At 67.4% G+C, this 54,084-nt stretch carries 60 protein-coding genes, 1 other RNA gene and 1 pseudogene (2 of these 62 running past the window's edge); 34 read left to right on the top strand and 28 right to left on the bottom strand.

What is annotated here, in order from left to right; translation table 11 throughout:
- The 3 genes in view from PKA16_RS00265 to PKA16_RS00275 are tightly spaced (at most 23 nt apart) and all read left to right on the top strand, a layout consistent with a single transcriptional unit that may run on beyond the window.
- A protein-coding gene (locus PKA16_RS00265; protein WP_324399213.1) for a bifunctional hydroxymethylpyrimidine kinase/phosphomethylpyrimidine kinase crosses the window boundary here: on the top strand, positions 1-442 show its final stretch. Its footprint begins 500 nt before the window's first position; only the last 442 of its 942 coding nucleotides appear in the window; the start codon falls outside the window, past its left edge; it ends in the stop codon at positions 440-442.
- Complete coding sequence (gene hemL, locus PKA16_RS00270; RefSeq protein WP_324399215.1) at positions 426-1,739, top strand: glutamate-1-semialdehyde 2,1-aminomutase; 1,314 nt, start codon at positions 426-428, stop codon at positions 1,737-1,739. Before PKA16_RS00265 ends, hemL begins: the two co-directional genes overlap by 17 nt.
- Positions 1,740-1,762: 23 nt before the next feature.
- Positions 1,763-2,623 carry an acetyltransferase gene (locus tag PKA16_RS00275; RefSeq protein WP_324399217.1) on the top strand — a complete coding sequence of 287 codons (861 nt, stop codon included), beginning with the start codon at positions 1,763-1,765 and terminating at the stop codon, positions 2,621-2,623.
- A gap of 321 nt (positions 2,624-2,944) precedes the next feature.
- Here PKA16_RS00275 and purH read toward each other — a convergent pair whose 3' ends face one another.
- The 3 genes from purH to dusB all read right to left on the bottom strand — a co-directional run bounded on the left by purH (position 2,945) and on the right by dusB (position 6,030).
- The gene (purH, locus tag PKA16_RS00280; RefSeq protein ID WP_324399219.1) at positions 2,945-4,546 is read right to left on the bottom strand and encodes a bifunctional phosphoribosylaminoimidazolecarboxamide formyltransferase/IMP cyclohydrolase; all 1,602 of its coding nucleotides are present in this window, start codon (positions 4,544-4,546) and stop codon (positions 2,945-2,947) included.
- 189 nt (positions 4,547-4,735) lie between these two features.
- Positions 4,736-4,981, bottom strand: a complete 246-nt coding sequence (locus tag PKA16_RS00285) for a helix-turn-helix domain-containing protein (RefSeq protein ID WP_324399221.1) — start codon at positions 4,979-4,981, stop codon at positions 4,736-4,738.
- Positions 4,978-6,030 (bottom strand): tRNA dihydrouridine synthase DusB, encoded by a 1,053-nt coding sequence (gene dusB / locus PKA16_RS00290; protein WP_324399223.1) that lies wholly within the window; start codon positions 6,028-6,030, stop codon positions 4,978-4,980. Before dusB ends, PKA16_RS00285 begins: the two co-directional genes overlap by 4 nt.
- 178 nt (positions 6,031-6,208) lie before the next feature.
- Between dusB and PKA16_RS00295 the strand changes: the two genes are divergently transcribed.
- Positions 6,209-6,697: a YqaA family protein gene (locus PKA16_RS00295; protein ID WP_324399225.1), complete on the top strand. Its 489-nt coding sequence runs from the start codon at positions 6,209-6,211 to the stop codon at positions 6,695-6,697.
- Between the two features lie 31 nt (positions 6,698-6,728).
- Here the strand turns inward: PKA16_RS00295 and PKA16_RS00300 are convergent, their stop codons facing one another.
- Entirely contained in the window at positions 6,729-8,033 is a 1,305-nt protein-coding gene (locus PKA16_RS00300; RefSeq protein WP_324399227.1) for an ABC transporter substrate-binding protein, read from the bottom strand.
- An 18-nt stretch (positions 8,034-8,051) separates the two neighbouring features.
- On the bottom strand, positions 8,052-9,104 hold the full coding sequence (locus PKA16_RS00305) for an ABC transporter ATP-binding protein (protein WP_324399229.1): 1,053 nt from the start codon (positions 9,102-9,104) through the stop codon (positions 8,052-8,054).
- A gap of 125 nt (positions 9,105-9,229) precedes the next feature.
- On the opposite strand from PKA16_RS00305, the gene pyrC reads away from it, so the two are divergent.
- Positions 9,230-10,282 (top strand): dihydroorotase, encoded by a 1,053-nt coding sequence (pyrC, locus tag PKA16_RS00310; protein WP_324399231.1) that lies wholly within the window; start codon positions 9,230-9,232, stop codon positions 10,280-10,282.
- Between the two features lie 19 nt (positions 10,283-10,301).
- Positions 10,302-11,144 carry an NYN domain-containing protein gene (locus PKA16_RS00315; RefSeq protein ID WP_324399232.1) on the top strand — a complete coding sequence of 281 codons (843 nt, stop codon included), beginning with the start codon at positions 10,302-10,304 and terminating at the stop codon, positions 11,142-11,144.
- Positions 11,145-11,180: 36 nt separating this feature from the next.
- Here PKA16_RS00315 and PKA16_RS00320 read toward each other — a convergent pair whose 3' ends face one another.
- Complete coding sequence (locus tag PKA16_RS00320) at positions 11,181-12,350, bottom strand: FAD-dependent oxidoreductase (protein WP_324399234.1); 1,170 nt, start codon at positions 12,348-12,350, stop codon at positions 11,181-11,183.
- 119 nt (positions 12,351-12,469) lie between these two features.
- On the opposite strand from PKA16_RS00320, the gene PKA16_RS00325 reads away from it, so the two are divergent.
- On the top strand, positions 12,470-13,252 hold the full coding sequence (locus PKA16_RS00325; RefSeq protein WP_324399236.1) for a DUF3025 domain-containing protein: 783 nt from the start codon (positions 12,470-12,472) through the stop codon (positions 13,250-13,252).
- A 328-nt stretch (positions 13,253-13,580) separates the two neighbouring features.
- Here the strand turns inward: PKA16_RS00325 and PKA16_RS00330 are convergent, their stop codons facing one another.
- From PKA16_RS00330 to argE, 3 genes are all read right to left on the bottom strand, one after another.
- Complete coding sequence (locus PKA16_RS00330) at positions 13,581-13,787, bottom strand: hypothetical protein (RefSeq protein WP_324399238.1); 207 nt, start codon at positions 13,785-13,787, stop codon at positions 13,581-13,583.
- A 240-nt stretch (positions 13,788-14,027) separates the two neighbouring features.
- Positions 14,028-14,261: a hypothetical protein gene (locus tag PKA16_RS00335; protein ID WP_324399240.1), complete on the bottom strand. Its 234-nt coding sequence runs from the start codon at positions 14,259-14,261 to the stop codon at positions 14,028-14,030.
- A gap of 309 nt (positions 14,262-14,570) precedes the next feature.
- Complete coding sequence (argE, locus tag PKA16_RS00340) at positions 14,571-15,728, bottom strand: acetylornithine deacetylase (protein WP_324399242.1); 1,158 nt, start codon at positions 15,726-15,728, stop codon at positions 14,571-14,573.
- A gap of 118 nt (positions 15,729-15,846) precedes the next feature.
- Here argE and htpX point away from each other — a divergent pair, with 118 nt between their 5' ends.
- On the top strand, positions 15,847-16,716 hold the full coding sequence (gene htpX, locus PKA16_RS00345; protein WP_324399243.1) for a protease HtpX: 870 nt from the start codon (positions 15,847-15,849) through the stop codon (positions 16,714-16,716).
- A 491-nt stretch (positions 16,717-17,207) separates the two neighbouring features.
- Here htpX and cysK read toward each other — a convergent pair whose 3' ends face one another.
- The 3 genes from cysK to PKA16_RS00360 all read right to left on the bottom strand — a co-directional run bounded on the left by cysK (position 17,208) and on the right by PKA16_RS00360 (position 19,268).
- A complete protein-coding gene (gene cysK, locus PKA16_RS00350) occupies positions 17,208-18,125 on the bottom strand; it encodes a cysteine synthase A (protein WP_324399245.1) in 918 nt (305 codons plus the stop codon).
- 466 nt (positions 18,126-18,591) lie between these two features.
- Positions 18,592-19,017 (bottom strand): type II toxin-antitoxin system VapC family toxin, encoded by a 426-nt coding sequence (locus PKA16_RS00355; protein ID WP_324399247.1) that lies wholly within the window; start codon positions 19,015-19,017, stop codon positions 18,592-18,594.
- A complete protein-coding gene (locus PKA16_RS00360; protein WP_324399249.1) occupies positions 19,014-19,268 on the bottom strand; it encodes a type II toxin-antitoxin system Phd/YefM family antitoxin in 255 nt (84 codons plus the stop codon). Before PKA16_RS00360 ends, PKA16_RS00355 begins: the two co-directional genes overlap by 4 nt.
- Before the next feature lie 116 nt (positions 19,269-19,384).
- Between PKA16_RS00360 and rnpB the strand changes: the two genes are divergently transcribed.
- An RNA gene (gene rnpB / locus PKA16_RS00365) (RNase P RNA component class A) lies at positions 19,385-19,711 on the top strand.
- Between the two features lie 45 nt (positions 19,712-19,756).
- Here the strand turns inward: rnpB and PKA16_RS00370 are convergent.
- Together PKA16_RS00370 and PKA16_RS00375 are read right to left on the bottom strand one after the other, a co-directional pair.
- Positions 19,757-20,077 (bottom strand): type II toxin-antitoxin system PemK/MazF family toxin, encoded by a 321-nt coding sequence (locus PKA16_RS00370; RefSeq protein ID WP_324399445.1) that lies wholly within the window; start codon positions 20,075-20,077, stop codon positions 19,757-19,759.
- Positions 20,071-20,325, bottom strand: a complete 255-nt coding sequence (locus PKA16_RS00375; protein WP_324399251.1) for an AbrB/MazE/SpoVT family DNA-binding domain-containing protein — start codon at positions 20,323-20,325, stop codon at positions 20,071-20,073. Before PKA16_RS00375 ends, PKA16_RS00370 begins: the two co-directional genes overlap by 7 nt.
- Positions 20,326-20,480: 155 nt before the next feature.
- Between PKA16_RS00375 and PKA16_RS00380 the strand changes: the two genes are divergently transcribed.
- The 6 genes from PKA16_RS00380 (at position 20,481) to PKA16_RS00405 (ending at position 23,036) form a co-directional block, all read left to right on the top strand.
- Positions 20,481-20,717 carry a CopG family transcriptional regulator gene (locus PKA16_RS00380; protein WP_324399253.1) on the top strand — a complete coding sequence of 79 codons (237 nt, stop codon included), beginning with the start codon at positions 20,481-20,483 and terminating at the stop codon, positions 20,715-20,717.
- A complete protein-coding gene (locus PKA16_RS00385; RefSeq protein ID WP_324399255.1) occupies positions 20,714-21,133 on the top strand; it encodes a PIN domain-containing protein in 420 nt (139 codons plus the stop codon). The genes PKA16_RS00380 and PKA16_RS00385 overlap by 4 nt, the downstream gene beginning before the upstream one ends.
- A 268-nt stretch (positions 21,134-21,401) precedes the next feature.
- Positions 21,402-21,656, top strand: coding sequence for a type II toxin-antitoxin system RelE/ParE family toxin (locus PKA16_RS00390; RefSeq protein WP_324399257.1), 255 nt, complete (start codon positions 21,402-21,404; stop codon positions 21,654-21,656).
- A complete protein-coding gene (locus tag PKA16_RS00395; RefSeq protein WP_324399258.1) occupies positions 21,653-22,021 on the top strand; it encodes a helix-turn-helix transcriptional regulator in 369 nt (122 codons plus the stop codon). The genes PKA16_RS00390 and PKA16_RS00395 overlap by 4 nt, the downstream gene beginning before the upstream one ends.
- Before the next feature lie 5 nt (positions 22,022-22,026).
- Complete coding sequence (locus tag PKA16_RS00400) at positions 22,027-22,350, top strand: type II toxin-antitoxin system HicB family antitoxin (protein WP_324399260.1); 324 nt, start codon at positions 22,027-22,029, stop codon at positions 22,348-22,350.
- 113 nt (positions 22,351-22,463) lie between these two features.
- On the top strand, positions 22,464-23,036 hold the full coding sequence (locus PKA16_RS00405; RefSeq protein WP_324399262.1) for a Uma2 family endonuclease: 573 nt from the start codon (positions 22,464-22,466) through the stop codon (positions 23,034-23,036).
- Positions 23,037-23,601: 565 nt separating this feature from the next.
- On the opposite strand, the gene PKA16_RS00410 is transcribed toward PKA16_RS00405, so the two are convergent.
- Positions 23,602-23,916: an addiction module antidote protein gene (locus PKA16_RS00410; protein WP_324399447.1), complete on the bottom strand. Its 315-nt coding sequence runs from the start codon at positions 23,914-23,916 to the stop codon at positions 23,602-23,604.
- Positions 23,916-24,206: a type II toxin-antitoxin system RelE/ParE family toxin gene (locus PKA16_RS00415; protein ID WP_324399264.1), complete on the bottom strand. Its 291-nt coding sequence runs from the start codon at positions 24,204-24,206 to the stop codon at positions 23,916-23,918. Before PKA16_RS00415 ends, PKA16_RS00410 begins: the two co-directional genes overlap by 1 nt.
- A 332-nt stretch (positions 24,207-24,538) precedes the next feature.
- Here PKA16_RS00415 and PKA16_RS00420 point away from each other — a divergent pair, with 332 nt between their 5' ends.
- The 7 genes from PKA16_RS00420 (at position 24,539) to PKA16_RS00450 (ending at position 32,146) form a co-directional block, all read left to right on the top strand.
- Positions 24,539-25,111, top strand: coding sequence for a Uma2 family endonuclease (locus PKA16_RS00420; RefSeq protein WP_324399265.1), 573 nt, complete (start codon positions 24,539-24,541; stop codon positions 25,109-25,111).
- Between the two features lie 438 nt (positions 25,112-25,549).
- Positions 25,550-25,966: a pilin gene (locus tag PKA16_RS00425; protein WP_324399267.1), complete on the top strand. Its 417-nt coding sequence runs from the start codon at positions 25,550-25,552 to the stop codon at positions 25,964-25,966.
- A 13-nt stretch (positions 25,967-25,979) separates the two neighbouring features.
- A complete protein-coding gene (locus tag PKA16_RS00430; RefSeq protein ID WP_324399269.1) occupies positions 25,980-27,893 on the top strand; it encodes a hypothetical protein in 1,914 nt (637 codons plus the stop codon).
- 27 nt (positions 27,894-27,920) lie between these two features.
- On the top strand, positions 27,921-28,784 hold the full coding sequence (locus PKA16_RS00435; RefSeq protein ID WP_324399271.1) for a glycosyltransferase family 2 protein: 864 nt from the start codon (positions 27,921-27,923) through the stop codon (positions 28,782-28,784).
- A 36-nt stretch (positions 28,785-28,820) separates the two neighbouring features.
- Positions 28,821-29,975 (top strand): ABC transporter transmembrane domain-containing protein, encoded by a 1,155-nt coding sequence (locus PKA16_RS00440; protein ID WP_324399273.1) that lies wholly within the window; start codon positions 28,821-28,823, stop codon positions 29,973-29,975.
- A 34-nt stretch (positions 29,976-30,009) separates the two neighbouring features.
- The gene (locus PKA16_RS00445) at positions 30,010-31,296 is read left to right on the top strand and encodes an oligosaccharide flippase family protein (RefSeq protein WP_324399275.1); all 1,287 of its coding nucleotides are present in this window, start codon (positions 30,010-30,012) and stop codon (positions 31,294-31,296) included.
- Complete coding sequence (locus PKA16_RS00450) at positions 31,286-32,146, top strand: class I SAM-dependent methyltransferase (RefSeq protein WP_324399277.1); 861 nt, start codon at positions 31,286-31,288, stop codon at positions 32,144-32,146. Before PKA16_RS00445 ends, PKA16_RS00450 begins: the two co-directional genes overlap by 11 nt.
- 11 nt (positions 32,147-32,157) lie before the next feature.
- On the opposite strand, the gene PKA16_RS00455 is transcribed toward PKA16_RS00450, so the two are convergent.
- The 5 genes from PKA16_RS00455 to PKA16_RS00475 all read right to left on the bottom strand — a co-directional run bounded on the left by PKA16_RS00455 (position 32,158) and on the right by PKA16_RS00475 (position 37,215).
- Positions 32,158-33,033, bottom strand: a complete 876-nt coding sequence (locus tag PKA16_RS00455) for a class I SAM-dependent methyltransferase (protein ID WP_324399279.1) — start codon at positions 33,031-33,033, stop codon at positions 32,158-32,160.
- A gap of 205 nt (positions 33,034-33,238) precedes the next feature.
- On the bottom strand, positions 33,239-34,339 hold the full coding sequence (locus PKA16_RS00460; RefSeq protein WP_324399281.1) for a glycosyltransferase: 1,101 nt from the start codon (positions 34,337-34,339) through the stop codon (positions 33,239-33,241).
- Positions 34,340-34,358: 19 nt separating this feature from the next.
- Complete coding sequence (locus PKA16_RS00465) at positions 34,359-35,342, bottom strand: glycosyltransferase family 4 protein (protein WP_324399283.1); 984 nt, start codon at positions 35,340-35,342, stop codon at positions 34,359-34,361.
- Positions 35,339-36,076: a class I SAM-dependent methyltransferase gene (locus PKA16_RS00470; protein WP_324399285.1), complete on the bottom strand. Its 738-nt coding sequence runs from the start codon at positions 36,074-36,076 to the stop codon at positions 35,339-35,341. Before PKA16_RS00470 ends, PKA16_RS00465 begins: the two co-directional genes overlap by 4 nt.
- An 8-nt stretch (positions 36,077-36,084) precedes the next feature.
- Positions 36,085-37,215 (bottom strand): glycosyltransferase family 4 protein, encoded by a 1,131-nt coding sequence (locus tag PKA16_RS00475; RefSeq protein ID WP_324399287.1) that lies wholly within the window; start codon positions 37,213-37,215, stop codon positions 36,085-36,087.
- Between the two features lie 936 nt (positions 37,216-38,151).
- Here PKA16_RS00475 and PKA16_RS00480 point away from each other — a divergent pair.
- From PKA16_RS00480 to PKA16_RS00505, 6 genes and pseudogenes are all read left to right on the top strand, one after another.
- Positions 38,152-38,373 (top strand): AbrB/MazE/SpoVT family DNA-binding domain-containing protein, encoded by a 222-nt coding sequence (locus tag PKA16_RS00480; protein WP_324399289.1) that lies wholly within the window; start codon positions 38,152-38,154, stop codon positions 38,371-38,373.
- A 10-nt stretch (positions 38,374-38,383) separates the two neighbouring features.
- Positions 38,384-38,818 (top strand): type II toxin-antitoxin system death-on-curing family toxin, encoded by a 435-nt coding sequence (locus PKA16_RS00485; protein ID WP_324399292.1) that lies wholly within the window; start codon positions 38,384-38,386, stop codon positions 38,816-38,818.
- A 381-nt stretch (positions 38,819-39,199) separates the two neighbouring features.
- Positions 39,200-39,700: a DUF4124 domain-containing protein gene (locus PKA16_RS00490; RefSeq protein WP_324399294.1), complete on the top strand. Its 501-nt coding sequence runs from the start codon at positions 39,200-39,202 to the stop codon at positions 39,698-39,700.
- A gap of 14 nt (positions 39,701-39,714) precedes the next feature.
- Positions 39,715-40,317 (top strand): annotated as a pseudogene (locus tag PKA16_RS00495) (IS3 family transposase); the annotation flags it as partial.
- A gap of 92 nt (positions 40,318-40,409) precedes the next feature.
- Complete coding sequence (locus PKA16_RS00500; RefSeq protein WP_324399295.1) at positions 40,410-40,916, top strand: hypothetical protein; 507 nt, start codon at positions 40,410-40,412, stop codon at positions 40,914-40,916.
- A gap of 136 nt (positions 40,917-41,052) precedes the next feature.
- Positions 41,053-41,193, top strand: coding sequence for a hypothetical protein (locus PKA16_RS00505; RefSeq protein ID WP_324399297.1), 141 nt, complete (start codon positions 41,053-41,055; stop codon positions 41,191-41,193).
- Positions 41,194-41,306: 113 nt separating this feature from the next.
- Here PKA16_RS00505 and PKA16_RS00510 read toward each other — a convergent pair whose 3' ends face one another.
- Positions 41,307-42,524 (bottom strand): DUF445 domain-containing protein, encoded by a 1,218-nt coding sequence (locus PKA16_RS00510; protein ID WP_324399299.1) that lies wholly within the window; start codon positions 42,522-42,524, stop codon positions 41,307-41,309.
- A 70-nt stretch (positions 42,525-42,594) separates the two neighbouring features.
- Positions 42,595-43,434: a symmetrical bis(5'-nucleosyl)-tetraphosphatase gene (locus PKA16_RS00515; RefSeq protein WP_324399301.1), complete on the bottom strand. Its 840-nt coding sequence runs from the start codon at positions 43,432-43,434 to the stop codon at positions 42,595-42,597.
- A 37-nt stretch (positions 43,435-43,471) separates the two neighbouring features.
- On the opposite strand from PKA16_RS00515, the gene PKA16_RS00520 reads away from it, so the two are divergent.
- The 3 genes from PKA16_RS00520 to grxD all read left to right on the top strand — a co-directional run bounded on the left by PKA16_RS00520 (position 43,472) and on the right by grxD (position 45,910).
- Entirely contained in the window at positions 43,472-44,779 is a 1,308-nt protein-coding gene (locus PKA16_RS00520; RefSeq protein WP_324399449.1) for a hemolysin family protein, read from the top strand.
- 377 nt (positions 44,780-45,156) lie between these two features.
- Positions 45,157-45,447 (top strand): H-NS histone family protein, encoded by a 291-nt coding sequence (locus PKA16_RS00525; protein WP_324399451.1) that lies wholly within the window; start codon positions 45,157-45,159, stop codon positions 45,445-45,447.
- A 133-nt stretch (positions 45,448-45,580) separates the two neighbouring features.
- The gene (grxD, locus tag PKA16_RS00530; protein WP_324399303.1) at positions 45,581-45,910 is read left to right on the top strand and encodes a Grx4 family monothiol glutaredoxin; all 330 of its coding nucleotides are present in this window, start codon (positions 45,581-45,583) and stop codon (positions 45,908-45,910) included.
- An 83-nt stretch (positions 45,911-45,993) separates the two neighbouring features.
- Here grxD and PKA16_RS00535 read toward each other — a convergent pair whose 3' ends face one another.
- Entirely contained in the window at positions 45,994-47,058 is a 1,065-nt protein-coding gene (locus PKA16_RS00535; protein ID WP_324399304.1) for a YidB family protein, read from the bottom strand.
- Positions 47,059-47,241: 183 nt separating this feature from the next.
- Between PKA16_RS00535 and PKA16_RS00540 the strand changes: the two genes are divergently transcribed.
- A complete protein-coding gene (locus PKA16_RS00540) occupies positions 47,242-48,549 on the top strand; it encodes a hemolysin family protein (protein ID WP_324399306.1) in 1,308 nt (435 codons plus the stop codon).
- Positions 48,550-48,674: 125 nt separating this feature from the next.
- Here PKA16_RS00540 and PKA16_RS00545 read toward each other — a convergent pair whose 3' ends face one another.
- Together PKA16_RS00545 and PKA16_RS00550 are read right to left on the bottom strand one after the other, a co-directional pair.
- On the bottom strand, positions 48,675-49,271 hold the full coding sequence (locus PKA16_RS00545) for a lytic transglycosylase domain-containing protein (protein WP_324399308.1): 597 nt from the start codon (positions 49,269-49,271) through the stop codon (positions 48,675-48,677).
- Positions 49,272-49,335: 64 nt separating this feature from the next.
- Positions 49,336-51,078, bottom strand: coding sequence for a proline--tRNA ligase (locus PKA16_RS00550; protein WP_324399310.1), 1,743 nt, complete (start codon positions 51,076-51,078; stop codon positions 49,336-49,338).
- A gap of 113 nt (positions 51,079-51,191) precedes the next feature.
- Between PKA16_RS00550 and PKA16_RS00555 the strand changes: the two genes are divergently transcribed.
- Positions 51,192-51,788 (top strand): RNA pyrophosphohydrolase, encoded by a 597-nt coding sequence (locus PKA16_RS00555; RefSeq protein WP_324399312.1) that lies wholly within the window; start codon positions 51,192-51,194, stop codon positions 51,786-51,788.
- Positions 51,785-52,333: a CNP1-like family protein gene (locus PKA16_RS00560; protein WP_324399313.1), complete on the top strand. Its 549-nt coding sequence runs from the start codon at positions 51,785-51,787 to the stop codon at positions 52,331-52,333. Before PKA16_RS00555 ends, PKA16_RS00560 begins: the two co-directional genes overlap by 4 nt.
- Before the next feature lie 10 nt (positions 52,334-52,343).
- Here PKA16_RS00560 and proB read toward each other — a convergent pair whose 3' ends face one another.
- Together proB and obgE are read right to left on the bottom strand one after the other, a co-directional pair.
- On the bottom strand, positions 52,344-53,510 hold the full coding sequence (gene proB, locus PKA16_RS00565) for a glutamate 5-kinase (protein ID WP_324399315.1): 1,167 nt from the start codon (positions 53,508-53,510) through the stop codon (positions 52,344-52,346).
- Positions 53,507-54,084, bottom strand: partial view of a GTPase ObgE gene (gene obgE, locus PKA16_RS00570; protein ID WP_324399317.1) — the 3' portion only. 517 nt of this gene lie beyond the right edge of the window; the window shows 578 of its 1,095 coding nt (coding positions 518-1,095); the start codon falls outside the window, past its right edge; its stop codon occupies positions 53,507-53,509. Before obgE ends, proB begins: the two co-directional genes overlap by 4 nt.

Raw genomic sequence — 54,084 nt, forward strand, 5'->3', positions numbered from 1 at the left:
GCTGCCCGAATCGGCGTCGCGCCGCAGCGCCGGCAGCGGCGACCTGGCGCGCGCCGCGGCCGCCCTCGGCGTCCCCTACGTGCTGGTGACCGGCCTGCCCGAGGCGGGCGACCGCATCGCCAGCGTGCTGGCGTCGCCGCAGGGCGAGCTGTGCCGCCAGAGTTTCGAGCGCATCGACGCCGGCTTCCTCGGCGCCGGCGACCTGCTGTCGGCGGCGCTGGCCGGGCTGCTGGCGATGGGCTCCGAGCTGGTCGAGGCCAGCGTCGAGGCCCTGCAATACCTGGACCAGGCGCTCGACCACGGCTTTCGCCCCGGCATGGGCCGCGCCATCGCCGACCGCCTGTTCTGGGCCGAGGCCGAGGAGCCCGAGGCCGCCGGCGCGGACGACGACGCCGCGTCGTCCCCCACCTTCCCCTACCCGACCCATGAAACCAGACACTGATTCCAACGACGCGCTGATGGAACGCGCCCGCCGCGTGATCCCCGGTGGCGTCAACTCTCCCGTGCGCGCCTTTCGCGCCGTCGGCGGCACGCCGCGCTTCGTGCAGCGCGCCCAGGGCGCGTATTTCTGGGATGCCAACGAGCAGCGCTACATCGACTACATCGGCTCCTGGGGCCCGATGATCCTCGGCCACGGCCATCCGGCCGTGCTGGAAGCGGTGCAGCGCGCCGCCGCCGAGGGCTTCTCCTTCGGCGCCCCGACCGAGCGCGAGATCGAGCTGGCCGAGGAAATCCTCGCCCTGCGCCCGGGCATGGAGATGCTGCGCCTGGTCAACTCCGGCACCGAGGCCGGCATGACCGCGATCCGGCTGGCGCGCGGCGCCACCGGGCGCAACCGCATCATCAAGTTCGAGGGCTGCTACCACGGCCACGCCGACGCCCTGCTGGTCAAGGCCGGCTCGGGCCTCGCCACCTTCGGCAACCCGACCAGCGCCGGCGTGCCGCCCGAGGTGGTACACGACACCATCGTGCTCGAATACAACAATCTGGAGCAGCTCGAACAGGCCTTTGCCGAGCACGGACCGAAGCTCGCCGGCCTGATCATGGAGCCGATCGCCGGCAACATGAACTTCGTGCGCGCCAGCGTCGACTTCACGCGGCGCTGCCGCGAGCTGTGCAGCCAGCACGGCGCGCTGCTGATCTACGACGAGGTCATGACCGGGTTTCGCGTCGCCCTGGGCGGCGCGCAAAGCGTCTATGCCCGTTCCATCCCCGGCTTCGAGCCCGACATCACCGTCATGGGCAAGGTGATCGGCGGCGGCATGCCGCTGGCCGCGTTTGGCGGCAAGCGCACGGTGATGGAGCAGCTCGCGCCGCTGGGCCCGGTCTACCAGGCCGGCACCCTGAGCGGCAACCCGGTGGCCACGGCCTGCGGCCTGGCCACGCTGCGCGAGATCCGCAAGCCCGGCTTCTTCGAGGCGCTGACGGCCAGGACGCACCGCCTGGTCGATGGCCTGGTGGCGGCCGCGCGCGATGCCGGCGTTCCGTTTGCCGCCGACAGCGAGGGCGGCATGTTCGGCTTCTTCCTGCTGCCCGAACTGCCACGCAACTACGGCGAGGTGATGCGCAGCGACGGCGCGCGCTTCAACCGGCTGTTCCACGGCCTGCTGGAGCGCGGCGTCTACATCGCGCCGGCCCTGTACGAAGCCGGCTTCGTCAGCGCCGCGCACAGCGACGCCGACATCGACGCCACCATCGAGGCCGCGCGCGCGGTGTTTGCCGAGCTCGGCGGCGGCTGAGCCGCGCGCCGAGCCGTTCCCCCGTGCCTGCGCTGCTCACCGGCACCGCGGCCGCGCTCGCGCTGGTCGTCTACACCCTGCTGCTGTTCGCGCTGCTGGCGCCGCTGGTGCTGCTCAAGCTGCTGGCGCGCCCGCTGCCGCCGATCGCGCCGCTGGATCGCGCCGTGATGGCGATCTCCGACACCTGGAATCGCCTCAACCTGGCCGGGCTGCAGCGCATCAACCGCACGCGCTGGCAGGTCCGCCTGCCGGACGGGCTGCAGCGGCAGGCCTGGTACCTGGTCATCGCCAACCACCAGAGCTGGGTCGACATCCTGGTGCTGCAGCGCTGCCTGCAGGGCCGTGCGCCCTTCCTCAAGTTCTTCATCAAGCGCGAGCTGATCTGGGTGCCGCTGGTCGGCCTGGCCTGGTGGGCGCTGGACTTTCCCTTTCTGCGCCGCGGCGGGGCCAGTGGCCGCCAGGACCTGGCGGCGACGCGCGCCGCCTGCGCGCGCTTTCGCGCCCTGCCGACCTCGGTCATGAGCTTCATCGAAGGCACGCGCCTCACGCCCGCCAAGCACGCGGCCCAGGACTCGCCCTACCGCCACCTGCTGCGCCCCAAGGCCGGCGGCGTCATGATGGCGCTCGACGTCCTGGGCGACCGGCTCGACGCCGTGCTCGACGTCACCATCGTCTACCCGGGCCGCGTCCCGAGCTTCATCGACGCGCTGTGCGGGCGCCTGCACGAAGTGCGCGTGCACATCGAGCGCCGGCCGGTGCCCACGGCCGATGGCGACGCACCCCTGAACGCCACGACCGTGCAGGCCTGGCTGGCCGAGCTGTGGCAGCTCAAGGACGAGCGCTTCGAGCGGCTGGCGTCCGGTGAAGACAGCAGCCCCACATGACGCGCTGAATCACCCGCAGGGCATCAAACGGCACAAATCCGATGGCCGCGGAGCAGGCCATGCCAGCGGCAGCCGTGGCCGGGGTCTCCCTGGCCACAGGCTGCGCCTCACTTGCAGGGGGATGGAGCGCAGCGACATAGGGGGGTGTCTTATTTCAGTTGCTCCACCGCGCTTCGCGCGACCCGCGACGCATGAAACGCCACCGTTCCAAAGGTCGCGGAGCAGGCCAGGCGGGAGAACCCGTGGCCGGGGTCCCCCTGGACACAGGATGCGTCCCCCTTGCAGGGGGATGGAGCGCAGCGACATAGGGGGTGTTTCATTTCAGTGCCGGAAGTGCCGCACCCCGGTGAACACCATGGCCACGCCGCGCTCGTCGGCGGCGTCGATCACCTCCTGGTCGCGCATCGAGCCGCCCGGCTGGATCACGCAGCTCGCGCCGTGGTCGATCACCACGTCGAGCCCGTCGCGAAACGGGAAGAAGGCGTCGCTGGCCACCGCCGAACCCGCTAGGGACAGGCCCGCCGCCTCGGCCTTGATGCTGGCGATGCGCGCCGAGTCGAGCCGGCTCATCTGCCCCGCGCCCACGCCCAGCGTCATGCCGCCGCCGCAGAACACGATGGCGTTGCTCTTGACGTACTGCGCCACCTTCCAGGCAAACAGCAGGTCCTCGATCTGCCCGGCGGTCGGCTGCTTCTTCGTCACCACCTTCAGGTCGCCGGCCTTGAGGTCATGGAAGTCCCCCGTCTGCACCAGCAGGCCGGAGCCGACGCGCTTGAACTCGAGCGCGTTCTGCCCGCGCGCCCATGGCGTGGCGCCGTCGCGCCGCACGCCATCGAGCGCAATCCGCAGCACGCGCACATTGGGCTTGGCGGCCAGCAGCGCCAGCGCTTCCGGCGTGTAGGCGGGCGCCATCAGGACCTCGACGAACTGCTGGCTGATGGCCTCGACCGTGGCCGCGTCGACCGGCAAGTTGAAGGCGATGATGCCGCCGAAGGCGCTGGTGGGGTCGGTCTTGAAGGCCTTGCGATACGCCTCCAGCGCGCTGGCGCCCAGCGCCACGCCGCAGGGGTTGGCGTGCTTGACGATGACGCACGCGGGCACGTCCCATTGCTTGACGCACTCCCAGGCCGCGTCGCCGTCGGCGATGTTGTTGTAGGAGAGCTCCTTGCCCTGCAACTGCTCGGCCGTGACGATGGCACCCGGCGCCGGCTGCAGGTCGCGATACAGCGCGGCCTGCTGGTGCGCGTTCTCGCCGTAGCGCAGGTCCTGCAGCTTGACGAAGCGGCCGTTGTGCTGCGCCGGGAAGGGGCTGCGCCGGGGCTCGCCCTCGGCCATCGCCTCGTCGAACTCGATCGACGACAGGTAGTCGCTGATGGCCGCGCCGTAGTTGGCGATGCGGTTGAACGCCGCCACCGCCAGCTCGAACTTCGTCTTCAGGCGGATGCCGCCGGCCTGCAACTCGGCCAGCACGCCGGGATATTGCGCGGCGTCGGTCAGCACCGCCACGTCGCGCCAGTTCTTGGCCGCGCTGCGCACCATGGCCGGGCCGCCGATGTCGATGTTCTCGATCGCATCGGGCAGGGTGCAACCGGGCCTGGCCACCGTGGCCTCGAACGGATACAGGTTGACCACCAGCAGGTCGATGGTCGGGATCTCGTGCTCGCGCAGCGCGGCCATGTGCCCGGGCACGTCGCGCCGCGCCAGCAGGCCGCCGTGGATGCGCGGGTGCAGGGTCTTGACGCGCCCGTCCAGCATTTCCGGAAAGCCGGTGTGCTCGGCTACCTCGGTCACCGGCAGGCCCGCCTGCAGCAGCAGCTTCGCGGTGCCGCCGGTGGACAGCAGCTTCACGCCCAGCGCATGCAGGGCCTGGGCAAACTCAAGGATGCCGGTCTTGTCGGAAACGGAAATCAGGGCCGTGGTCATTGGAGGTCGGACGTTGAGCGTTGGACGTTGACCGCCCTGCATCGGGCGGGGCCGGAAGTGATGGGTATCTGTGGGGTCACGCGGAATGCCGAACGCGCAACGCTGAAGCCCGTGCAGGACGCTTCTGCTGCCGCAGTGCCTCCCTCATCGCACGCCAGCGCGGCCGTCGGAGCGCCGCGTGGTCATTCGTCATTCGATCAGCCGGTGCTCCACCAGCTTCTTGCGCAGGGTGTTGCGGTTCATGCCCAGCCACTCGGCGGCCCGGCTCTGGTTGTGGCCGGCATGGTGCATCACCACGTCGAGCAGCGGTTTCTCGACCGCGCGGATCAGCATCTCGTACAGGCCGCCCGGCTCGGTGCCGTCCAAGTCGCGGAAGTACGCCTCCAGGCTGGTGCGCACGCTGTGCTCGATCGGGCTCGCGCCAGTATTGCTCATGATCGATCCGGCGCCTCCACCGCCACGTGGCCCAGCTGCCGCGCCACCCCGATCCGGGGCAGGCGCTCGTGCGCGTCGGCCAGTTCCTCGAAGTAATCCGCCACCACCTGCCACTGCACGGCCGCGCTCTCGACCGCGTTCATGCGGCGGCGAAACGCTTCACCGCCCGGCAGCCCGTGCACGGTCCAGCCGATGTGCTTGCGCGCCGAGCGCACGCCGCTCTCCTCGCCATACAGCGCGTAATGGTCCTGCAGGTGCGCCAGCAGCGCGCGCCGCACCTCGAGCACCAGCGGCGGTGCGAGCTCGCGCCCGGTGGCCAGCAAGTGCGCGATCTCGCGGAAGATCCAGGGCCGGCCCTGCGCCGCGCGCCCGATCATCAGGGCGTCGGCGCCGGTGGCCTGCAGCACGGCGCGCGCCTTGGCCGGGGAATCGATGTCGCCGTTGGCGACCACCGGAATGGCAAGCGCCGCCTTGACCGCGGCAATGGTTTCGTATTCGGCCGCGCCGCGGTAGCCCTGCTCGCGCGTGCGTCCGTGGATGGTGACCATCTGCACGCCGGCGCCCTCGGCGGCGCGCGCGATCGTCAGCGCATTCCTGGCCTGGGCGCTCCAGCCGGTGCGCATCTTCAGCGTCACCGGCACGCCGAGCGGCGCGCAGGCCGCGACCACCGCCTCGATGATGGCCAGGGCCAGCGCCTCGTCCTGCATCAGCGCGCTGCCGGCCCACTTGCTGCACACCTTCTTGGCCGGGCAGCCCATGTTGATGTCGATGATCTGCGCGCCGCGGTCGATGTTGTAGCGCGCCGCCTCGGCCATCATGGCCGCGTCGGTGCCGGCGATCTGCACTGCCACCGGCCCGGGCTCGCCCGCGTGGTCCGCGCGTCGCGAGGTCTTCAGCGAATCCCACAGCTCGCGCCGCGAGGTGACCATCTCGCTCACCGCATGGCCGGCGCCGAAGGCGCGGCAGAGCTGGCGAAACGGCCGATCCGTCACCCCGGCCATGGGAGCGACGAACAGCGAATTCGGAAGGGTGTGGGAGCCGATCTGCATGGTGGGGAGCGCAGCGGCGGCAGGACGAAACCGGGGACGCGCGGCAGGGAAACCGAATTCTAGCTGCTCAATATTTCAACAATCAAAATTGCGCGCCACGGGCCGCAAGCGCCGCAGACCTGTCCCCCACCGAACGCCGCGCGCCTTGCTGGGTGACGCGCCCTACACTCGCGCCGTCATGGAAGCCTGGATGCAATCGTTGCTGGCCGCGCTGGCGCTGCCCGAATACGGCCTCTCGACCGTGTTCACGGTCGCCTTCGTCTCGGCCACCCTGCTGCCCCTGGGCTCCGAGCCCGCCGTGTTCGGCCTGGTCAAGCTCAGCCCGCACCTGCTGTGGCCGGCGATCGGCGTGGCGACGGTCGGCAACACCCTGGGCGGCGTGGTGACCTGGTGGATGGGCCTGGGCGCGCATCGCGTGGTGGACCGCTGGCGCGATTCGCCCACGCACCTGCGCGCACTCGACTGGCTGCGGCGCATCGGCCCGCGCGCCTGCCTGCTGTCCTTCCTGCCGGTCATCGGCGACCCGCTGTGCGCGGTGGCCGGCTGGCTGCGCCTGCCGCTCCTGCCCTGCACGGCCTGGATGGCCGCCGGCAAGTTCGGCCGCTACGTGGTGATGACGCTGGGCCTGCTCTACCTGTGGCCCGAGCAGCTGCACGTCGGCGCCTGACGCCGCGGTCGCGGCGTCGGCGCTTACTCTCTTATTTGTAGCGTCGCAGGATCCGATCCGCCTCGCCCTGCGCGTCCTTCAGCGCCTTGGCCGGCTCCTTGCTGCCGGTGAGCGCGGCCTGCAGGGCATCGTTCAGGGTCTTGGTGACGCGCTGGTTTTCGTGCGTGGAGAACTCGGCCACCGAGAACGGCAGCTGGTCGCGCGCCACCAGCGCCGGCGGGAAGTCGGCCGCGTAGTCCTTCAGCACCTGGGTCTCATACGCTGCCGGCGAGATCGCCACGTAGCCGGTGTCGATGCTCCACTGCGCCGCGCGCTCGGGCTGGGTGATCCACTGGATGAACTTGAACGCCGCCTCCTGCTGCTCGGTCGACGCCTTCTTGAAGACGTAGAAGTTGCCGCCGCCGGTGGGCGAGCCCTTGCGCTTGTTGGCCGGGATCATCGCCACGCCAAACGGGAACCCGGCGTTCTTGCGGATGTTGGTCAGGTTGCCGGTGGTGGTGTAGATGATGGCGGCCTTCTTCTCGAAGAAGTCCTTGGGCGTCGTGCCCCACTCGACCACGCCGGTCGGGTGCACGCCGGCCTTGCCCAGGTCCACCCAGTACTGCAGCGCCTCGGCCACGCGCGGATCGTCGAAGGTCACCTGGTTGCCCGCCTCGTTGGCCAGGATCACGTCGTTGGTGGTGGTGAGCGTCTGGAACAGCCAGTACGGAAATCCGCTGGACGGGATCTGCACGCCGTACTGCGTGGTCTTGCCGCTGGCATCCTTCTTCGTCAGCTTGCCCGCCATCTCGCGCAGCTCGCCCCAGGTCGTGGGCGGCTGCTCGGGGTCCAGCCCGGCCTCCTTGAAGGCCTCCTTGTTCCAGTACATCACGACGGTCGAGCGCTGGAACGGAATGCCCCAGGTCTTGCCGCCGGTGCGGCTGTTCAGCATGAAGGCGGGATAGAAACCGTCCATCCAGGCCTTGTCCGCATCCGTCCTGGCGAAACCGTCCATCGGCACGATGGCGTCCTCGTCGATCAGCGTGAACATGTCGGTCGACAGCAGCACCGAAGTCACCGGCGGCGTGCCCGACTTGTGCGCGGTGAGCGCCTTGACGATGGTCTCCTGGTACGTGCCGGCGTAGATCGGGGTCACCTTGACGCCGGGGTTTTCCTGCATGAAACCGGCGGCGAAGTCGTCCATCACCTTGGCGATCGGCCCGCCCACCGCGACCGGGTAGTAGAACGACACCTCCACCGGGGCCTGGGCCCGGGCCGGGCCCAGCGCCAGCCCCGCGCCCGCGGCCGTCGCCAGCAGCGCGCCAGCCGCGCGCCGCAGAAAGGTCTTTCTCAGCATCTTCCTGTCCTCCGGGGTTCAGGGTTGGGGATTCAGCGCCAGGCGTCGCTCGGCGGCGTCGAAGGCGTGGGTGTCGCCGACGTCCCAGTACAGGCCGACCGCCTGACCGGGCTCCACCGCCAGCCGGCCCTCGGCGCGCACCAGCAGCTGCTGCCGGCTGCCGACGGCACAGCGCACGACGCGGTCGGCGCCCAGGTATTCGGTGCCCGCCACCGTCGCCGGCAGGGTGTTGGTCTGGCCGGCACGCGCCAGCCGCACCGCCTCGGGGCGCACGCCCAGCCAGGCCGCCTCGGGCGGCAGCGGCAGCGCGACGTCGCTGCCGGCGATGCAACCCTGCTCCAGCGCCAGCAGGTTCATCGGCGGCGTGCCGATGAAGCGCGCGGCAAAGGTGGTGGCCGGCTCGGCGTAGAGCGCCGGCGCGCTGGCCGCCTGCTCGACGCGGCCGCGGCTCAGCAGCACCACCTGGTCGGCCATGCTCATGGCCTCGGCCTGGTCGTGCGTGACGTAGATCACCGTCAGCCCGAGCTGGCGCTGCAGCTCGCGCAGTTCGCGCCGCATGTCCTGGCGCAGCTGGGCGTCGAGGTTGGACAGCGGCTCGTCCATCAGGCACACGCTGGCCTGCGACACCAGCGCGCGACCCAATGCCACGCGCTGCTGCTGGCCGCCCGAGAGCTGGCTCGGCTTGCGCTCCAGCAGCGCCGACAGGCCCAGCAGCTCGGCGGTCTCGGCCAGGCGCTGCGCGCGTTCGGCCGCCGGCAGGCGCCGCACCTGCAGGCCGAAGCAGATGTTGTCGGCCACCGTGAGGTGCGGGAACAGCGCGTAGTTCTGGAACACCATCGAGATGCCGCGCTGCGATGGCGGCAGCGCCGTAACGTCGCGCTCGCCGATGCGCACCGTGCCGCTGCTGGGCACCTCCAGGCCGGCAATGATGCGCAGCGTGGTCGACTTGCCGCAGCCCGACGGCCCCAGCAGCACGCAGAAGCTGCCCGACGGGATGTGCAGGTTGACGTCCTCCAGGGCAACGGCGTCGCCCCAACGCTTGCCGACGTGCTCGAGGATGACGGATGCCACGAAGTGAAGGGGGAAGAGGCGGTGGCCTGAATATAGGGCATTGCCCTCGACAACGCCTCCGGGCTTGCCCTGCCCGCCCGATGCTCCTGGCCGGACGGCAGCACCCGAATGCGAGAATCGCGCCCATGGCCCACCCCGCCCCCAGCTCCGACACCCTGGTCATCACCCGCCCCGACGACTGGCACCTGCACGTGCGCGACGGCGCCGCGCTGGCCGCCGTGGTGCCGCACACCGCGGCCCAGTTCGGGCGCGCCATCATCATGCCCAACCTGGTGCCACCCGTGACCACCACGGCGCAGGCGCTGGACTACAAGGCGCGCATCCTGCAGGCGCTGCCGGCGGGCTCGGCCTTCGAGCCGCTGATGACGCTCTACCTGACCGACAACACGCCGCCCGACGAGATCGCGCGCGCGCGCGACGCCGGCATCCCCGCGCTCAAGCTCTATCCGGCCGGCGCCACCACCAACAGCGACGCCGGCGTCACCGACGTGCGCAGGACCTACCGCACGCTGGAAGCCATGCAGCGCGCCGGCCTCAAGCTGCTGGTGCACGGCGAGGTCACCGACCCCGAGGTCGACCTGTTCGACCGCGAGGCGGTGTTCATCGAGCGCGTGCTGGCACCGCTGCGGCGCGACCTGCCCGAGCTGAAGATCGTGTTCGAGCACATCACGACAGCCGACGCCGCGCAATACGTGGCCGAAGCCGGCCCGCACCTGGGCGCCACCATCACCGCCCACCACCTGCTCTACAACCGCAACGCCATCTTCAAGGGCGGCATCCGCCCGCACTACTACTGCCTGCCCGTCCTCAAGCGCGAGCAGCACCGCCAGGCGCTGGTGCAGGCCGCCACCAGCGGCAACCCGCGCTTCTTCCTCGGCACCGACAGCGCACCCCACGCCGCGCACCTGAAGGAGCACGCCAGCGGCTGCGCCGGCTGCTACACCGCGCACGCCGCCGTCGAGCTCTACGCCAGCGCCTTCGACGCCGCCGGCGCGCTGGACCGGCTGGAAGGCTTCGCCAGCTTCCACGGCCCCGACTTCTACGGCCTGCCGCGCAACAGCGACCGCGTGACGCTGCAGCGCGAGACCTGGACCCCGCCCGAGCACTACCCCTTCGGCGAGGCGGTAGTCAAGCCGCTGGCCGGCGGCGAGCCGCTGGCCTGGAAGCTGCAGGCCTGAACTCCGGACCGATCCAACGATGGAACCCCAACCCAAGCCCTGGCGCATCGCCCTGCTGATCGATGCCGACAACGCCCCCGCCGCCCTGATCGACGAGATCCTGACCGAGCTCTCAACCCTGGGCGTCATCAACATCCGACGCGCCTACGGCAACTGGACCAAGCCCGCGCTCAAGGGCTGGCAGGAGCGCCTGCTGGACTTCGCCATCCAGCCGATCCAACAGTTCGACTACTCCAGGCGCAAGAACGCCAGCGACATGGCGATGACCGTCGACGCGCTCGAGTTGCTCTACACCGAGCGCCCCGACGCCTTCGGCATCGTGTCATCGGACGCCGACTTCACGCCGCTGGTGATGCACCTGCGCGCCAAGGGCGCGGCGGTGTTCGGCTTCGGCGCCGAGAAGACGCCCAAGCCCTTCGTCAACGCCTGCTCGCGCTTCCTCTACCTGGAAGCCCTGGCCGAGGCCCACGCCGAGGGCGAGTCCGACAGCAGCGGCGTGCCCGTCGTCGCCGCCAGCGAAGAAGCCGACGCGGCGCCCGCCAGCAGCCGTGCCGCCCGGCCCGCCGCCGAACCCGCGCGCCCGGGCCAGCGCGTGCGCGTGCCCACCCCGCAGCTGCGCCAGGACTCGGCCCTCATGAACCTGCTGCGCGACGCCGTCAACGCCATGCAGGACGAATCGGGCTGGGCCCGCGTCGGCGCCGTCGGCACCCAGATCAGCAACAAGGCGAGCTTCGACCCGCGCAACTACGGCTACGCCACGCTGACCAAGCTGCTGGTGGCCACGGAGGACTTCGACCTGCGCGACGAGGGCACGTCGCGCGTCAGCGTACGCGCGCGGCCGCGCAAGAGCGGGCGCCAGTAGGCCCGGCGTCTTGTCCGGGGCCGCGACCGGCTTCGCTTACTTCGGCAGCCGCCCCTTCAAGCTGGCAGCGTCGAACGGCCCCTTCTCGGCGATCAGCGCGCGCGCATGGTCCACCTGGTCCCAGGTGTTCCACAGCAGCACGCCGTGCACCCGGCCCTGGTCCAGGTAATAGACCACGCCTTCCTCGTAGGGCTTGACCCACTGCTCCACGGTCTCCAGCCGTGCATCCAGCGTGCCCACCGCCTCGTAGCCCAGGTCGAACAGGTCCGAATAGAAATACGGCAGCTCGTCATACGGCGCGTCCTCGCCCGCCATGCAGCGGCCGGCGCGCTCGCCCATGGTGAGCGCGGCGTTCTCGTGCTCGACGCGGATGTGGCGCCCGAACGCCACCGCCGGGAACGAGGCCACGTCGCCGGCGGCATAGATGTCGGGGTCCGAGGTGCGCAGGTGCTGGTCCACGCCGATGCCGTTGTTCACCGCCAGTCCGGCCGCCTGCGCCAGCTCGACGTTGGGCGTGATGCCCAGGCCGGCCACCACCGCGTCGGCCTTCAGCGTGCTGCCGTCGGAGCACTGCAGCGCGCCGTCGATCGTCTTGCCCGTCACCGTCACGCCCGCGCGCACGTCCACACCCTTGTCGCGGTAGTAGCGGGTCACGTACTCGGCCAGATCCTTGGGGAAGGGGCGCGCGGCAATCGTCGCTTCCGGGAACAGCATCGTCACCTTGCAGCCGTTCAAGTTCAGACCGGCGGCAATTTCGCTGCCGATGAAGCCGCCGCCGATCACCACCATGTGCGCCCCCGGCTTCACCTGCGCGCGCAGCTTCTGGTAGTCGTCGAAGGTGCGCAGGTAGATGAAGTCGGACCCGAAGGCCAGGCGCCGCGGCGTGCCGCCGGTGGCGATCAGCAGCTTGCCGTAGCGCCAGACGTCGCCGGTGCTGTCGCGCACCGCGTGGGCCGCGCGGTCCAGCGCCACCGCGCGCCGGCCGAGCTGCAGCGTGACCCGTGCCTGGTCGATCGGGCGCCAGATGTCGGCTTCCTGGCCATCCTTCCACAGCGCCTTGGACAGCGGCGGGCGGTCGTACGGCGGGTGCGACTCGTCGCCCAGGAGGGCGATGCTGGCATTCGGCGCCGCCGCGCGCAGCGCCACGGCGGCGGCCGATCCGGCCATGCCGGCGCCCAGGATCAGGTGGTCGAATTGATGTTCCATGTACGGGTCTCCCGAGCCATTGTGGTTGGGGACCATGATAGGAGCGCAGGCTTTCCCCTGCACGCCGGCCCGCCGCCGACAGCGCGCCCAGTGGGGTCGCCGTGGCACGATGTCGGGCCATGGAACGCGACGTCGTCGATCCGCTGGCGCAACCGCAGTGGGCGGCGCCGTGGTTCGCGCCCTGGCGCTGCGTGGGCGAGCCGCTGTGGCGGCAGCGGGCACCCACTCCGGGCGCGGTGGCACGCGCACTCGAGGCACAGGCGCCCGCCGGCCTGCCGGTGCGTTTCGCCCCGCAGTCGGTGCTGCCGCCCGGCACGGCCTACGAGACCCATATCTTCCAGCAGCGCAGCGTGCCGACGCGCGACAACCTGCACGACGCCTTCAACGGCCTGGTCTGGCTGCGCCTGCCACGCGCCAAGGCGCGGCTGAACGCCCTGCAGGCGGCCGAGCTCGCACGCGCCGGCATCGGCGCCACGCGCGGCCCGGTGCGCGACGCCGCCACCGTCTTCGACGAGAACGCCCTGCTGCTGCACGCCCCCGACGCGCTCTGGCAGGCGCTGCGCCAGCGCCGCTGGCAAACCCTGTTCGGCCCGCTGCGGCCGCTGTGGCGCGAGGCCCGCCTGCTGGTGTTCGGCCACGCCGCGCTGGAGAAGCTGGTGGCCCCCTACAAGTCCATCACCGTCCACGCCTGGCGCGTCGCCCCCGCCTTCGAACCGGCCGGCGACCTGCGCGCGCTCGACGACTGGCTGGCGCGCGACCTCACGCCCGAGCGCCTCGCCGCCAAGCCCTTCGCCCCGCTGCCCCTGCTCGGCGTGCCCGGCTGGTGGCCGGCCAACGAAGCGCCCGGGTTTTACGAGGACGCACAGGTGTTTCGTCCGGCGCGCGGCCAAGTCAGGCCTTGAGCCGGGATCGCGCGCCGACTGGATTGCCGCGCCGCCTGTGGCTCCTCAATGGGATGGACGCTCCCACCCCGCCAACGGCCTTGGTGTGCCAAAGTGGAAGTGTCACGAACCACTTGAAGCGAGAAGGAGCGTCCACCATGAATGCTACAGCCATCGCCATCCCCGTGGGCAATGACGGCCAGGGCGTCGCGTGGGCAGTCCGCACCTGCGCCACACCTCTCACCGCGTCATCGCGTGCGGCGCCAGCCGCATGGCGATCCAGTCCGGCGTTCGACTTTCCCGCCGCCACATCCTCCCGGCACAGCGTGTGCACCTGACCATCCCCAGGTCACGCCGACCCACCGCCCTCCTGCCGCAAGGGATCGACCACCATCAGATCCCCGAACTGCTGTCCGGCTGACAAATCCTCCGACCACAGCTTGCGCGCACCGCAGCGCATGGCGGCTGCGACGATCAGGCTGTCCCAGAAACTCAGGCCCCAGCGCTGCTGCACGTCAAAGGCCGTCCCCAGCAACAGCCGGTCGTTGTCCACCACCGACCAGGCCAGGTATGGCTCACGCGCGCCGCCGACTGCGCCGGCGCCAACCCTGCCTTGCGCACCAGGTTGACGTGCAGTTCCTGCAGCACCTGGACGCTGACCGCGGCACGGCCAGGCCCGGCCCACAGCCCGCGCACGCACTCGCGCGCCCGCACGTGACGCGGATCTTCCGATACCGTGTTGGCGTAGTAGAGGATATTGGTGTCGACGAAGACTTCAACGCTCACATGAAGCCCCTCAACGCTCGTGGGCCTGCCGCCGGTCGAGCATGCTGGCGTCGGGCACGCGAACCGGGTCGTCCATGGCCCGCAGCGCGCGCCGGCGCGCCGGCTCGAAGCCGTCCAGTTCCTCCACTGCGCGCGCCACCAGTTCCCCGACCCAGGCCGACACCGAGGTGTTGCGCTCCACCGCCAGATGCCGGACCCGGCGCAGGGTCTGCTCGCTCAGGCGCAAGGTGATGTTGGCACTCATGACATGACACTCCATCCAGGTATGCGCACATTTTAAGTGCTGCACATCATGAGTGCAATCGGACTGCAGCCCTCCCGGAGCCCTTCATGGCAAGGAAACCGGGTAGCTATCCAGATGGCGCCGCCGCGTCATCGCGAGCGGCGCAGCCGCGTGGCGATCCAGGAGAGAGGTGGCCCAGTGCGGCGGCGTCCTTGCACATTGCTGGCGTTGGCGACGCGGCAATCGTCGGGACTGGATTGCCGCGTCGGCTGCGCCTCCTCGCAATGACGACCAGGGCGCGGTGTCCACGGCCCGCCCACAGCCCTCACGTCACCCCAGCGACTCCGCCACCCGCCGCAGGAAGCGATCGCACTGCGCCAGCTGCTCCACCTCCACGTATTCATCCACCTTGTGCGCCTGCTCGATCGAGCCCGGCCCGCACAGCACGGCGGGGATGCCGGCGTTCTGGAACAGCCCGGCCTCGGTGCCGTAGGCCACCTTGCGCACCGTGCGGTCCGCCGTCAGCGCGCGCACCAGTTCGGTGATCGCCGCCTGCTCCTCGGCGTCCAGCCCGGGCGCCGAGGCGGCGCGCTCGATCTCCACGCGCGCGCCGTCGAACTCGCGCCGCATGCGCGGCAGCAGCTCCTCGTCCACGTAGCGCTGCACCTCGGCCTGGATCGCGTCGCGCGACTGCGCCGGCAGGTTGCGGAACTCGTAGCTCAACCGGCACGACTCCGGGATGGTGTTGACCGCGATGCCGCCCGAGATCAGATTCGTGGTGATGGTGCTGTGCGGCACGTCGTAGGCGGCGTCGAACGGGCCCTGGCCGCGCCAGCGATCCGCGAGATCGCGAATGTGGCAGATCAGCCGCGCCGCGTGCTCGATCGCATTGCAGCCCTGCGGCGTCAGCGACGAATGCGCCGCCTTGCCGTGCAGGCGGCAGTGGTAGAGGTGGATGCCCTTGTGCGCCACCACCGGCCGCATCGAGGTCGGCTCGCCCACGATGCAGCCGTCGGCGCGGATGCCGCGCGCCTTCAGCTCGGCCAGCAGCACCGGCGCGCCGATGCAGCCGACCTCCTCGTCGTACGACAGCGCCAGATGCAACGGCCGCGCGCGCGGCAGCGCCAGCGCCTCGGGCAGCAGCGCCAGGCTGCTCGCGATGAAGCCCTTCATGTCGCAGGCGCCGCGCCCATAGAGCCGGCCGTCGCCCTTGTCGGTGAGCACGAACGGGTCGCTCGCCCAGTCCTGGCCATCGACCGGCACCACGTCGGTGTGGCCCGACAGCACGATGCCGCCCTGTGTCTGGCCGTCCTGCGCCGGCACGGTGCAGAACAGGTTCGCCTTGCTGCCGTCGGCATTCGTCGCCAGCCAGGGCGCCAGGCCCAGGCCGCGCAGCGCGTCGCGCACCAGCTCGATCAGGCCGAGGTTGCTGTTGCGGCTGGTGGTGTCGATGGCGACCAGGCGCTCCAGCCAGGCAAGGGTGTTCATGCTGTGCTCCATCCGGCTTGGCCGCGGGAACCCCGGGCCTTGAACCCGCTCCAATGGCCCTCATCTGGGTCGCGGTTTCCGGGAGAATACCCGGCCGCGCTTCTTTTCAAGGGACTTCATGCAACGCATCCTGCTTTTCGTGCTCACCAACATCGCCGTCATGGTGGTGGTGGGCATCGTCACCAGCCTGCTGGGGGTCGGCCGCTACACCGGCACCAACACGCTGGACCTGATGATCTTCGCCCTGGTGATCGGTTTTTCGGGCTCCATCATCTCGCTGCTGATGAGCAAGCCGATGGCCAAGATGAGCATGCGCGTGCAGGTCATCGACCAGCCGCGCAGCGCCGACGAGGCCTGGATCGTCGACACCGTGCGCCGCTTCGCCGAGCAGGCCGGCATCGGCATGCCCGAGGTCGGCATCTACGAGGGCGAGCCCAACGCCTTCGCCACCGGCGCCTTCAGGAACTCGGCCCTGGTCGCCGTCTCCACGGGCCTCTTGCGCGGCATGACGCGCGAAGAGGTCGAGGCCGTGATCGGCCACGAGGTCAGCCACGTCGCCAACGGCGACATGGTCACCATGGCGCTGATCCAGGGCGTGATGAACACCTTCGTCGTCTTCGCCAGCCGCGTCATCGGCTCGCTGGTCGACGGCTTCCTGCGCCGCGACAGCGAGAGCAGCGGACCCGGCATCGGCTACTTCGTCACGACCATCGTGCTCGACCTGCTGTTCGGCTTCCTCGCCGGGATCATCGTCGCCTGGTTCTCGCGCCAGCGCGAGTTCCGCGCCGACGCCGGTGCCGCGCGCCTGATGGGCCAGCCCAACTCCATGATCAAGGCCCTGGCGCGCCTGGGCGGCATGCACGCCGAGGGCGCCGACATGCCCAGGAACCTGGCCGCCATGGGCATTGCCGGCGGCATCGGCAAGCTGTTCTCCACGCATCCGCCGATGGCGGAGCGCATCGCCGCGCTGCGCGCGCTGCAGGGCTGACCCGGGTTCTCTTGCTCACACCAATGGAAAGGGCGCCATCGGCGCCCTTTTCGTCCCCCTGTGCGGTTTTCCTTTTGGTTTCTCAGACGCTACGCGCGACCTGCAGCGCATCAGACGACACCACTCCAACGGCCGCGGAGCAGACCATCCCAGCGGCAGCCGTGGCCGGGGTCCCGCTGGCCACAGGCTGCGCCCCGACCCAATGCCCCCACCCTGCGCTGCCCCCCGCAGGGGGCCTTCGCACCTTCGGACGGCCGGACGGCGCTCAGGGGGAGGCACAACATCGCGCAGCGAGTGGAGCCACGGCGGGCATTTCAGTTGTTCATAGGGCTGCGCGCCACCCGCAGCCGATGAGACAGCACAGCTCCGATGGCCGCGGAGCAGGCCATGCGGGGCAGCCGTGGCCGGGGTCCCCCTGGCCACAGGCTGCGCCCCCTTGAGGGGGGAGGCGCAACATCGCGCAGCGAGTGGAGCCACGGGGGTGTTCCATTTCAAGCCGGCAGATAGCCCTCCACCGACAGGTAGCGCTCGCCCGTGTCGTAGTTGAAGCCCAGCACGCGGGCGCCCTTGGGCAGATCCGGCAGCTTGCCGGCGATCGCCGCCAGCGTGGCGCCGCTGCTGATGCCCACCAGCAGGCCCTCCTCGCGCGCGCTGCGCGCGCCCCAGGTGCGGGCATCCTCGTCCTCGATGGTGATCACACCGTCCAGCGCCTGCGTGTCCAGAATCTTCGGGATGAAGCCCGTGCCCAGGCCCTGGATGCCGTGCGGCCCCGGCTTGCCGCCGCTGATCACCGGTGACTTGGCCGGCTCCACCGCATAGACCTTCAGCTGCGGCCACCTGGGCTTGAGCACCTGGGCACAGGCCGTGATGTGGCCGCCCGTGCCGACGCCGGTAATGATCGCGTCCAGCCCTTCGGGGAAGTCGGCCAGGATCTCCTGCGCCGTGGTGCGCGCGTGCGCGTCGACGTTGGCCGGGTTGTCGAACTGGTTCAGCAGCACCGCGCCCGGCGTCTGCGCCGCCAGCTCCTTGGCGCGCTCGACGGCGCCGCCCGTGCCCTTCTCCTTCGGCGTCAGCTCGAACTTCGCGCCGTAGGCCAGCATCAGGCGGCGGCGTTCGACGCTCATGCTCTCGGGCATCACCAGGATGATCTGGTAGCCCTTGACGGCCGCCACCAGCGCCAGGCCGATGCCGGTGTTGCCGCTGGTCGGCTCGACGATGATGCCGCCGGGCTTCAGGCGTCCAGCGCGCTCGGCATCCTCCACCATCCCCAGCGCGATGCGGTCCTTCAGCGAGCCACCCGGGTTGGCACGCTCGCATTTGACCCACACCTGCGCGTCCGGCCCGAACAGACGGTTGATGCGCACCGCGGGCGTGCGGCCGATGGTCTGGAGGATGTTGTCGAATCTCATGACTGGCTTTCGAATTGAACTGAAACCAGCATTCTTCTCCGGCGCCGCGCGCGTGTCACCCATATGGATATGCCTGGCGGCGATAACGGAGGGGCGAGCTTCGACCAGCCAGTCTCGAATCAGGTCAACCAGGGCGACGCTGAACAAGTTCCCGTGATGCGGCGCGCCCTGCCTGGGGATGGGATGCAAGGCTGAGTGCCGCGGCTCCAGCGCTGCCTGCGCAGCGCTGGACGGGACGAAGAGGGCCCGACTCAGGCGGGCCCGCGCCCTGCAAGGGCGAAGCGCAGCAATAGCCGTAGCTCGCGAGCATTTGCAACGTCGCAGACCGCCGCAGGCAGGGATGCGCAGCGCGCGAAGAACTTGTTCAGCGTTGCCCTATGATCCGCGCCGCCGGCAAGGGAGCGCTGCCGCTCCAACCCGTGTCTTTCGGCTCGTGCCGGCACCAAGCCCGCCCCGAGCCCGAACCTCATTCACCCGCCCACGGGTTGCAGACGGGCACTCCCATCGGCTCGAAGTCGGTCACGTTGCGCGTGGCCACCGTCATGCCGTGCACCAGGGCGGTCGCGGCAATCAGCGCATCGCGCTCGCTGCGCGGATCGGGCACGTGCAGGCGTGCACAACACCGCGCAACGGCCGTATCCACCGGCAGGCTGCGCTCGGCAAACTCCGGTAGCACCGCTTGCTCCAGCCACTGCCGCAGCACCGCACCCTGGGCCGCATCGCGGCGCTCGATCTGCAAGACACCCAGTTCGAGCTCCAGCAAGGTGATCACGGACACGAAAAGATCGTCTGCGTCCAGGCTGGCCGCCCACCTCAGCACCCGCGGGTCGGCCCGGCCCAGCCGCGCCTTGCGCAACTCCGACACCACATTGGTGTCGAGCACGATCCTCACGACAAATCCGCCGGCTGCAAGCCGATGACCGCGCGCGGCGGCTCGAACTCAACCGCCACCGAGCCCGGCATGGCCAGTGCGTCAACGATGTTGCGCCGTCCGCCCGCCAAGCGCCGGTAGGCCTCGATGCTCAGCAGCACGTGGGCCGGCCGGCCTCGGTCAGTAATGATCACGGGGCCGTCCCGGGCCGCCCGCTTGGCGCGGCTCAGATCCTGGTTCAGCTCCCGACTGGAAAGAGTGGTGGTGCGCATCGCGATGCCTCTGGCAGAATCATGATGTAGTTATGTTACTACATTGCGCGCCGGATTCCCATCGGCTGTCTCGAGCCGGTGCAACGTTCCGGCCCCTCTGCGATAATTGACAGCGTGAAGCTCACCAGACCGCCGCTGGCGCAAGTCCCGAAAGGGCGCGCTGGAGGAACGTCCGGACTGCACAGGGCAGCGCAGCAGGCAACACCTGTCCACCGTGAGGTGAGGATCAGAGCAACAGAGACGAGTCGTGCGGGCCCGCCCGCGCGGGTGAAACGGGCAATCTCTGCGCGCAGCAACACCAAGTAGGCCAGCGTCGATGCGGCCCGCGGAGCTGGCGGGTAGGTGGCACCGAGCCGGGCGGGCGACCCCCGGCCCAGATGAATGGCGGTCACGCCCCGGTTCGCCGGGGTGCACAGAATCCGGCGTATCGGTGGGCTTCACACTTCTTTGGCGCGATAGCGGCCGGCCAGTGGCAGCGCCTGCATCTATCAGTCGGCAAACATCTGCTGCAGCGTCTGCGGCACAGCGGCCAGGGTCCGGTGCGGCACAGTGCCGGCCCGCTTGACGAGCCGCGTCTTGTCCACCGTGCGCAGCTGATCCAGCACGATCAGGCCCTTCTTGCCGGCGTGCGACACCGGCACCCGAAACGGGGCCGCAAAGCCGCGCGACGTCATCGGCGCGACGATGACCGTGCGCAGGTGATCATTCAGTTCCGGTGGCGACACCAGTACGCAGAGCGTCGCCCTGCGGATCTCGCTGCCAACCGTCGGATCCAGGTTGACGAGCCAGATATCGCCGCGCTTCACCAGTCCAGCTCCGCGTCGTCCGCGTTGCCGAACTCGCCCATCAGCAACGCGTCGCCGCCATGGGCCGCCACGGCAGCAGCCGCCTCGGACCACCCGTGCCGCGGTTCCCGCACCGGTTTGCTCAGGATGATCGAATCGCCCTGCACGCGCACGTTGGCCGTCGCTTCGCCGTCGAGCCCCGCCTGAACCAGCAACGCCTTGGGCAGCAGCACCCCTTTGCTGTTGCCGATGTTTCTGATGATGATTCGCATGACGGACTCCATGATGTTGCAACATAGTTACAACTTTCAGACTGCAGCAAACCAAGCGAGCGGGCGCCGTGTACACCAACACGCGCCGGCGCACCTCTCGCTCATAAGCATGGTTGGTGTTAGCATGTTGATGTGATTGCGCATCAAACCACCCCATGAACCGTCTCACCATCACCCTCAGTGCGGAGCGCTACCGCGCACTCAAGCAGGCGGCGGCGCAGCGCGGCACGACCATGGGCCAGTTGATCGACGACAGCCTGGAGTTCTACGGCATCAAGTCGCACGACGCTGCCCTGGAGCTGGTGCGGCGCGCACGCGCACACAGCAACCTGACCGAACCCGAGGCCATCGAGCTGGCCGTGCAGGAAACCCGCGCCGCCCGCCGTTCATGAGCCGGGTCGCGGTCGTCGACACCAACGTGGTTGCCGCGGGCCTGATGACGGCGCGGTCCGACGCGCCGACGGCCCGAATACTGGACGGCATGCTGAAAGCCCGGTTTCCGTTCGCCCTGTCCACCGCCCTGCTGGCCGAGTACCGGGGCGTACTGAACCGCCCCGCCCTGCGCCGCCGACATGGCCTCGACACGGACGAGCTCGATTCGCTGCTGCTGGCCCTGGCTCGACACGCCATCGTGCTGACGCCCACGACAGGGCCCCGGGCCCCCGACTCCGGGGACCAGCATCTGTGGGATTTGCTGGCCAGCCATCCCGGCCTGGTCCTGGTGACCGGCGACCACCTGCTGTTGGCCGCCAAGACGGCGCCGGCGCCCGTGGTCGGCGTGGCGGCGTTCGCGGGCCGCCTCGCCTGAGCGCGAAGTAGGCAGCAGGCCGGGCGGGCGCCCCCCGGCCCGGATGAATGGCGGTCACGCCCCGGTCCGCCGGGGCGCACAGAATCCGGCGTATCGGTGGGCTTCACACTTCTTCGATGAGTGGTCTCGAAAGCCGTCGGCACGGCTCAGCTTCCGAACTGCAACGCTTGGGCGGTAACGCCGCGTGTCGGCGCACACGATAGCCCACGCCCCTCACACACAATCCGGATTGTTTGCTTTTTTGGTTGCGTTTAGCTAACATGACGCAATGCACTCGGTCGAGTACACGAAGCATGCGCTGCGTGCCCTGATTGCCATGCCGGCCAACACGAGGGCGCTGATCAAGTCGAAGATCGAAGCCCTGGCTGCAGATCCAGTCAACGCTCGCAACGTGAAAAAGCTGGTGGGTCGCCCAGGCTATCGGCTTCGGGTGGGTGACTGGCGAGTCATTTATGCGGTCGATACTGGACAACTTGTGGTGCTCGCCCTGGACATCGGCGCACGTGGAGGTATCTATAAATGAACAAGGTACAGGTCATTCACAAGAACGGCAAACCCGCGTTCTACGTCGTTCCCGTCGAGCTCTGGAGCAAGGTGCGCGGCGTCATCGAAGACGCGGCCGATGCGGCAGCGTTCGATCGCGCGATCGCCGCCGATGAGGGCACGCGCTACCCGGCCGCCGTGGCCCATGCCATTGCAGACGGCACGCAGCCGCTCAAGGCCTGGCGTACCCATCGCGGCCTCACCCTGCAGGCGCTGGCGGACGCGGCCGGGCTGAGCAAGCCTTACGTCAGCCAACTCGAAAGCGGCAAGCGCAGTGGGCCCGCAGCCACGTTGAAAAGACTGGCGCGGGCACTCGACGTGCCCGTGGATGCGCTCACGCCATGAGCAAGATGCACTACAAGGGCTACACCGCCCATATCCAGTACGACGACCGGGACGGCATTCTTGTCGGCCGCATCCTCGGCATCGCGGACATCGTGGGCTTTCACGCCGACTCCGTGGCTGCGCTGCACCAGGCTTTTCATGCGGCCGTGGACGACTACCTGGAAAGCTGCCGCAAGCTCGGCAAGACGCCGCAAAGCAGCGCCAGCGGCCGGCTCATGCTGCGCGTGGCACCCGAAGTCCACCGCGCCGCGCTGATCGCGGCGCAGGCCGAAGGCACGAGCCTCAACCAGTGGGCGGAACGCGTGCTGGGCGAAGCCGCGCACGTGTGATCCGCCAGCCAGCAGGCGTAGCGCCACGGCCATTCCGGGGCGCCGCCCACCGGCGTGTTTCAGGCACAATGGCCTGTAGCCATCCCGCCGCGCGCATGCCCCCGGAGGCCGACATGTCCCTCGCTGCCGAGCAAGCCACTTTCGACGCCCCCGCCTACCTGACCTGGGAGGCCGAGCAGCCCGCCAAGCACGAATACCTGGATGGCGAAGTCTTCGCCATGGCTGGTGCCAGCGCCGCGCACGTGACGATCACCGGCAACATGTTCGTGGCCCTGCGCAACCACCTGCGCGGCAGCCCCTGCAGCGTCTTCATCTCCGACATGAAGCTGCAAGTGGCGGCCGACAACGCCTTCTTCTACCCCGACGTCTTCGTCACCTGCGCGCCGTCCGACAAGGCCCAGGATCAGTACAAGAGCAGCGCCACCCTGGTGGTCGAAGTGCTCTCGCCCACCACCAGCGCCTACGACCGCGGCGCCAAGTTCGCCGCCTACCGCAAACTGGCTGACCTGCGTGAATACCTGCTGATCGACCCCGAACGCTTCAGCGTCGACCTGTTCCGCCGCGACGACCAGGGGCGCTGGGTGCTCTACCCTTATGAAGCGCAGCAGACCGTGGAGTTGGCCAGCGTCGGCCTGTCGCTGCCCATGACGGCACTTTACGAGGACGCCGAACCCGGCGGCACCTGATGCCGAGGCTCCAACGCGGCGCAGCCGACGGCCGCGTGGCGTTCAGGAAGCCGGCATCACCCGCACCGCCGCCTCCAGGCCCCGCGCCGTCATCGCGAGCGGCGCAGCCGCGTGGCGATCCAGTCCGACGCCTGACCCGCAGCCGCCGCATCCTCCCGGCACAGCCCGTCCACTCGTTCGACCCAGGTGACGCATCGAGCCGCAGCACTGGATTGCCGCGTCGCCTGCGACGCAATGACGGGTCGAGACGCCGTGCCGGCCCCCCTCCGCGGCAGCAAGGCCAACCGATGCGCCGTTGACTGCACCCCACTACTACAACACCACCAGGCGCCGCGGCATGGCCCCGGGCACCACGCTCAAGGGGATGCGCTGGTCGAAGCTGACCAGCTGTTCGCCACGGTGCATGGCCAGGAGATGAATGGCGGTCACGGTCGGCGCCCATCGTCGATTGGCCTCCGGCAAACGCACGCCTGAGTGCGGCCTTGGCCGCGTCGGAGCATCCGCTGCCGGGGGCTGGTCTGCGCGGCCTCGCGCGGCCCTCGGGCGTGACCCCAGCTCTGGCTGCCTATGCCTGTGAGGCCTCCGACCCTCCATGCGCCGGCCTGAACGTCAACTCCAGGCCGAGCGCGCGCGCCACCTTCACCATCGTCGATAGACTGGGATTGCCCTTGCCGGACAGCGCCTTGTCCAGACCCTGTCGACTCATGCCGACATCGCGCGCCAACTGGCTCAGATTGCGAGCCCGTGCCACATCGCCAAGGGCCGCGGCGATCAGAGCCGGGTCACCGTCCTCCATTACGGCATCAAGGTAGGCCGCGATGTCGGCCTCGGTCTTGAGGTAGTCGACCGTGTCGTAGCGACTGAACTTCACTTTCGTCATCATGGCCCTTCCCATTGCGCCGCGATCGCCTTGGCCAAGGCGATATCCCCGCCCTGGCTGCTCTTGTCGCCGCCACACAGCAGCACGACCACAACCGACCCACGCCGCATGAAATACACGCGATAGCCCGGTCCATGGTCAATTCGCATCTCGGAGACGCCCTCGCCCACTGGCTTGACGTCGCCAAAATGGCCCAGGCTCAAACGCCGAAGACGGACTTCGATGCGAGCCCGCGCCTGCCGATCGCGCAGCTTGTCCAGCCAAAAGATCGAAACGATCGCTCCTGACAAGCTCGAATATGTGTCAATTATAGTTGACATCGTTTGAAGTTGGGAAGGATGGACGGCGCAGCGCAAGAGATTGGACAAGGTGGGCACCGAGCCGGGTGGGCGCCCCCCGGCCCAGATGAATGGCGGTCACGCCCCGGTCCGCCGGGGTGCACAGAATCCGGCGTATCGGTGGGCTTCACACTCTTTTTCAGCCTGCGTTTGAACACCGTTCGACGCTGGCTCCGCTCATGTGCCGCGCGCACGGTCGGCGCCGCCACTCCATGCCGTCCGCACCCGTTTCGGGCAAAATGCCTTGCAGCCATCCCGCCGCGCGCACGCCCCCGGAGGCCGACATGTCCTTTGCTGCCGAACAAGCCCCTTTCGACGCCGCCGCCTACCTGGCCTGGGAGGCCGGGCAGCCGGACAAGCACGAATACCTGGATGGCGAGGTCTTCGCCATGGCCGGCGCCAGCGACGCACACGTGACGATCGCCGGCAACGTGTTCATCGCCCTGCGCAACCACCTGCGCGGCGGTCCCTGCAGCGTCTTCATCTCCGATATGAAACTGCAGGTCGCCGCCGACAACGCCTTCTTCTACCCCGACGTCTTCGTCACCTGCGCGTCGGCCGACAAGGCCCAGGCCGAATACAAGAGCCGCGCCAGCCTGGTGATCGAGGTGCTGTCGCCCAGCACCAGCGCCTATGACCGCGGCGCCAAGTTCGCCAGCTATCGCAAGCTGCCCGAGCTGCGCGAATACGTGCTGATCGACCCCGAGCGCGTCAGCGTCGACCTGTTCCGGCGCGACGAGCAGGGGCACTGGGTGCTCTACCCGTATGAGGCGGGGCAGACCGTGGAGCTGGCCAGCGTGGGCCTCGCGCTGCCCGTTGCTGCCATTTACGAGGACGCGGAGCCGGCGCGCGCCTGACGGCGCCAGGGTTCGGGCGCGGCCGGGTGACGGACCGTGAAGCGGGCTGGGGGCAGGTGTCGAGAGCGTGCCCAGGGAATCGGGACCGCCGGACCGAGTTTTCATGCCTCGGGCGGCGCCTGCGGCATCGGGCGCGTCGGTGGGCGTCACACTCTTCCCGCCCCAGGAACGCCGCGAACGACCAGAACCTGTCGAAAATTGACCGACAGGGTCGGTCGCCTGACACATTTGGTCACTGCGGGTGACGCTGCGCGTCGACAGGAATTGTCACTTTCGGGGGTCGGCACGGGCCAAAACGTGATCCAGTGCACGAATTTGGGCCTCCGGCGGCCTGGAGCGGGTTGGCACGGTGTCTGCATCCCTACAGGGCGTGCGGCGACGCACTTCAGCAAGTGTCTCCAAAGGTTCAATCCCCCTCTTTTCTTGAAGGAAATGGAAATGAAAAAGATTCAGCAGGGCTTCACCCTGATCGAGTTGATGATCGTGGTGGCCATCATCGGTATCCTGGCCGCCATCGCGCTGCCGGCATATCAGGATTACATGATTCGCGCACGCGTATCTGAAGTGATGCTGGCCGCCTCGGCTGCACGCACAGCCGTCGCGGAAGTTGCGGCAGATCGGAACGAGCTGCCTACTTCCTATACAGTCCAGACGCAAAAGTCTGATTTTGTGGCGAGCGTCGGGTACGCAAGTGGCGTGATCACTGCAACTGCCGCTTCGAATTCCAAGCTGGGTGAGGCGGCGAATAAGACCATTACATTGTCAGGCACCTACAGCACGACCACCGGTCAAGTGACGTGGGTGTGTGGCGGGGACATTCCAGTCAAGTACCGCCCGGCTTCGTGCCGAAGCTAAGCCCGTCGGATCCGTGAATTACACGGTTAATCAGCCCGCCCGCAAGGGCGGGCTTTTTCTATTGGATCTGGCTGCGGTCTCGCTGCTGGTCGCCTGCGTGTGGCTGCTATTTCGGCCCGCACTACCCGGTATCGTGCAGTTTGATGATCGCTCCAACCTATCTGGGCTGGCGACGATCGGTGACATGGATTCGGCCCGACGCTGGATCGGCGAGGGGATTGCCGGGCCCCTCGGACGTCCCCTGGCATTGGCGAGCTTCGCGCTGCAGTTCTACCAATGGCCAGATCCAGCACCCTTTCTCAGGTGGAATATCGCGCTGCACCAGATCAACGCACTACTCGTCCTGTGGCTCGCAGTGCTAGCGTCGGGGCGATTGGGATACGTCCGCACGCGACAGGTGTCGGTGGGCTTTCTTGGTGCCCTCACATGGGCAGCACTCCCGCTGCTCAACACCTCGGTGCTGTTCATCGTGCAGCGCATGACGCTGTTGTCGACCACGTTCATGCTGGCCGGGCTGATCGCGTTTCTCAAACTGCGCGGCCCAGCGGCCGCACCCTGGTGGCGCCAAGCACTCGCCACGGGAGCATTGGCCACGTTTGGCGTCCTGGCGGCACTCGCCAAGGAAAGTGGCGCCCTGATCGTCGTCTATGGCCTGCTGCTCGAGTTGCTCGTATGGCGCCAAAGCGAGCGCCTCAAACCGACGCCTGCAGCCCTGGCCCTTGCGTTTGCCAGCGCGCTGCTGCTGACGGCGCTGCTGCGTTACGCAGCCTGGGGCGAATGCACCGTGCTGCAACGTGGTTTTGACGTATGGGAGCGGCTGGGCAGCCAAGGCTATCTGTTGTTGCTCTACCTCAAGGGTTTGTTTCTGCCGGTCGGGCACGAATTGAATCCCTTCCGATTGCAGCACATGTTGTCAGGCTCGGAGGGCACGCGCTGGAGTGGGGTAGTCCTGTGGTTTTCCCTGATGCTTGCGCCCCCGGCACTCTGGCTGCGCGGCTGGCGACTGGTGGCGCTGGCGTTGGCCTGGTTCTGCTGGGGCCATATCATGGAATCGGGCTGGGTCGCGCTGGAGCCGTATTTTGCGCATCGCAACTATCTGCCTGCGATCGGACCGGTGTTTGCCTTGACAGCCTGGGTATTTGCCCGATCCTCGGCAACGATAGCCTGGCGCGGGGCTTTCGTGGCCTATGTTCTGGTTCTTGCAACCGTGAGCTGGATGAATACCTCGCTCTGGGGCAACAGATTGCTGGCCGGTGAAATCTGGGCTTCCCAAGAGCCCCGGAACACCCGCGCGGCGCTGAATCTGGCATACGAGCTTGAGAGGTCACAAGGACTACCCGCCGCCCAGCATTATCTGGACGGCTTTGTGAAGCAAGGCCGAGACAGCCCTGGCCTACGGTTGCAGGGTTTGGTCAGCGCCTGCGTCATGAACCCGAGTGCCGATCACTCGGCGCTGGTGGCTGACACCGTACACGCAATTGCCACGCTGCCCTACGAAGGTTGGGCGACGGATCAGGTCGAAAAGCTGCTCGACGTGACGAGAAAAACCGACTGCCAGGGGGTCTCGGTCGATCAGGTCGCGCTTATCGCGTCTGCCTTTCTCGCTCAGCCCGCGTATCAGTGCAACGCGGCTGCCGTCCACAACATGCTGTCGGTGCTAGGTTTTGCTGCTCTGGGACAAGGACAAACCGGCGAAGCGCTGGACTTCTTCGGGCAGGCGCTGGGAAAATCGGTGTCCTATGGCATCGCCGGACTGTATCTCGACCTGGCGCAAAATCAGGGTGATCTCGAATCGATCAGAAGGCTGCAAGCGCTCGTCACAACGTCTGCAACTCCGCGTGGCGCCACGCCAGCGGAATGGCAAGCATTGCGTGACCGCGTTGCCGCCGCCCTCCCGCCATCACACTCCCTCGTACCAGTCGATTAGCAATCGCTTGTCTGGCCTGATCTGCGCATGAGCACGAACCTGGATTTCTTCGTCGTCCTGCCCGCCAAGAACGAAGCCGCAGCCATCGGCACCACCGTGCGAGCCATCGCGCAGGCCCATCCGGGAGCGGAGATCGTCGTCGTCAACGACGGCTCCACCGACGATACCGCCGCGGTGGCCGAAGCTGCCGGCGCGCGCATCGTGCACCACCCCTACAGCAAGGGCAACGGCGCCGCCATCAAGACCGGCGCGCGCGCCGCGACCGGCGAAATCATCGTCTTCATGGACGCCGACGGCCAGCACGACGCGGCCGATATCGCCCGCCTCCTGGACAGGCTGCGCGAGGGCCACGACATGGTCGTCGGTGCGCGGCAGAAGGGCTCGCAAGCCAGCCTCGGACGTGGCCTGGCCAACCGCTTCTACAACCGACTCGCCAGCTGGATGACGGGGCACAAGGTCGAGGACCTAACCAGCGGTTTCCGCGCCGTGCGGGCAGACAGGTTCCGCGAATTCCTCTACCTGCTGCCCAACGGGTTCTCGTACCCCACCACCAGCACCATGGCGTTCTTCCGCGCCGGCTACTCGGTCGCCTACGTGCCGATCCATGCGGCGCGCCGCATTGGCAAGAGCCACATCCACCTGCTCAAGGACGGCACCCGCTTTTTGCTGATCATCTTCAAGATCGGCACCCTGTTCTCGCCGCTCAAGATCTTCGCTCCGGTTGCACTCACCATGTTCCTGCTCGCCTCCGGCTGGTATGGCTGGACCTTCTGGCATCAGGGCCGCTTCACCAACATGAGCGCCTTGCTCTACAGCGGCAGTGTGGTGGTGTTCCTGATGGGATTGATCTCTGAACAGATCACGGCGCTGATGTACAAGGACAGGAGCTGACCCGGTGCACGGCCACGCGAACCGATTGCCCTGCAGATGACTGCCGACCTCAGGAAGCTCTGGGTCATCCTCACGCCATCCGCGCGGCGCAGGTCGCTCGTCATGCTCGTGCTGGTGATCCTGATGGTGCTGGCCGAAACTGCCGGCGTGCTGTCCATCATGCCGTTTCTTTCGGAGCTGGCGCGCCCGGACATCATCCAGGAAAACGCCCTGATGCAGTCTGCCTACACCCGACTTGGGTTTACCGACCCACGTGCGTTCATCTTTGCGCTGGGCCTGACTTCCATCGTGGTGGTGGGTTCCTCGGCCTTCAAGACCATCACGTTGCACCTGGTCAACCGCTTCACCTTCCTGCTGCGTCACAGCATCAGTGCGCGTCTACTGTCACATTACCTGCACCAGCCGTACGCCTTCTTCCTGCAACACAACCCCAACGAACTCAGCAGCAGCGTCTTGTCTGAAATCGACCAGCTGCACAATGGCCTGATCAAGCCCGTCTCCCAGCTCATCGCCCAGGGCGCTGTCGCCTTGGCCATGATGTTGCTGCTGCTAGCCTACAACCCCTTCATCGCGCTCAGCGCCGCACTCGTCATCGCTGCCCTTTATGGTGCCATCTACCTGTTGGTGCGCACGCGCCTCGGCCAAACCGGCCAGGCGCGGCAGGACGCCAACCAGGCTCGCTTCAAGGCCTGCAACGAAGCCCTGGGCGGCATCAAGGATGTGCAGATCACCCACAGCGCTCACGCCTATCTGGGCAGCTTTCAGCAAGCCTCACGCGAATATTCGCGCCACCAAGCCAATGCGGAAACGCTAAGCCAGTCGCCGCTGTACATGGTCGAGATAGTTGGCTACACCGGCCTGATCGTGCTGGCGCTGGTGTTGCTGGCGCAAAGCGGCGACATCGCGCACGTGCTACCGGCGCTGGGCCTGTGCGGCTTTGCCGCCTACCGCATGCTGCCCTCGGTGCAGATCATGTACCGCGGCTTTGCGCAGCTCAAATTCTCTTCGGCCGCGCTGGATGCCGTCCATGCAGCGCTCACGCTGCTAGGTGCGAAAGGAGAAGACGCACCAGTCGAGGGGAATACACTGGGGTCGCAGCACGCACTTCGCGTGCAGTGCCTGCGCATGCCTGTACCCGCGCATGCGGTCACGGGCAGGTACGAATTGATGCGGCGGATTATCGCAGCGTAAAGCAATGACGGGGCGCCGACAGCCCACAAATTAGGTGAAGAGTCTGCTGCGAGGCCCCATAGCGTCCGGCACGCTGCGAACCAGCATTGTGCTTGGAGGCCGGCTCCTGATACAGGCTGGCACGCTGCTGCTCGTCGCGCGTGCGCTCGGCCCCGACGCTTTTGGCGCATTTGCAGGCATTGCCGCACTCGCCGTACTGTTGGGGGCGTTCGGCACCCACGGCACGCACTTGATCCTGTTACAGGAAATGTCGCGGAACGCAGCGCGGCGCGACGCCGTGCTTGTTTATGCCATCCCGAGCACCCTCGTCTCGGGCAGCATTCTGCTCGCCCTCTACCTTGGTATCTGTGAGCTCGCGTTCGTCGGGCTCGAAGTCCCGATCTGGATTCTGCTGGCCATCGGCTTTGCTGAGACAGTTCTCCAGCCCCTCATTGCGCTGATGACTGCCGAGCACCTGGCGCTGGGACGTGTTGCCCGCTCGCAGATTCTGCAGATCCTGCCGCTCTCGCTGCGGCTTGGAGCCATCGTGCTGGTCCTCATCACTGCGGCGCGAAACCCTCTGGCCGCCTACGCCGCTGGCTATGCGCTCGCTTCGCTGGTGGCCCTGCTCGTCGTTGCGCGTGACCGCCCTGCGCCATGGCCTCGAGTGCGGGAATGGCACATGCCGAACCGGGTACAGCTTGGAGAAGCGACCAGCTTCGCCGCGCTGAACCTCAGTGCAGCAGGGCCAGCGGAACTCGACAAGGCGCTCGCAACCGGCCTTCTTCCGCCGGCGATGGCGGGCGGCTATGCCGCCGGAGCACGCATTGTGGGCGCTGCGACTCTTCCTGTGATGGCTCTCATGCTTGCAGCGCTGCCACGACTTTTTCGGGAAGGTACTTCCGGGGACGGTGGTCGGCGCCTGCAACGCTGGCTTTTCGCGACGGCTGGACTCTACGGGGTCATGATAGGCGCTGCGCTCTGGCTCGCAGTGCCACTCATCATCTGGCTGCTCGGCAAGGACTACGACCCTATCCGGTCGATGATGCCCTGGCTCTGCGCCGCTGTTCCTGGCATGACACTGCGTTCTGCCGCCGGCAACGTTCTCATGACGCATGGCCGTCCTTGGGCGCGCTTTGCCTTTGAAATCCTGGGCCTTGCATTGCTAGCCGCATTGGCGCCAATCCTTATCCGACAGTGGGGCGCCACCAGCATGCCGATAGCCCTCTTCTGCGCCGAATGGGGAATGGCTTGTCTGGGCCTGGCGCTGGTCTTTCGATTCGCGTCAGGCAACTCGATACCTTCTGCAACCGTATCTCCGGGGGCCAACCATGGGCGTTGACATTCACGCACTTCACTTGTTGCATCATGCTTATCAGAAGTACGGCCCGCTGGGTCGCACGATTACCCTCGGACGACAAGCTGTCATCCTCGGCCCCCGTGCGATGCGGAAATGGCTGGGGAGTACGGACGGAAGCTACTGCGAGCCGTTGCTGAAGCAGCACTTCGGCGCAACCGAGGTCGATTCCGCCGACAACTCGCCTTATGAGGGCGCCACCATCATCGCGGACCTGAACAAGCCCGTATCACCCGAATTACATGGCGCTTACGATACTGTGATCGACTTTGGTACCACGGAGCATGTTTTCGACGTCCGGCAGGCGCTTGAGAACGTGAGTCGCATTTGCAGGCCAGGCGGAGCGATACTCCACGTAGTTCCCACTAATGGATTCTGCGGGCACGGATTCTACCAATTTTCGCCCGAACTCTACTTTAGTCTGTATTCCGAGGATAACGGCTACAAGGACACCGAGATTTACGTGGCGAGCCTCACTGATTGCAAGCACTGGTATCGTGTATCGGCACCATCTGATGGACGTCGAATCAACTTGCAGTCAATCAACGAAGTATACGTTATCGTAATTACGCAAAAGGTATTAAGCACGAACACAGCTACTCAGCAATCCGACTACGTTTTTCAATGGGCGTCTGGAAAGAATAAGATCTCACTACCGTATAGGCCGGGGCGTATGATGCGATTGATTGAGAGGTTCTCCAGATCGGTGATCCTATCAAATATTCTTGCTTACATAAACAACCGACTATCGGAATCTGGGATGAAATCCTTAAACAGGCACCCGAACCTCATGAAGATAAACATTTCGGATCTCGTTTCTTCGGTTGACCCGTGACCTGAGTTGCGTCATGATCCATTTATCGCAATGACTGCAGTCTCCTCGCCCCATCTGGATGTGATGCTTCCAAGCAAATCTGTGACGATTTGACCACTACGTCCGCGCATCAAGGGTGTGGAGTGTGTACCGAATACTTTCTCCAACCTGTTGCTTTTTGCCCAGTCCGCGCTGGCGTGGGCACCACGACGCATGAACTGAATCTCGGCAAAACCCGCCTTCATGAGCCAGCCGCGGATGATGTGCTGTGCAGGAAGGCAGAAGTGATAGGGCGGATGAAGATTGGCCCATGCCTGGCCAAACACATTGAGACCCAGCGCAGCCGGACTGGGGAAGCCGAGCCAGATAACGCCCCCCGGCTTGAGCAGATCCTTGCACTGGCGCAGCAGTTCCAACGGATCCGGCACATGCTCGATCACCTGGTTTAGGGTGATTGCATCGAATGATGCATGTTCACTTGCAAACACGTCGATATCGCCCACCGTCGCGTTGAGCCCGGTTTCCTGGCATATCGCAATGACATCCGGGTCGGGATCACATCCGAACGCGGTCCACCCCATGGCTTGCGCGAGTTTGAGGAAAGTCCCGTTGCCGCATCCCACATCCAGCAGCCTCCCCGGCTGCGGAAAGCGCTGTCGCGTGAGGTGGCGACCGAAGCGATCCAGCTTGAGCCGCCACGGCTCGATGGCGCTGAAGAGCCACCGACCCGCGCTAAAGGTCGGCAGTGATGTGTGCAAGCCAAAGCGCCAGCGCAGGTAGCCGCGAACCAGGCCCCATGAAGGGGACGAGCTGGTCAGTACCCGTTCATCCGTGATGGGCGTGTGGGTGAGGTAATCTGCATAGGCGGCCGGCAAGGACGACACATCGGGCCGCGGGTTCAGGTACACGGACTTACATGTTGCACACCGGTTGATTTGCCACGTGTCCGGCATCAGGTGGTCGTCATCCGGTCGATTCCAGGTGATCCCAGGTGCCGATGTATCGCCGCAAGCAGGGCATCGATCCAGATAGAACAACTTGCCGCGTGACCATTCGGCAGGCTGAGTGTGTTCATCTGCGTGCATGAGGTTTCCCTGTGGAAAACATCGCAAATCAGTTCATCCAGTCAGTATGAAGGACGCCGCGCCAGTGCTCAACGGCGGTTGTCGCTGAAAAGTCGCGGGCGCGCGCGAGCAGGGTTATTTTGGGGATACGCGCCGAATCTGCTAGCACGTGACGGATTGCCAAAGCAAGGCTTTCTGATTCGCCGGGTGGTACCAGCTTGCCCAGTGCACCGGCGCACAGGATTTCTCGAGGCCCATGCGGACAGTCGGTGGCGACGAGCTGGCATTGGCACGCCATTGCTTCGATCAAGGTGGTGGGGAGCCCTTCGTGGCGTGACGAGAGCACATAAACGTCGGCCTCGCGTAGCACTTCGTAAGGACGATTGGTATAGCCACGCAGGTGGATGCGATCGCTGAGCCTTGCGTCGTCAATGTCACGTTGAAGCGCAGGCCCATCGGGCCCGGCGCCCCAGATATCAAGCTGCCAGTCGCCCGCCACGGCCTTCATCGCCTCGATGAGGATGTCAAAGCCCTTCTGCCGCACCAGCCGGCCGAGGGCCACGAGACGAATTGGCCTCTCCACGACTGGCCAAGGTTTGTCGATCAGCTGCAGTTCCGTATCTGGGACCACTGGGTTGTAGATGGTGACAGTTCGTGAGGCGGCGCTCGGCACCATGGCGATGACTTCGGATCGAACACCGTCCGATACGGCCACCACTCGGTCCGCATGGCGGTAGCAGAATGCCGCTGCCCTGTTGTCGCACACATGGCGGAACCCCCCGCGCATTCCTGGCCGCGCAATGATGCGTGCATGCGTGTTGTGCACGCCGTGCACCCAGCGCGCGTGGCTTCGCGCCAACCGCATCGCAAGCCAAGTCATCACGCCCACGTCCGCAAAAGCGGTGATGATGCAATCAGGTTTCAGCCGACGAAGCAGCCGCGTCAACGCGGGTACAAACTGATGCAGCCCTACGGGTGCAAGCTCGTACACGGTGGCAACCTTGCGGGTGTCTTCCAGCAACTCGCCACGCGCATGTCGGAGCGCTAGGTAGCAGTCGTCATCCTGCATGGCAAAACCACGCATAAGGGCGTTAGTAATTTGACCCACACCGCCCATCTTCATGTTCGGCAACACAAAGAGAGTCTTCATGAGCAAAGGACTTCAAGCGTCATTTACAAAGCTCCACATAAAGCGAGGCATATGCATCCGTCATTGCTGCGACAGATTGGATTGATGAGCTGCTTGGTTGCTCGTAGTAGGCAGCAAGGTGTTGTACCGCACAGACGAAGCCGGCCACATCGTCGCGATCCACCAAAACGCCAACGGTCGAGTCAACAAGTTCGGTTGCTGCCGTTTGTCGGACGGCGATCACCGGCAAGCCGCAGCTGATGGCCTCAAGGAGGCAAAGCGGCATTCCCTCGCTTCGCGAGGGAAACAATAAAGCATCGGCCTCTTGCATTGCACGAATCACACCTTCGGTATCGATCCGTCCGAGATCGCGCATATTGCCCGGCATGCCGGCCTTGTCCTTCTGCGCCGCTGGCCCCCCAGTGTAGTGCAGCAAAAAATCATCGCCCAGCTCGCGCATGATGGGCGCCAGTAGGTCCACGCCCTTGCGTGCCATCCAGCTGCCCACGTAGAGCAGGCGGAAGGGGTGGTGCAGTCTGCGCACGGCCGGGGGGTGAAAGCGCTTGGTATCCACGCCGTTGTAGATGACCTGCATAGGCCGGTCTAGCACGTGCTGGCGGGCTGTGTCAGCAGCAAACTGGCTAACCGCCACGACCATGTCGGCGCGCTGCATGGTGGCGCGCTCCACGCGGTGGATCCAGTGGCGATGGTAGGCGGCGCGCGCCCAGCCCTTGTAGGGCAGCAGCGCAGGGTCGTGAATGGAGTGGTGCAGTGTGGCCAGCACAGGCAGCCCGCGCGGGATGAAGCGGGGATGCAGCCAAGTATTGATGTGTACGACGTTGGCCCATGCCGGGGGTTTTGGCGCCGGCACCGTCCACGGCGCGTATTCTGTGCGTAGCGGCAACCAGGTGATTTCTGCCTGCAGGCCCCGTTGCCTCAGTCCGCGCACCAGGGTTTCGGTGAACACATCCGTGCCCGTATCGCAGCGCACGGCGGGAAACCAGATCGCGGGCTCGGTCTTCATGGTTTCGCAAGCCGGTAGATCAGGGTAGGGATGATACGGCGCAGGGTGTTGAGTGGCGCATCGGGGATGGCGCGCAGCCAGCGCGTGACTGCGGCGTTGGAACGCTCGATCTCGAAGGTTTCGCGCCAGGCCTGCACCGATTTGTTCTCGAACTGAAACTCGACCTGATTCAGCATGCGCTCGAGTTGGCGCAGCTGGAGGGGCTCGCAATCATAAAAACTCCCTTTGCGCATCAGCCGCAGATAGGGGCTGCGCCAGGCCCTGGGCCACCAACTCAGGAACGCAAGGCGGTAGTGTGGCTCGACCAGCATCCAGCGGTTGGGCACGGCCAGGTAGGCCTGTCCGCCGGGCTTGAGAACCCGGTGGATTTCTTCCAGATGCCGGATCTGGGCCGCCTCTTCGCCCACGTGCTCGATCACGTGGTTGGTGATGGCCACATCGAAGCGCGCGGCCTCGAACGGAAGGTGCACGCCCTGTACAGCGGTGTAGTGGTAACCGTCAAATACTTGGCGGTTGTCATAAACGTCAACGGCCTCCACCTCGCATCGCAAGTGAGGGTGGGTGCCGAAATAATGCGCAATGCCACCGGAGCCGCACCCCACCTCCAGCATCTGCAGGGGCTGGGGTGTAGGCTGCAACCCCAGGATGCGTTCGATTTTCAGGGCCTTGGGCTGACGGCTCGCGAGGTCAGTAACCGCGTGAGCCTGCCGCTCTGGTGCCTCTGGATCTTGCATGCCTGGCCTCACGTGCCCTGGCCCAACGCCCGGGCCACCCCCTGCCCAAACCGGTTCCATGCAAAACCCTGGGCGAAGGTCTTGACGGCAGTCGTTGGGATTGGTTGCTCCAGGACTTGTAGGATTCGCTGCGCCAGGGCGAAATAATCGTTTGCAGCCACCAGATGGCCCGACACCTCCTCCCGTACGGCATCGACGACGCCTCCGGTAGCGAAGGCCACGGTAGGAAGGCCATGCGCGGCTGCCTCGATGGCAACCATGCCGAAGCCTTCAGGATCGTTCGGGATATGCCTTACTGGAAAGACATGCACATCGGCGGCCTCGTACACCGTGGCAAGTTGCACGGGGTCGGTGATAACGCCCAGAAATTTCAGGTGCGCATCCACACGAGCCTGTCGAGCCTCGTCCTCGATGCTCTGTACGGTTTGCAGGCCCGCACCCAGTGAGTCTTTGGGCGCTTCGCCCACCACCACCAGCATGGCGCCAGGCGCCGCCTGGACGATCCCAGGCAGCGCCTGCGCCACGAATTCCCTCAGGCCCTTGCGGGTGGTCAGGCGCCCGACTGAAAGGAGGATCTTCTTGCCGTGCAGACCATGTTGCCGCTTGAAGACTTCAATGGTTGCGGCCGGCTGCGGGGCCACCGGCAGGGTGACTCCAGGGTGCACGATGCTGATCCTGCTCTCGGGTACGCCTGCTGCGATGGCAAGCTGCCGGGTGGGCGTGCTGTTGGCGATCACGTGCTCCATTCGCTTGAACACCGGCACCCACATGCGCTGATAGACGGGATTGGGCGCGGTGATGTCGAAGCCGTGCAGGTATGCAGCCGAGCGCGCGCTACACGCCTTGCTGGCCAACCAGGCAATGGGCGCCGTCAACCCGCTACCGGCCAGGATGACATCGGGTCGCCAGCGCAGCGCGGCCCACAGGGTCTTGAAGAAAGCGACGAGCAGGAACAGCGGCAGGGGCTTGAGCGGCGCCTCGCTCAGCGCAACCGAAGGCGGCTTGACGGCAGCGGCTCCGCTGGGGCCGATCACCCGGACTTCGGCGTCGCGTGAGAGTTCGTCTGCCATATGCCAATTGAGCCGCTCCATGCCACCCACGAGAGGCGGCAGGTTGCGCGTGATGTGCAGGATGCGCATGGGTGTCATATTCACTTACCGGCCACGCGGCCGCACCGTGCACTCCACTGAAGCCACCGTGGACGGGCACAGTCAGATCTGCGCCAAACAGCACGAGAAGGTCGATTACGAGCCAGAATATTCCAGCAGAGGCGTCGCATGTTATGCCCGCGGTCACGCGAACACCGCTGCGGCAATGACCGAGACGACATCGAGACGACGTCCATTGGCACGGTTGAACAGGTCAAGTGAATGCATCCTATTGTGTCAGACGAAACGTTACGTTGGCGGCAAAAATTCCACAATGGGGCGATCTGTGCAAGGTTGGGAGCTGCAACGACGACCGGAGGACACGCCAGCGGCGCCTGAGGCTCCGCATCAGGATACGGGAGTGACCGCTCACATCGGATGGCACACATGTGAAACCAGGATCGGAGCTCCAGGAGTGTGGGTGGCAGAAGGCGCCGAAGCGAAACGTGCGAAAAGCGAGGACAGCGTGGCGCTACCGACAAGTCCAGGGTGGCCCGCTGGGTGCGGTCGGCAGCACCGCGATGGGCCGGTTTCTCGCGCGTTGCAACCGGCGCACCTTCTGCCGCCCGTACTCCCAGGGCGAGGCCTTCGTCGGCAAGTCGGCGCATTCGCTGATTGAGTTCGAACCGGCCACAGGGCACCCGCGAACGTGCTCCAGCATGGGAACCCGGCGACACGGCGGCTGTCTGGTTGACGCCGTTGCGATCAGGCAGCAAACGGCCAGCAACGGATCGCAAAGAGCCGCGTCGTTGACGGGGCAAGAGGCGGTCGATCGGACGGTGCGCGCGAGCGACAAGCCTCTCGGGTCGGCAATGCGCAACGGGCCGGCTACGACAACTGTCGAATCGAGCCTCTATTGCAAAACTGCTTTTGCAGAATTATTATAACGACCGTTAGATTGGATAGATGCACTCGCGAGAACCACCCATGAAGCTCAAGCTGACCACCATCGGCAATTCGGCCGGCGTCATCTTCCCCAAGGAACTGCTGGCGCGGCTGCGACTGCAAAAGGGCGACGAGCTGTACGTGATCGAAACGGCCGACGGCATCCGCCTGAGCCCGTACGACCCGCAGCTTGCGGCGCAGATGCAGGTGGCCGAGCGGGTGATGCGCCGCCGCAAGACGCTGCTGCACAAGCTGGCGCAGTAAAGGGGGCGGCATGATCGTCTGGATCGAAAAGCCGCTGGCGTTGGCCATCCACGATCGTCAGCTTGCCGAGCACGGCGGACAATCTGGGGTGCGCGACGAGAGCCTGCTGGACTCGGCACTGGCACGGCCAAGACAGCGCCATGCCTATGCGCAGCCGCCATCGGATCTGGCTGAACTGGCGGCAAGTCTGGCCTACGACCTTGCGCGCAACCATCCTTTTGTCGATGGCAACAAGAGGACGGCGGCCGTGGCGTGCGAGACGTTCTTGCTGTTGAACGGCGTCACGCTCAATGCGGATGATCTGGACCTGTACCCACGGTATCTGGGTCTTGCCGACGGGACGCTGTCCGAAACCGAATTCGCCGCCTGGCTGCGCGAGCACCTCGAAATCGACACGCCGCCGGATGCCGTGCAGGAGGCCGGCGCAAGCCATGCCGTGCGGTAGAGCTGCCGGCCTTGGCGCACGGCACTGGAGTGGCGCAGCGTCATGCGGCCTGCGGCTGGATTCGAGGCCTGCAAGACCGAGCGCGAAGGCAGGGGCGCACGCGCTCAGGGTGAAGCACCGCAGCAAGGCCAGAGCAATGCATTCAGCCGCGATTCGGCGCGCCTGATGAAGGCAACGTCGGGCGGCAGCGAACGACGCGACGCGGGAAGTGCAGCCGAGCGCCAGTGCAGGAGGTTGCGTGACCCGCAAGCTGCGCGCGTGCCGGCTTGAACGCGCTTCTGGATTGCACTTTGCCAGCGCTCGGGGTATGGTGCGCCAGCCCAGGCACCCAACCGATCGATGCCGGTGCCGTGCCCCTGACGACCTCAACCCTGTGGCCCCATGGACATGAACTGGCCAGCGTTTCTCCTTGCGCTTGCACTCGCGTTGCCGGGCAGCGCGTCGGCGGCGGCGCTCTACAAGTGCGCCGCAACCGATGGCAGCGTGACGTTCCAGCAGGCCCCCTGCGCCGCCGGCAACGGCACCCGGCTCGAGGCCGGCGACGCCTTCGGCGTCCGGCCACCACGGCCAGGGCAGCGCGTCGCAGTCGTGCTGGACAGCCCAGCGCAACAGGACAGCAAAGAGCCTGAGATCGTCGGCCAGACGGCCAAGGGCAAACCCATCTACGCCGGCCCCCACGGCGGCCGCTACACCCTCAGCGGATCGGGCCGCAAGAACTACCTGCCGAAGTCTGGCGAGAGCAGCAACGACCCGCCCGCAACGGCGGCGCGGTCCGCCAAAGCGCACGCCGAAGTCCACATCGGCGCGCGTGGCGGCTGCTACACGGTGGGCAGCACCGGCCGCAAGAGCTACCTGCCGGCGGACCGTTGCCCGCGCGACTGAGGGCGCCAGCGTCGCGACGCAACAAGGCCGCCAAGCTGCGCCAGCCCAGGCAGCTGGCCCACGCCATCAACGAGATCTGGAGCATGGACTTTGTGGCGGATGCGCTGTTTGATGGGCGCAAGCTGCGCATGCTCACGGTGGTGGACCTGTACACGCGCGAGTGCCTGGCCATCGACGTCGGCCAGAGCCTCAAGGGGGAAGATGTCGTGAGAGCCCTCAATGGGATCGCAGCGCTGCGCGGCCTGCCGCGCACGATCAAGACCGACAACGGCAGTGAGTTCATCTCCAAGGTGATGGACAAGTGGGCTTACGAGCGCGGGGTGGAGCTTGACTTCAGCCAGCCCGGCAAGCCCACCGACAACGCCGCCGTGGAGAGCTTCAACGGCAGGCTGCGCCAGGAGTGCCTGAACGCGCACTGGTTCTTGTCATTGGCCGACGCACAGGCCAAGATCGGGGCCTGGCGGCAGGACTACAACGAGAACCGTCCCCACTCTGCACTGGGGTGGGCGACACCTGCCGAATTCGCCCGCCACAGCGGCCTGCAGGCCGCTACGGCGATGTCAGAGGAGCCGGAAGTTTCTACTTCTGAACGGCACTCAGCGGGTACAGGGTCATAGATACTCGGCCAACGAAAGCTGGTTTGGCGCAATCGGGGCGTGAGGCGCGAACAGCACACGGTTAACAAATCGGATCTGGAGGGAAAAGGCGGATGCAGAAGAAGTGCTTGAAGTGTGGCCACGTCAACCCGCAGGCCCGGGGCGGCGAGCTGGAGGCCTGCCCGTCCTGCGGCGCGATCTACAGCCGGGTGGAGGCGGCCTTGGCCGCCACCGGCCACGTGCGTGCCGCACCCGCCCCTGCGCCGACCGCGCCGCCGGCCGCAGCCGCTCCCGCCAGCACGCCGCCTCGGCCACCACCGTCCGCGTCTCTCGCGGACGACACGCCCTACATTGAGACGCTGCGCGCCACCAGCAACTACCCGACCTTTCGCCAGGTGGTGGGCCTGTTTGCCTTCGTCGGCTACGCGCTGGCGGCGATCTTCGTCATCGTCACCATCATCGGCATGGTGCGCTCCCAGGTCGCAATGGTGGTCGGCGGCATCTTCATGGCGATCCTCCTGGTGGTCATCACCCGAGTTGGTCAGGAACTGTCACTCATGATGGCCGACGCCGCCGACGCCGTAGTGCGTGCCGCCAAGCAGCTGGAGAGAAGCACCTGACGCCCGAGACTCTATCCATAAGCGACAAACCAGAAGATCTGCCGGGTGGCCTCACGACGCTTTCGACGCAGTTACTTGGCCTCGCCACGGTGCTGATGCAAGCCGTGGTCGATTCCGACGCGGTCGACGCGATCCGTTGCGGAACACCCTGGACTCGTACTTCCAGATGCAGCTCGATGCGGCGGCCACCGACGCCGAGCGCGGCCTGACAAAGGAAATCAACCGGGTCATCATGCTGGCCATTGACCCCGGAGCCGACGATGCACAACGTGATTGATAGCCAAGGCGAATTTCGGGTCAACCGGTTTTCCCGGACGATTGCAATAATGCGTAACAAAATCGCAAGAATTCACCGACCCGCGGTAGCTCCAACACGTGCCGGACAGGCGCTCAAAACAGGCGTGTCACCGCATGAATCACCAGCCCCACCAGGCCGCCGACCAGGGTGCCGTTGATGCGGATGAACTGCAGGTCGCGCCCGATGTGGCGCTCCAGTTCGGCGCTCAGTTCGCCAGCGTCCCAGGCCTGCACGCGCGCCTCGACGTAGTCGACGATGGCGTTGCGGTGGCGCTCGATCAGCCCGGGCAGGGCCGCCTGCAGTTCGCCGTCGATCCAGGCGCGCAGTTCGGCATCGCCGGCCAGGCGCTCGCCCAGCGCCTGCAGCGCCTGTGCCAGACGCTGGCGCAGCCATGAGGCATCGCTGCGCAGGTCCTGCTGCAGCCAGGCCAGCAGTTCGGACCAGAGCTGGTGCACATAGCGCGCCAGTGCCGGCTGCTGCAGCAGACGGTCGCGCAGCCGCTCGCCACGCTGGCGCAGGCTCTCGTCGTCCTGCAGCCGTTCGGCCCAGCGCGCCACCGATGCGTCGAAGCGCAGGCGCAGCCGGTGGCGCGGGTCCTCGGCCATCTCGATCAGGGTGCGCGCGATGATCACGATCACCTTGCGCGTGGCCAGGCGTGCCGCCACCTGGTCGAGCCGCAGCAGCCGCAGCGTGCGGAGCTCACGTGCGATGGTGTCGCTGATGCCCTCCTGCACGGCCTCGTCGCCGAGCAGGCGCGCGAGCTGGGCCAGCACGGCGTCGAGCAGCTCCTGATGCCGCCGCTCCTGCGTCAGGGCCTGCAGCAACTGGCCCGACAGCAGCGCCACGTCGACCTGGCGCAGGCCGCGCCGCGCCAGCGCCGTGACGAAGCGGTGCACGCGCGCATCGTCCAGTGCCTGCACCATCCAGGCGCCGACGTCCGCCAGTCGCCAGGCCACGGCCATCGCGTGGCGCGGCTCGGCCAGCCAGCGCGCCAGGCGCGCCGCGCCGTCGAATTCGCGCAGGCGCGCCGCCACCAGGTCGGTCGCCAGGAAATGCGTGCCGAGGAAAGTGCCCAGCGCGCGACCGATGCGGTCCTTGTGTCGCGGGATGACGGCGGTGTGCGGGATCGGCAGGCCCAGCGGCCGGCGAAACAGGGCCACCACGGCAAACCAGTCGGCCAGCGCGCCCACCATGGCGGCCTCGGCGAATGCGGCCACATAGCCCCAGGCGACCTGCTCGCTGCCCCGCGCGGTGGCGAAAGCGTACAGTGCGGCGGCCGCCAGCAGCAAGCCCAGTGCCCAGCGCTTCACGGCCTGCGCCTCGGCGTCGTGCCCGCCCGCGGCGACCTGCCGCGGCGACCCCGCATGCCGTCGGGAACGCTCATGGCTGGCCCGGCACCCGCGCCTGCGCGCAGCGCACCTGGATCAGCGTGCGCGCGCGCGCATCCGCGCCGAGGCGCACGGCGCTCAGGCTGCCACCCCAGACGCAGCCGGTGTCGAGCGAAATCAGGTCCGGGCGCTCCAGCCAGCCCAGGGTCGACCAGTGGCCGAAGGCCACCACGTCGGCAGCGGTCTGGCGTCCCGGCACGTCGAACCACGGCAGATGGCCCGCGGGAGCCGCGGCCGCGCCGCCTTCCTTGGTGGCGAATTCCATGCGCCCCGCCGGCGTGCAGAAGCGCAGCCGCGTCAGGGCATTGACGATCACGCGCAGGCGCTCGGCCCCCCGCAGCGCCTCGTCCCAGCGGTCGGGCTGATTGCCATACATGCGGCGCAGGAAGTCGCCCCAGTCGGGGCCGCGCAGCACCGCCTCGACCTCGCCCGCCAGCGCCACCGTCTGCGCCGCCGACCACTGGGGCAGCACGCCGGCATGCACCATCAGCACCCCATGCTGATGCAGTGCCAGCGGGCGCCAGCGCAGCCAGTCGAGCAGTGCCGCGCGATCCGGCGCCGCCAGGATCGCATCCAGCGTGTCGCCGCGCTGCAGCGGGTGCACGCCTTGCGCCACCGCGAGCAGGTGCAGGTCGTGGTTGCCGAGCAGGGCCTGGGCGCTGGCGCCCAGCGCCATCACGCGCCGCAGCACGGCCAGCGACTCGGGCCCCCGGTTCACCAGATCGCCCAGCAGCACCAGGCGATCGCGGCTGGGCGAGAACGCCGTTTCGTCGAGCAATCGCCCCAGCGCGGCGTCACAGCCCTGGACGTCACCAATCAGGTAGAGTGCCATGGCGCTGCATTCTCCACCGGGCCGGCGCCCGGCGCGCATGGACCTGATCCTGATTCTCTTTCTGACCCTGCTCAACGGCGTGTTCGCGATGTCGGAACTGGCCGTGACGTCGAGCCGCCGCGCACGCCTGGCCGCGCTCGAGGAAAAGGGCGACCCGGGTGCCGCGGCGGCACTGCGCCTGATCGCGCGGCCGACGCAGTTCCTCTCCACCGTGCAGGTCGGCATCACCTCGATCGGCATGCTCAACGGCATCGTCGGCGAAGCCGCCTTCAGCGGCCCGGTCGCGGTCTGGCTGCAGGCGCTGGGAGTGCGCGAGTCGATCGCCTCGATCGCGGCGACCGCCCTGGTCGTCACCGCCATCACCTTTCTGACCATCATCTTCGGCGAGCTGGTGCCCAAGCGCATCGGCCTGCTCTACCCGGAGACGGTGGCACGCTGGGTGGCGCGCCCCATGCTGTGGCTGGCGAGCCTGGCCAAGCCTTTCATCAAGCTGTTGTCGATGGCCACGCAGGGCGTGCTGAAACTGCTGCGCATCGACGAATCAAGGCACCGCATCGTGACCGAGGAGGAGATTTCCGCCAGCCTTGAAGAAGGCGTCGATGCCGGCCTGATCGAAGCGCATGAGCACCAGATGGTGCGCAACGTGTTTCACCTCGATGACCGGCCGCTGACGTCGTTGATGCTGCCGCGCGGAGAAATCGAATGGCTGGACGCCAGCCTCACCACGGGACAGGCCCTCGAATATATCGCCCAACGCGGTGAAAGCGGGGCCCATTCCTGGTATCCGGTATGTCGTGGCGGCCTGGATCACGTCATCGGCATTATCTCGGTGGCGCGCCTGCTGGAGCTCGGGACCCAAGGGCAGGAACCCCTGGATGCCCATGTGATGCCGGCCGAATTCGTCCCTGAAACTCTCAGTGGCATGGAAATGCTGGAGCAGTTGCGCACCAAATCAGGGCGCCTGGCCCTGGTGGTCGACGAATATGGCGTGGTACAGGGCATGATGACGCCGCGCGACTTCCTGGAAGCGATTACCGGCGAACTGAAGCCGGCCGTCGAACTGGATGCCTGGGCCACGCCGCTGTCGGAGCACCGCTGGATGCTGGATGGCACGATGCCGATCAGCGAATTGAAGGCACGCCTCGATATTGACGAGTTGCCACTGGAAGACAAGGGGCGCTACAACACGCTGGCCGGCCTGTTGATGTCCGAATTGGGCCGCCTGCCCCGGCTCGATGACCGGGTCGGCTGCGCCGGCTGGGTCTTCCACGTGAGCGCGCTGGAGGGCCGGCGCATCGACAAGGTGCTGGCAGAACGCGCACCCAGCGATTCACACGGCAAATGAGCCGACGGTCCGGCGGGATGCTGGCGCCTGCATCCGCTTGATTCCCGATCCGGCGGCCGACCGCTGGAGACGGCCCGGAAACCCCATGGATGGGTTCTGGCCAGGTCGATCGCCCTCACTTGTCGTGTGAAGGCGTGATGCACCCGCGAGTTTCCACCCATGCGGCGACAAATCGGGCGTGGCGGCGCACCGGGTTTCCCGAAGACCGCACGACCGCGAGATATCCCAATTGCGAATGACCGGCCACCCGCGCAGTGCCGTGTTGTGTCCACGCATATTCCGATCGGCCTGGGGTAGTTTGCCGGACGCCCGGAGGTTGAATATCTCGATTTGATGTTATATTCTCGAACCGTGATTAACCAACCTGAAAGGCAATGATGACAAGCTACAAGGAATTGCTGCAGCAGCAACAAGCGCTGGCAGTTCAGATCGAGGAAGCCCGCAAGCGCGAATTGGCAGACGCGATCGCGCGCGTGCGCGCCGAAGTCGCCGAATATGGGCTGACCCCCGATGACATATTCTCCGGCCGCAAGTCCGCCAAGCGCGCGGCCGGTGCCAAGGTGGCCCCCAAGTACCGCAATCCCCTGACCGGCCAGACCTGGACCGGGCGCGGCAAGGCGCCCAAGTGGATCGAGGGCAAGGACCGCAGCCAGTTCGCGATCGCCTGAATCCGCCGGACCACGGCGGCATCAGCAAGGGCGCCCACGAGGCGCCCTTGTCATGCCCGCCGCCAATCGCCCCACGGGCGCGATCGGCTGCCGAATCCAGGATAATTCCCAAGTTCGACGTACAGGAAACACCATGGACCAGACCACCCAGGAGCGCCTCGAAGCGCTCGTCAAAGACCACGACATCGTGCTGTTCATGAAGGGCGATGCGAACTACCCGATGTGCGGCTTCTCCAACCGCGCGATCCAGATCCTCAAGGCCAGTGGCGTCGACACCGGCACCATCACGACCGTGAACGTGCTCGAGGACGAGGCCGTGCGCCAGGGCATCAAGGACTACAGCCGCTGGCCGACCATCCCACAGCTCTACGTCAAGGGCGAGTTCATCGGCGGCTCGGACATCATGCTGGAGATGTACGAATCGGGCGAGCTGCAGCAATTGCTGGCCGAGAAGTTCGGCTGAATTCCGGCGCCCGGCGCGCCCCGACCACGAAAAACGGACGCCCTGGGCGTCCGTTTTTCGTGGTCGGGATCTTGCTGGCCCGATCAGGGCTGCAAGCGCACTTCGACGCGGCGCGAGGCGGCATTGCCGGCGCTCGCATCCGTGGCATCGGCCGGCTTTTCCAGTTCGGTGCGCGCCTCGTCCACGCCCAGCGCAACCAGGGCCGCCTGCACCGCCTGCGCGCGGTTCTTCGACAGCTCGGCGTTCGCCGCGGCATCCCCGGTCGGGTCATTGAAGCCGGAGATCACGGCCCGGGCGTCGGGATGCGACTTCAGGTAATCCACCATCGCGCCCGCATGGTCGGCGAATTCGGCAGCGACGTCGGCCTGGCCGCTGTCGAAATACACGTTGAGGGCGGGCCGATCATCGATCTGCAGCGCCAGCACCGTCGACCCCGCGGGCTCGTCCGCGCCGGTCCCCGCCGCGGGCGACTCGGTTGCAGGCGACGGCGCGGGCGCGCCGGCCGGCTCGGCCGCGGTGCCGGGCGCGACAGCGTCTCCGGCCGGCGCGGGTGGCGCCTCCGCCTCCGGCTGCGCCGGGGCAACCGCCGGCGGCGGGGATGCCGGCTCGTCGCCGCCCTTGTTCTTGCCCAGATAGCTCAGGCCAAACACCACCGCCAGGGCCACGATGAGCCAGGGCAGCCAGCGCGTCAGCGCCCCGCCTCCAGCCGCGGGCTGCGCCGCGGGCGCCGGTGCCGCCAGCAGTTGTTCGCCCGCCTGCGCCAGGCTCTGCACTTCCGGCGGCAGCGTGCTGGCAATGCTGCCCCCCGGCGTCAGCCGGCCCACGATGGCCGGCAGCAGGTAGCCCAGCGCCGAGGTCACGTTGTCGCGCTCGAGGCCGGTGCGCTCGGTGATCAGCGACAGCAGGCCGCCGCTGCTGCCCAGCACCGTCTCCAGCTGGCTGTTGCTGATCGGCTGCGCAGTCGGGCCACCGCCCAGCCAGGACTGGATGATCGGGCCCAGGCCGGCAGCCTTGAACTTCTCGAGGAAGCCGAACACCCCGCCGCGATCCCGCGATGTCATGTAGGCCAGCAGCAGCTGCACCACCTGCAATGCCTTGTCGCCCAGGCCAAAGCGGGCCGCAGCCTCGCGCACGAGCACTTCAAACATGACGGGTTCCTTTCATTCCGACGTCGCCCGGTGCGACGCGTCCGACGACAGTCCGTGCGCGCCCGGACGGCGCCCGCACCCTGCAAAAAATTATAGTGACTGGGCCCCATGCGGCGCGCCCACGGCCCAGCCGCGCCGACCCGGTTTGCCCCTACACTGGCAGCCCGCGCCGCCCGATCCTTCATGAGCTTCACGGAAAACCTGCTGCTGATTGTCGCCCTGATCGCTGCCAGTGCCTTCTTCGCGCTGGCCGAGATCGCGCTGGCGGCCTCGCGCCGCCTGCGCCTGCGCCAGCTGGCCGACGAGGGCAACCCACGGGCCTTGCTGGTGCTGCGCGCCCAGGAGCAGCCGGGCCACTACTTCACGGCGGTCCAGATCGGGCTCAACGCGGTGGCGATCCTGGGCGGCATCGTCGGCGAAGGCCTGTTCGGACCACCCCTGGCCGCTGTGCTGGAACGCTGGCTGGCGCCGCCCACCGCGGCGGCGCTGGCCTTCGCGCTGTCGGTGCTGATCGTCACCTCGCTGTTCGTGGTGTTTGCCGACCTGCTGCCCAAGCGCGTCAGCATGGCCGTGCCAGAGCGCGTGGCACTGCGGCTGATCACGCCGATGAACCGCCTGCTGCTGCTGTTCAAGCCCGCCATCTGGCTGTACTCGCGCGCCGCCGACCTGGTGCTGCGGCTGGCCGGCCTGCCGCAGCAGCGCGACGAGCGCATCACGGCCGACGACATCCTGGCGCTGGCCGAGGCCGGCGCCCAGGCTGGCGCCATCCACCGGCCCGAGCAGCAGGTGATCGAGAACCTGTTTGAACTCGAGACGCGCACCGTCAGCAGCACCATGATCCCGCGCGCCGGCATCGTCTGGCTGCGCCACGACGACCCGGACGACGTGGTGCGCGCCCGCATCGCGGCCGAGCCCTTCTCGACCTACCCGGTCTGCCGCGAGACGCTCGACCTGGTCCTCGGCACGGTGGATGCCAAGGACCTGTTCCAGCGCGTGCTCAAGGGCGAGCCGATCCGCCTGACCGATGCGGCGCTGCTGCACAAGCCGGTGGTGGTGCCCGAGCAGCTCAGCCTGTCCGAGGTGCTGCAGCAGTTCCGCCAGCAGCACGAGGACTTCGCGCTGGTCGTCAACGAATACGGCACCGTGGTCGGCATGGTGACGCTGGGCGACGTGATGAGCACCGTGATGGCCGGCCTGGTGACGCAGGACGACGAGGAAATGATCGTGCGGCGCGACGACGGCTCCTGGCTGATCGATGGCCTGACGCCGATGCCGGACGTGCTGCGCGCGCTGAGCCTGCAGGAGCCGCCGCACGTGGACGACTACGACAGCCTGGCGGGCTTCCTGATGGTGATGCTGCGGCGCGTGCCGCGCCGCACCGACCGGGTGGTCTGGGACGGCCACCGCTTCGAGGTGCTGGACGTCGACAACTACCGCATCGACCAGGTGCTGGTGACGCGCGACACCAGCGACGCCACCGCACCCCAGTAGCCCGCCCGCCGCAGGCGGTCAGGAGGCTGGCTCCGCCCCCCTGGCCGCGGTCTCGCTGGCCACGGGATGCGCCCGCGGTCGACGGAAGGGCGCGCCGCGACGCCGGGGGTCGGGGGTGTCCTGCCTCAGGCCAGGTTCTCGGGCGGCACGACCCAGCGCTTGCGCGCCGCCAGCACCGCGTTGGGATACGGCGCGCGGCCGCGCGAGCCGTTGTAGCGGCCCAGCGCGAGGAACAGGTTGCCCTGCTCGCGGTCCAGATAGTGGCGCAGGATGACGCAGCCGAAACGCAGGTTGGTCTGCAGGTGGAACAGCTTGCCGGCATCGCCATCGCCGATCACGCGGCTCCAGAACGGCATCACCTGCATGTAGCCGCGCGCGCCGACGCTGGAGACGGCGTACTTGCGAAACGCGCTCTCCACCTGGACCAGTCCGAGCACCAGCGACGGCTCGAGCCCGGCGCGGCGCGCCTCATACCACAGCGTCTGCAGGAATTCGATGCGGGAGTTGAGGTCTCGCTTGCGGCTGTAGAGCTGGTCGCTCATCGCCGACAGCCAGCGCAGGTAAGCCAGGCGCGCCTCGGTCGAGGCAAACTGCGGCAGCGGCGGCGCGTCGTTGGCGATCGCGGACGACAGCGCCGTGCGCACCGAGTCCGCCAGCGGCTCCTCGAGCTGGCCACCCGCGTGCGCTTGCCCCGGCAGCAGGAATGCGCCGGGTACCACCATCAGGCGCCGGAGCGCCCCTCTCCTGTCCACTGCGGCTGCACCTCCGAGCCGCCCGCGCACGCCGTCACGCCGCCAGGCGACCTTTCAAGAAGGCCAGGATGGTATCCGCCGGAACCCGCGTGGTGGCGGTGTCGCGACGATGCTGGTATTCCACTTGCCCTTCCTTGAGACTTTTGTCACCAATTGTGACACGGTGCGGCACGCCGATCAACTCCCAGTCGGCGAACATCACGCCCGGGCGTTCGCCCCGGTCGTCCAGGATCACGTCGACGCCGGCCGCCAGCAAGTCGGCATGCAGGCGTTCGGCGGCCGCCTTCACGGCTTCGCTGCGGTCCATGCCGACGGGGCAGATCACCAGCGTGAACGGCGCGATCGCATCCGGCCAGATGATGCCGCGCGCGTCGTGGTTCTGCTCGATCGCCGCTGCCGGCAGACGCGTGATGCCGATGCCGTAGCAGCCCATCTCGAACGGCTTGGGCTTGCCGTCCTCGTCCAGGAAGGTCGCGTTCATCGCTCGGCTGTACTTGGTGCCGAGGTAGAAGATGTGGCCGATCTCGATCCCCCGCTCGATCGCGAGCGGTCCCTGGCCGTCGGGCGACGGGTCGCCCGCCACCACATTGCGGATGTCGGCCACCAGTTCGGGCTCGGGCAGGTCGCGCCCCCAGTTCACGCCCGTCAGGTGGTGGTCGACCCGGTTGGCGCCGCAGATCCAGTCGGCCATCGCCGCGACCTCGCGATCGGCGACGATGCGCACCGGCCGAACGGTACGGATCGGCCCCAGGTAACCCGGCTTGATGCCGAAGTGGGCGACGATCTCGGCCTCGGTGGCAAAGCGGAAGCCGCGCTCCAGCCCGGGCACCTTGCCCGCCTTGACCTCGCTGAGCATGTGGTCGCCGCGCAGCAGCAGCAGCCAGACCTGCGGCTGGCGCGCGCCCCCGGCGTCGCCCGGCTCGTCCGTGGCCAGCACGATGGACTTGACGGTGGTCTGCAGCGGCACGCCCAGCAGCGCCGCCACGTCCTCGCAGGTCGCCTTGCCGGGCGTCGGTGTCAGCGCCAGCGCCTGGCCGGGCGCCGGGCGCGGACCGGGCGGCGCCGCCTCGGCCTTTTCCATGTTGGCGGCGTAGTCGCTGCCCGGGCAGTAGACGATGGCGTCCTCGCCGGTGGCGGCGACGACCTGGAACTCCTCGCTCAGGTCGCCGCCGATGGCACCCGAATCGGCCGCCACCGCGCGGTAGCGCAGCCCGAAGCGGTCGAAGATGGCGCGGTAGGCACGCGCCATCGCCTGGTAGCTCTTCTTGGCGCCGGCCTCGTCGCGGTCGAAGCTGTAGGCGTCCTTCATGATGAACTCGCGCCCGCGCATCAGGCCGAAGCGCGGCCGCCGCTCGTCGCGGAACTTGGTCTGGATCTGGTAGAGGTTGCGCGGCAACTGCTTGTAGCTGCGCAGGTCCTGGCGCGCGATGTCGGTCACCGCCTCCTCGCTGGTCGGCTGCACCACGAAATCGCGGTCATGGCGGTCCTTCACGCGCAGCAGTTCCGGCCCCATGCCCTGGAAGCGCCCGCTCTCGCTCCACAGTTCGCCCGGCTGGATCACCGGCATGACGCACTCGACGGCGCCGGCGCGGTTCATCTCCTCGCGCACGATGGCCTCGACCTTGCGGATCACGCGCAGCCCCATCGGCATGTAGGTGTAGATGCCCGCACCCAGCTTCTTGATCATGCCGGCGCGGGTCATGAGCTGGTGGCTCACGATCTCGGCATCCGCCGGCGCTTCCTTCAGGGTGCTGATGTAGAACTGGGAGGCTTTCATGACTGAGCGGACGCAGCGTGCATGACACGTCTGCCGAGAGGGTTTGTGCCCACTTGCCGCGTTTGGCGCGGCGTGCATAATGAGCACAATCGATTGAATTTTGAGGTTTGATTATGCTGGATCGGGAAGGCTTTCGCCCGAACGTCGGCATCATCCTGCTCAACCAGAAGAACCAGGTATTTTGGGGCAAGCGCATCCGCTCCCACTCCTGGCAGTTTCCGCAAGGCGGCATCGACCGGGGCGAATCGCCCGAACAGGCGATGTTCCGGGAATTGCACGAGGAAGTGGGGCTGCGGCCGGAGCACGTGCGCATCGTGGCCCGAACCCGCGACTGGTTGCGCTACGAGGTGCCAGACCGGTTCATCCGCCGCGACGCACGCGGCCACTACCGCGGCCAGAAGCAGATCTGGTATCTGCTGCAGCTGACGGCGCAGGACTGGCAGCTCAATCTGCGTGCCACCAACCACCCGGAGTTCGACGCCTGGCGCTGGAACGACTACTGGGTGCCGCTGGACGTCGTGGTCGAGTTCAAGCGCGGCGTCTACGAGATGGCATTGACCGAGCTCGCGCGCTTCCTGCCGCGGCTGGAACTGCGCAACCGCTACCTGCGCGGGGGGGCAGTGCGGGCGCGTGAGCGCGGCGTGCCGCGCGCAAACCCGACGCTGGCGGCCGCCGCCGACCTGGCGTCACCGGCGCGCAAGGCTCCATGAACCTCTCGGAGCATCGGCCCGCGTGTGCGCGCACGCGGCGGGTTCGCACGCTGCTGGGGCTGGCGGTGCTGCTGGCCGCAGGCGCTGCGAGCGCGCAATACGCCGACCTGGACCGGGTCGACTGGGCCGAGGACGCGCCGCCGCCGCCACCCAGCTACGAGACCAGCGCGCTGATCGAGCTCGAGATGCCGCGGGGCTCCGCGATCCGCATGGGCATCGATCCGGCGACCCTCCGCATCAACCCGGACCACAGCGTCGTGCGCTACGTGGTGGTGGCGCGCGGCCCGTCCGCGGTGAACGCCTCGTATGAAGGCATCCGCTGCAGCACTGCCGAATACCGGGTCTACGCGCGCCAGGTACAAGGCGACGCCTGGCAGCCCAGCAGCGACGACGGCTGGAAGCCCATGCTGGGCCAGAGCGGCACGCTGGTGCGCCATCCGCTGCAGCTCGCGCGCGGCGGGCTGTGCGACGGCCCGGCGGTGCGCGCCTCGGTGGCCGACATGGTGCGCGCGCTGAGGTCCGGGAACGAGGCGCTCTACCGCTGACTCGGACGCGTCAGGCCGGCAGCGGGCGCGTCAGCACCAGGTTGTCGCGGTGCACCATCTCGGGCTCGCCGGCGTAACCCAGTCGCGCCTTGATCTCGCTGGACGGCTGGCGGCACAGCAGGCGCGCCTCGCTGCTCGAATAATTGGCGAGGCCGCGCGCCAGTTCCTGGCCGGCCGTGTCGTGGATGGCGATCACGTCGCCGCGCGAGAAGCGACCCTCGACGTGCGTCATGCCGACCGGCAGCAGGCTCTTGCCTTCGCGCCGCAGCTTGGCGGCGGCGCCATCGTCGACCACCACCGTGCCGCGCAACTGCAGGTGATCGGCGATCCACTGCTTGCGCGCCTGGGTCTTGTGCGTGGGCGCCACCAGCAGGGTGCCGATGTTCTCGCCGCGCGCCAGCCGCAGCAGCGCGTCGGGCTCGCGCCCCCACGCAATCACGGTGGAGGCGCCCGAGCCGGCGGCGCGCCGTGCCGCGACGATCTTGGTCAGCATGCCGCCCTTGCCGATGGCGGAGCCGGCGCCGCCGGCCATGCGCTCGAGCGCCGGATCGCCGGCGCGCGCCTCGTGCACGAATTCGGCGCCCGGGTCGCGCCGCGGGTCGGCCGTGAACAGGCCACGCTGGTCGGTCAGGATCACCAGCAAGTCGGCCTCGATCAGGTTCGCCACCAGCGCGCCCAGGGTGTCGTTGTCGCCCACCTTGATCTCGTCGGTGACCACGGTGTCGTTCTCGTTGATCACCGGCAGCACCTCGTGCTGCAGCAGCGTCAGCAGGGTCGAGCGCGCGTTCAGGTAGCGCTCGCGATCGGCCAGGTCGGCGTGCGTCAGCAGCACCTGCGCGCTGCGCAGACCGTGCTCGCGCAGCTTGCTCTCGTACATCTGCGCCAGGCCCATCTGGCCGACCGCCGCCGCCGCCTGCAGCTTGTTCACCTCGTGCGGCCGGCGCGTCCAGCCCAGGCGCTTCATGCCTTCGGCGATCGAGCCGCTGGAGACCATCACCATCTCGCGCCGGCCCTGGCCGTCCAGGCCACGCTCGAGCAGGGCCAGCTGGCGGCACCACTCCCCGATGGCGGCCTCGTCCAGGCCGCGCCCCTCGTTGGTGACCAGGCTGGAGCCGACCTTGACCACGATGCGCCGGGCCTGGCCCAGGATCTCCGTACTCGATTGCTGCTGCTTCATGAATGTCGGGAATCGGAATGGGCTGCGTCCGGCGCACCGGCAAAGCGCGGGTCGTCCACGACCGGTTCGGCCTCGGCCTGGCGCGCGGCCTGCAGGTGCTGGAAGATCGCCCGCACCAGCGGCTCGCAGCCCGCGCGCGTGAGCGCCGAGATCTCGAACACCGGCCCCTTCCAGCGCAGGCGGCGCACGAACTCGGCCACGCGCTCGGCACGCTCCTCGGGCGGCACCATGTCGAGCTTGTTGAGCACCAGCCAGCGCGGCTTGGCGTGCAGCGCGGGGTCGTACTTCTTCAGCTCGCGGACGATGGCGCGCGCCTGCGCCACCGGGTCGATGCTGTCGTCGAACGGCGCAAGGTCGACGATGTGCAGCAGCAGGCGCGTGCGCTGCAGGTGGCGCAGGAACTGGTGGCCCAGGCCGGCACCCTCGGACGCGCCCTCGATCAGGCCGGGAATATCGGCAATCACGAAGCTCTGCCCCAGGCCCACGCGCACCACCCCCAGGTTCGGGTGCAGCGTGGTGAACGGATAGTCGGCGATCTTCGGTCGCGCGTTGCTCACCGCGGCAATGAAGGTCG

The organism is Ottowia sp. (assembly GCF_035325765.1).
In the GTDB taxonomy this organism is placed as follows: domain Bacteria; phylum Pseudomonadota; class Gammaproteobacteria; order Burkholderiales; family Burkholderiaceae_C; genus Ottowia.

Excerpts from the sequence above, each read along its gene's own strand:
- hemL (WP_324399215.1), top strand. The coding sequence starts at position 426 with ATGAAACCAGACACTGATTCCAACGACGCGCTGATGGAACGCGCCCGC.
- purH (WP_324399219.1), bottom strand. The coding sequence starts at position 4,546 with ATGACCACGGCCCTGATTTCCGTTTCCGACAAGACCGGCATCCTTGAG.
- PKA16_RS00285 (WP_324399221.1), bottom strand. The coding sequence starts at position 4,981 with ATGAGCAATACTGGCGCGAGCCCGATCGAGCACAGCGTGCGCACCAGC.
- dusB (WP_324399223.1), bottom strand. The coding sequence starts at position 6,030 with ATGCAGATCGGCTCCCACACCCTTCCGAATTCGCTGTTCGTCGCTCCC.
- PKA16_RS00295 (WP_324399225.1), top strand. The coding sequence starts at position 6,209 with ATGGAAGCCTGGATGCAATCGTTGCTGGCCGCGCTGGCGCTGCCCGAA.
- PKA16_RS00300 (WP_324399227.1), bottom strand. The coding sequence starts at position 8,033 with ATGCTGAGAAAGACCTTTCTGCGGCGCGCGGCTGGCGCGCTGCTGGCG.
- pyrC (WP_324399231.1), top strand. The coding sequence starts at position 9,230 with ATGGCCCACCCCGCCCCCAGCTCCGACACCCTGGTCATCACCCGCCCC.
- PKA16_RS00315 (WP_324399232.1), top strand. The coding sequence starts at position 10,302 with ATGGAACCCCAACCCAAGCCCTGGCGCATCGCCCTGCTGATCGATGCC.
- PKA16_RS00320 (WP_324399234.1), bottom strand. The coding sequence starts at position 12,350 with ATGGAACATCAATTCGACCACCTGATCCTGGGCGCCGGCATGGCCGGA.
- PKA16_RS00325 (WP_324399236.1), top strand. The coding sequence starts at position 12,470 with ATGGAACGCGACGTCGTCGATCCGCTGGCGCAACCGCAGTGGGCGGCG.
- PKA16_RS00335 (WP_324399240.1), bottom strand. The coding sequence starts at position 14,261 with ATGAGTGCCAACATCACCTTGCGCCTGAGCGAGCAGACCCTGCGCCGG.
- argE (WP_324399242.1), bottom strand. The coding sequence starts at position 15,728 with ATGAACACCCTTGCCTGGCTGGAGCGCCTGGTCGCCATCGACACCACC.
- htpX (WP_324399243.1), top strand. The coding sequence starts at position 15,847 with ATGCAACGCATCCTGCTTTTCGTGCTCACCAACATCGCCGTCATGGTG.
- cysK (WP_324399245.1), bottom strand. The coding sequence starts at position 18,125 with ATGAGATTCGACAACATCCTCCAGACCATCGGCCGCACGCCCGCGGTG.
- PKA16_RS00360 (WP_324399249.1), bottom strand. The coding sequence starts at position 19,268 with ATGCGCACCACCACTCTTTCCAGTCGGGAGCTGAACCAGGATCTGAGC.
- PKA16_RS00375 (WP_324399251.1), bottom strand. The coding sequence starts at position 20,325 with ATGCGAATCATCATCAGAAACATCGGCAACAGCAAAGGGGTGCTGCTG.
- PKA16_RS00380 (WP_324399253.1), top strand. The coding sequence starts at position 20,481 with ATGAACCGTCTCACCATCACCCTCAGTGCGGAGCGCTACCGCGCACTC.
- PKA16_RS00385 (WP_324399255.1), top strand. The coding sequence starts at position 20,714 with ATGAGCCGGGTCGCGGTCGTCGACACCAACGTGGTTGCCGCGGGCCTG.
- PKA16_RS00390 (WP_324399257.1), top strand. The coding sequence starts at position 21,402 with ATGCACTCGGTCGAGTACACGAAGCATGCGCTGCGTGCCCTGATTGCC.
- PKA16_RS00395 (WP_324399258.1), top strand. The coding sequence starts at position 21,653 with ATGAACAAGGTACAGGTCATTCACAAGAACGGCAAACCCGCGTTCTAC.
- PKA16_RS00400 (WP_324399260.1), top strand. The coding sequence starts at position 22,027 with ATGCACTACAAGGGCTACACCGCCCATATCCAGTACGACGACCGGGAC.
- PKA16_RS00405 (WP_324399262.1), top strand. The coding sequence starts at position 22,464 with ATGTCCCTCGCTGCCGAGCAAGCCACTTTCGACGCCCCCGCCTACCTG.
- PKA16_RS00410 (WP_324399447.1), bottom strand. The coding sequence starts at position 23,916 with ATGACGAAAGTGAAGTTCAGTCGCTACGACACGGTCGACTACCTCAAG.
- PKA16_RS00420 (WP_324399265.1), top strand. The coding sequence starts at position 24,539 with ATGTCCTTTGCTGCCGAACAAGCCCCTTTCGACGCCGCCGCCTACCTG.
- PKA16_RS00425 (WP_324399267.1), top strand. The coding sequence starts at position 25,550 with ATGAAAAAGATTCAGCAGGGCTTCACCCTGATCGAGTTGATGATCGTG.
- PKA16_RS00435 (WP_324399271.1), top strand. The coding sequence starts at position 27,921 with ATGAGCACGAACCTGGATTTCTTCGTCGTCCTGCCCGCCAAGAACGAA.
- PKA16_RS00440 (WP_324399273.1), top strand. The coding sequence starts at position 28,821 with ATGACTGCCGACCTCAGGAAGCTCTGGGTCATCCTCACGCCATCCGCG.
- PKA16_RS00450 (WP_324399277.1), top strand. The coding sequence starts at position 31,286 with ATGGGCGTTGACATTCACGCACTTCACTTGTTGCATCATGCTTATCAG.
- PKA16_RS00460 (WP_324399281.1), bottom strand. The coding sequence starts at position 34,339 with ATGAAGACTCTCTTTGTGTTGCCGAACATGAAGATGGGCGGTGTGGGT.
- PKA16_RS00465 (WP_324399283.1), bottom strand. The coding sequence starts at position 35,342 with ATGAAGACCGAGCCCGCGATCTGGTTTCCCGCCGTGCGCTGCGATACG.
- PKA16_RS00470 (WP_324399285.1), bottom strand. The coding sequence starts at position 36,076 with ATGCAAGATCCAGAGGCACCAGAGCGGCAGGCTCACGCGGTTACTGAC.
- PKA16_RS00475 (WP_324399287.1), bottom strand. The coding sequence starts at position 37,215 with ATGCGCATCCTGCACATCACGCGCAACCTGCCGCCTCTCGTGGGTGGC.
- PKA16_RS00480 (WP_324399289.1), top strand. The coding sequence starts at position 38,152 with ATGAAGCTCAAGCTGACCACCATCGGCAATTCGGCCGGCGTCATCTTC.
- PKA16_RS00485 (WP_324399292.1), top strand. The coding sequence starts at position 38,384 with ATGATCGTCTGGATCGAAAAGCCGCTGGCGTTGGCCATCCACGATCGT.
- PKA16_RS00490 (WP_324399294.1), top strand. The coding sequence starts at position 39,200 with ATGGACATGAACTGGCCAGCGTTTCTCCTTGCGCTTGCACTCGCGTTG.
- PKA16_RS00500 (WP_324399295.1), top strand. The coding sequence starts at position 40,410 with ATGCAGAAGAAGTGCTTGAAGTGTGGCCACGTCAACCCGCAGGCCCGG.
- PKA16_RS00515 (WP_324399301.1), bottom strand. The coding sequence starts at position 43,434 with ATGGCACTCTACCTGATTGGTGACGTCCAGGGCTGTGACGCCGCGCTG.
- PKA16_RS00520 (WP_324399449.1), top strand. The coding sequence starts at position 43,472 with ATGGACCTGATCCTGATTCTCTTTCTGACCCTGCTCAACGGCGTGTTC.
- PKA16_RS00525 (WP_324399451.1), top strand. The coding sequence starts at position 45,157 with ATGACAAGCTACAAGGAATTGCTGCAGCAGCAACAAGCGCTGGCAGTT.
- grxD (WP_324399303.1), top strand. The coding sequence starts at position 45,581 with ATGGACCAGACCACCCAGGAGCGCCTCGAAGCGCTCGTCAAAGACCAC.
- PKA16_RS00535 (WP_324399304.1), bottom strand. The coding sequence starts at position 47,058 with ATGTTTGAAGTGCTCGTGCGCGAGGCTGCGGCCCGCTTTGGCCTGGGC.
- PKA16_RS00540 (WP_324399306.1), top strand. The coding sequence starts at position 47,242 with ATGAGCTTCACGGAAAACCTGCTGCTGATTGTCGCCCTGATCGCTGCC.
- PKA16_RS00545 (WP_324399308.1), bottom strand. The coding sequence starts at position 49,271 with ATGGTGGTACCCGGCGCATTCCTGCTGCCGGGGCAAGCGCACGCGGGT.
- PKA16_RS00550 (WP_324399310.1), bottom strand. The coding sequence starts at position 51,078 with ATGAAAGCCTCCCAGTTCTACATCAGCACCCTGAAGGAAGCGCCGGCG.
- PKA16_RS00555 (WP_324399312.1), top strand. The coding sequence starts at position 51,192 with ATGCTGGATCGGGAAGGCTTTCGCCCGAACGTCGGCATCATCCTGCTC.
- PKA16_RS00560 (WP_324399313.1), top strand. The coding sequence starts at position 51,785 with ATGAACCTCTCGGAGCATCGGCCCGCGTGTGCGCGCACGCGGCGGGTT.
- proB (WP_324399315.1), bottom strand. The coding sequence starts at position 53,510 with ATGAAGCAGCAGCAATCGAGTACGGAGATCCTGGGCCAGGCCCGGCGC.